The 54,669-nt window shown below is 65.4% G+C and carries 58 protein-coding genes (1 of these 58 only partly in view); 26 read left to right on the plus strand and 32 right to left on the minus strand.

What is annotated here, in order from left to right; genetic code table 11:
• Positions 1–8 precede the first annotated feature (8 nt).
• From B0E49_RS12240 to B0E49_RS12255, 4 genes are all read right to left on the minus strand, one after another.
• Positions 9–1,691, minus strand: a complete 1,683-nt coding sequence (locus B0E49_RS12240) for an acyl-CoA carboxylase subunit beta (protein ID WP_077562484.1) — start codon at positions 1,689–1,691, stop codon at positions 9–11.
• 55 nt (positions 1,692–1,746) lie between these two features.
• Positions 1,747–2,664, minus strand: a complete 918-nt coding sequence (locus tag B0E49_RS12245; protein WP_077562485.1) for an SDR family oxidoreductase — start codon at positions 2,662–2,664, stop codon at positions 1,747–1,749.
• Positions 2,664–3,392 (minus strand): TetR/AcrR family transcriptional regulator, encoded by a 729-nt coding sequence (locus B0E49_RS12250; RefSeq protein WP_077562486.1) that lies wholly within the window; start codon positions 3,390–3,392, stop codon positions 2,664–2,666. The genes B0E49_RS12245 and B0E49_RS12250 overlap by 1 nt, the downstream gene beginning before the upstream one ends.
• A 117-nt stretch (positions 3,393–3,509) precedes the next feature.
• Positions 3,510–4,334 carry an undecaprenyl-diphosphate phosphatase gene (locus tag B0E49_RS12255; protein ID WP_077562487.1) on the minus strand — a complete coding sequence of 275 codons (825 nt, stop codon included), beginning with the start codon at positions 4,332–4,334 and terminating at the stop codon, positions 3,510–3,512.
• Positions 4,335–4,572: 238 nt separating this feature from the next.
• On the opposite strand from B0E49_RS12255, the gene B0E49_RS12260 reads away from it, so the two are divergent.
• The 9 genes from B0E49_RS12260 (at position 4,573) to B0E49_RS12300 (ending at position 10,411) form a co-directional block, all read left to right on the plus strand.
• Positions 4,573–5,100, plus strand: coding sequence for a DUF6622 family protein (locus B0E49_RS12260; RefSeq protein ID WP_077562559.1), 528 nt, complete (start codon positions 4,573–4,575; stop codon positions 5,098–5,100).
• A gap of 159 nt (positions 5,101–5,259) precedes the next feature.
• Positions 5,260–5,568 (plus strand): 2TM domain-containing protein, encoded by a 309-nt coding sequence (locus B0E49_RS12265; RefSeq protein ID WP_286137972.1) that lies wholly within the window; start codon positions 5,260–5,262, stop codon positions 5,566–5,568.
• Between the two features lie 8 nt (positions 5,569–5,576).
• Positions 5,577–6,704, plus strand: coding sequence for a sensor histidine kinase (locus B0E49_RS12270; protein WP_077562489.1), 1,128 nt, complete (start codon positions 5,577–5,579; stop codon positions 6,702–6,704).
• 30 nt (positions 6,705–6,734) lie between these two features.
• The gene (locus tag B0E49_RS12275; RefSeq protein WP_077562490.1) at positions 6,735–7,694 is read left to right on the plus strand and encodes a sterol desaturase family protein; all 960 of its coding nucleotides are present in this window, start codon (positions 6,735–6,737) and stop codon (positions 7,692–7,694) included.
• 19 nt (positions 7,695–7,713) lie between these two features.
• A complete protein-coding gene (locus tag B0E49_RS12280) occupies positions 7,714–8,547 on the plus strand; it encodes a LytR/AlgR family response regulator transcription factor (RefSeq protein WP_077562491.1) in 834 nt (277 codons plus the stop codon).
• A gap of 2 nt (positions 8,548–8,549) precedes the next feature.
• Entirely contained in the window at positions 8,550–9,224 is a 675-nt protein-coding gene (locus tag B0E49_RS12285; protein WP_077562492.1) for a DUF924 family protein, read from the plus strand.
• Positions 9,221–9,751 carry a DUF2220 domain-containing protein gene (locus tag B0E49_RS12290; RefSeq protein ID WP_077562493.1) on the plus strand — a complete coding sequence of 177 codons (531 nt, stop codon included), beginning with the start codon at positions 9,221–9,223 and terminating at the stop codon, positions 9,749–9,751. The genes B0E49_RS12285 and B0E49_RS12290 overlap by 4 nt, the downstream gene beginning before the upstream one ends.
• Before the next feature lie 43 nt (positions 9,752–9,794).
• A complete protein-coding gene (locus B0E49_RS12295) occupies positions 9,795–10,070 on the plus strand; it encodes a type II toxin-antitoxin system Phd/YefM family antitoxin (protein WP_077562494.1) in 276 nt (91 codons plus the stop codon).
• The gene (locus tag B0E49_RS12300) at positions 10,070–10,411 is read left to right on the plus strand and encodes a type II toxin-antitoxin system RelE/ParE family toxin (RefSeq protein ID WP_077562495.1); all 342 of its coding nucleotides are present in this window, start codon (positions 10,070–10,072) and stop codon (positions 10,409–10,411) included. The genes B0E49_RS12295 and B0E49_RS12300 overlap by 1 nt, the downstream gene beginning before the upstream one ends.
• Positions 10,412–10,506: 95 nt before the next feature.
• Here B0E49_RS12300 and B0E49_RS12305 read toward each other — a convergent pair whose 3' ends face one another.
• Positions 10,507–10,875: a hypothetical protein gene (locus B0E49_RS12305; RefSeq protein ID WP_077562496.1), complete on the minus strand. Its 369-nt coding sequence runs from the start codon at positions 10,873–10,875 to the stop codon at positions 10,507–10,509.
• Positions 10,876–11,048: 173 nt separating this feature from the next.
• Between B0E49_RS12305 and B0E49_RS12310 the strand changes: the two genes are divergently transcribed.
• Together B0E49_RS12310 and B0E49_RS12315 are read left to right on the plus strand one after the other, a co-directional pair.
• Positions 11,049–12,854: a glutamine--tRNA ligase/YqeY domain fusion protein gene (locus B0E49_RS12310; protein WP_077562497.1), complete on the plus strand. Its 1,806-nt coding sequence runs from the start codon at positions 11,049–11,051 to the stop codon at positions 12,852–12,854.
• Positions 12,851–13,450 (plus strand): ATPase, encoded by a 600-nt coding sequence (locus tag B0E49_RS12315; RefSeq protein ID WP_077562498.1) that lies wholly within the window; start codon positions 12,851–12,853, stop codon positions 13,448–13,450. Before B0E49_RS12310 ends, B0E49_RS12315 begins: the two co-directional genes overlap by 4 nt.
• A 334-nt stretch (positions 13,451–13,784) precedes the next feature.
• Here B0E49_RS12315 and B0E49_RS20720 read toward each other — a convergent pair whose 3' ends face one another.
• Together B0E49_RS20720 and B0E49_RS20725 are read right to left on the minus strand one after the other, a co-directional pair.
• Positions 13,785–14,282, minus strand: a complete 498-nt coding sequence (locus B0E49_RS20720; RefSeq protein ID WP_217349244.1) for a restriction endonuclease — start codon at positions 14,280–14,282, stop codon at positions 13,785–13,787.
• Positions 14,209–14,583, minus strand: coding sequence for a winged helix-turn-helix domain-containing protein (locus tag B0E49_RS20725; protein WP_217349245.1), 375 nt, complete (start codon positions 14,581–14,583; stop codon positions 14,209–14,211). Before B0E49_RS20725 ends, B0E49_RS20720 begins: the two co-directional genes overlap by 74 nt.
• A gap of 399 nt (positions 14,584–14,982) precedes the next feature.
• On the opposite strand from B0E49_RS20725, the gene B0E49_RS12325 reads away from it, so the two are divergent.
• Both B0E49_RS12325 and B0E49_RS12330 read left to right on the plus strand, forming a co-directional pair.
• Entirely contained in the window at positions 14,983–15,456 is a 474-nt protein-coding gene (locus B0E49_RS12325) for a YeeE/YedE family protein (protein WP_077562499.1), read from the plus strand.
• Positions 15,453–15,911 (plus strand): DUF6691 family protein, encoded by a 459-nt coding sequence (locus tag B0E49_RS12330; RefSeq protein ID WP_077562500.1) that lies wholly within the window; start codon positions 15,453–15,455, stop codon positions 15,909–15,911. Before B0E49_RS12325 ends, B0E49_RS12330 begins: the two co-directional genes overlap by 4 nt.
• Here the strand turns inward: B0E49_RS12330 and B0E49_RS12335 are convergent.
• On the minus strand, positions 15,881–16,342 hold the full coding sequence (locus B0E49_RS12335) for a methyltransferase family protein (RefSeq protein WP_077562501.1): 462 nt from the start codon (positions 16,340–16,342) through the stop codon (positions 15,881–15,883). The two genes, B0E49_RS12330 and B0E49_RS12335, sit on opposite strands and share 31 nt — an antisense overlap.
• Positions 16,343–16,353: 11 nt before the next feature.
• Positions 16,354–17,106 carry an NYN domain-containing protein gene (locus B0E49_RS12340; protein WP_077562502.1) on the minus strand — a complete coding sequence of 251 codons (753 nt, stop codon included), beginning with the start codon at positions 17,104–17,106 and terminating at the stop codon, positions 16,354–16,356.
• 150 nt (positions 17,107–17,256) lie between these two features.
• On the opposite strand from B0E49_RS12340, the gene B0E49_RS12345 reads away from it, so the two are divergent.
• The 4 genes from B0E49_RS12345 (at position 17,257) to trxC (ending at position 19,482) form a co-directional block, all read left to right on the plus strand.
• Positions 17,257–17,691: an RcnB family protein gene (locus tag B0E49_RS12345; protein WP_286137973.1), complete on the plus strand. Its 435-nt coding sequence runs from the start codon at positions 17,257–17,259 to the stop codon at positions 17,689–17,691.
• Positions 17,692–17,799: 108 nt separating this feature from the next.
• Entirely contained in the window at positions 17,800–18,282 is a 483-nt protein-coding gene (locus B0E49_RS12350) for a tellurite resistance TerB family protein (RefSeq protein ID WP_077562503.1), read from the plus strand.
• 82 nt (positions 18,283–18,364) lie between these two features.
• Positions 18,365–19,006, plus strand: a complete 642-nt coding sequence (locus tag B0E49_RS12355) for a glutathione S-transferase (RefSeq protein ID WP_077562504.1) — start codon at positions 18,365–18,367, stop codon at positions 19,004–19,006.
• Positions 19,007–19,044: 38 nt separating this feature from the next.
• The gene (trxC, locus tag B0E49_RS12360) at positions 19,045–19,482 is read left to right on the plus strand and encodes a thioredoxin TrxC (protein ID WP_077562561.1); all 438 of its coding nucleotides are present in this window, start codon (positions 19,045–19,047) and stop codon (positions 19,480–19,482) included.
• Positions 19,483–19,524: 42 nt separating this feature from the next.
• On the opposite strand, the gene B0E49_RS12365 is transcribed toward trxC, so the two are convergent.
• Both B0E49_RS12365 and B0E49_RS12370 read right to left on the minus strand, forming a co-directional pair.
• A complete protein-coding gene (locus B0E49_RS12365; RefSeq protein WP_077562505.1) occupies positions 19,525–20,502 on the minus strand; it encodes a M14 family metallopeptidase in 978 nt (325 codons plus the stop codon).
• A 98-nt stretch (positions 20,503–20,600) separates the two neighbouring features.
• Complete coding sequence (locus tag B0E49_RS12370; RefSeq protein ID WP_077562506.1) at positions 20,601–21,455, minus strand: hypothetical protein; 855 nt, start codon at positions 21,453–21,455, stop codon at positions 20,601–20,603.
• A gap of 158 nt (positions 21,456–21,613) precedes the next feature.
• Here B0E49_RS12370 and B0E49_RS12375 point away from each other — a divergent pair, with 158 nt between their 5' ends.
• Positions 21,614–22,135, plus strand: a complete 522-nt coding sequence (locus B0E49_RS12375; protein WP_077562507.1) for a hypothetical protein — start codon at positions 21,614–21,616, stop codon at positions 22,133–22,135.
• 30 nt (positions 22,136–22,165) lie between these two features.
• On the opposite strand, the gene ylqF is transcribed toward B0E49_RS12375, so the two are convergent.
• On the minus strand, positions 22,166–23,077 hold the full coding sequence (gene ylqF, locus B0E49_RS12380; RefSeq protein ID WP_077562508.1) for a ribosome biogenesis GTPase YlqF: 912 nt from the start codon (positions 23,075–23,077) through the stop codon (positions 22,166–22,168).
• A 314-nt stretch (positions 23,078–23,391) separates the two neighbouring features.
• On the opposite strand from ylqF, the gene B0E49_RS12385 reads away from it, so the two are divergent.
• A complete protein-coding gene (locus B0E49_RS12385) occupies positions 23,392–23,751 on the plus strand; it encodes an HPF/RaiA family ribosome-associated protein (protein ID WP_077562509.1) in 360 nt (119 codons plus the stop codon).
• Between the two features lie 13 nt (positions 23,752–23,764).
• On the opposite strand, the gene gshA is transcribed toward B0E49_RS12385, so the two are convergent.
• The 5 genes from gshA to B0E49_RS12410 all read right to left on the minus strand — a co-directional run bounded on the left by gshA (position 23,765) and on the right by B0E49_RS12410 (position 30,331).
• Positions 23,765–25,315: a glutamate--cysteine ligase gene (gene gshA, locus B0E49_RS12390; protein ID WP_077562510.1), complete on the minus strand. Its 1,551-nt coding sequence runs from the start codon at positions 25,313–25,315 to the stop codon at positions 23,765–23,767.
• Between the two features lie 167 nt (positions 25,316–25,482).
• The gene (locus B0E49_RS12395) at positions 25,483–26,238 is read right to left on the minus strand and encodes a PepSY-associated TM helix domain-containing protein (RefSeq protein WP_502688706.1); all 756 of its coding nucleotides are present in this window, start codon (positions 26,236–26,238) and stop codon (positions 25,483–25,485) included.
• Positions 26,223–26,909, minus strand: a complete 687-nt coding sequence (locus tag B0E49_RS12400) for a Fe2+-dependent dioxygenase (RefSeq protein WP_077562511.1) — start codon at positions 26,907–26,909, stop codon at positions 26,223–26,225. The genes B0E49_RS12395 and B0E49_RS12400 overlap by 16 nt, the downstream gene beginning before the upstream one ends.
• A gap of 22 nt (positions 26,910–26,931) precedes the next feature.
• Positions 26,932–29,226, minus strand: coding sequence for a TonB-dependent receptor (locus tag B0E49_RS12405; protein ID WP_077562512.1), 2,295 nt, complete (start codon positions 29,224–29,226; stop codon positions 26,932–26,934).
• Between the two features lie 190 nt (positions 29,227–29,416).
• Positions 29,417–30,331 carry an SDR family NAD(P)-dependent oxidoreductase gene (locus B0E49_RS12410; RefSeq protein WP_077562513.1) on the minus strand — a complete coding sequence of 305 codons (915 nt, stop codon included), beginning with the start codon at positions 30,329–30,331 and terminating at the stop codon, positions 29,417–29,419.
• Between the two features lie 112 nt (positions 30,332–30,443).
• On the opposite strand from B0E49_RS12410, the gene B0E49_RS12415 reads away from it, so the two are divergent.
• Both B0E49_RS12415 and B0E49_RS12420 read left to right on the plus strand, forming a co-directional pair.
• Entirely contained in the window at positions 30,444–31,319 is an 876-nt protein-coding gene (locus B0E49_RS12415) for an NUDIX hydrolase (protein ID WP_077562514.1), read from the plus strand.
• 132 nt (positions 31,320–31,451) lie between these two features.
• Positions 31,452–32,495, plus strand: a complete 1,044-nt coding sequence (locus B0E49_RS12420; protein ID WP_077562515.1) for an NADP-dependent oxidoreductase — start codon at positions 31,452–31,454, stop codon at positions 32,493–32,495.
• Between the two features lie 2 nt (positions 32,496–32,497).
• Here the strand turns inward: B0E49_RS12420 and B0E49_RS12425 are convergent, their stop codons facing one another.
• The 4 genes from B0E49_RS12425 to B0E49_RS12440 form a co-directional block, all read right to left on the minus strand.
• Positions 32,498–32,935: a hypothetical protein gene (locus tag B0E49_RS12425; protein ID WP_077562516.1), complete on the minus strand. Its 438-nt coding sequence runs from the start codon at positions 32,933–32,935 to the stop codon at positions 32,498–32,500.
• Between the two features lie 154 nt (positions 32,936–33,089).
• A complete protein-coding gene (locus tag B0E49_RS12430; protein WP_077562517.1) occupies positions 33,090–33,590 on the minus strand; it encodes a cupin domain-containing protein in 501 nt (166 codons plus the stop codon).
• 4 nt (positions 33,591–33,594) lie between these two features.
• On the minus strand, positions 33,595–34,800 hold the full coding sequence (locus B0E49_RS12435; protein ID WP_077562518.1) for a serine hydrolase domain-containing protein: 1,206 nt from the start codon (positions 34,798–34,800) through the stop codon (positions 33,595–33,597).
• A gap of 111 nt (positions 34,801–34,911) precedes the next feature.
• Positions 34,912–36,648: a long-chain fatty acid--CoA ligase gene (locus tag B0E49_RS12440; protein WP_077562519.1), complete on the minus strand. Its 1,737-nt coding sequence runs from the start codon at positions 36,646–36,648 to the stop codon at positions 34,912–34,914.
• A 149-nt stretch (positions 36,649–36,797) separates the two neighbouring features.
• Here B0E49_RS12440 and B0E49_RS12445 point away from each other — a divergent pair, with 149 nt between their 5' ends.
• Positions 36,798–37,886, plus strand: coding sequence for a P1 family peptidase (locus B0E49_RS12445; RefSeq protein ID WP_077562520.1), 1,089 nt, complete (start codon positions 36,798–36,800; stop codon positions 37,884–37,886).
• 11 nt (positions 37,887–37,897) lie between these two features.
• Entirely contained in the window at positions 37,898–39,226 is a 1,329-nt protein-coding gene (locus tag B0E49_RS12450; RefSeq protein ID WP_077562521.1) for a TAXI family TRAP transporter solute-binding subunit, read from the plus strand.
• On the opposite strand, the gene B0E49_RS12455 is transcribed toward B0E49_RS12450, so the two are convergent.
• Both B0E49_RS12455 and ettA read right to left on the minus strand, forming a co-directional pair.
• On the minus strand, positions 39,216–41,495 hold the full coding sequence (locus B0E49_RS12455) for a DUF1631 family protein (RefSeq protein WP_077562522.1): 2,280 nt from the start codon (positions 41,493–41,495) through the stop codon (positions 39,216–39,218). The two genes, B0E49_RS12450 and B0E49_RS12455, sit on opposite strands and share 11 nt — an antisense overlap.
• A gap of 18 nt (positions 41,496–41,513) precedes the next feature.
• Entirely contained in the window at positions 41,514–43,175 is a 1,662-nt protein-coding gene (ettA, locus tag B0E49_RS12460) for an energy-dependent translational throttle protein EttA (protein WP_077562523.1), read from the minus strand.
• A gap of 222 nt (positions 43,176–43,397) precedes the next feature.
• Between ettA and B0E49_RS12465 the strand changes: the two genes are divergently transcribed.
• Positions 43,398–45,116, plus strand: a complete 1,719-nt coding sequence (locus B0E49_RS12465; RefSeq protein ID WP_077562524.1) for a DEAD/DEAH box helicase — start codon at positions 43,398–43,400, stop codon at positions 45,114–45,116.
• Entirely contained in the window at positions 45,025–45,687 is a 663-nt protein-coding gene (locus tag B0E49_RS12470) for an NAD(P)H-binding protein (RefSeq protein WP_077562525.1), read from the plus strand. The genes B0E49_RS12465 and B0E49_RS12470 overlap by 92 nt, the downstream gene beginning before the upstream one ends.
• A gap of 22 nt (positions 45,688–45,709) precedes the next feature.
• Here the strand turns inward: B0E49_RS12470 and B0E49_RS12475 are convergent, their stop codons facing one another.
• The 9 genes from B0E49_RS12475 to B0E49_RS12515 all read right to left on the minus strand — a co-directional run bounded on the left by B0E49_RS12475 (position 45,710) and on the right by B0E49_RS12515 (position 53,963).
• Positions 45,710–46,093: a cupin domain-containing protein gene (locus tag B0E49_RS12475; protein WP_077562526.1), complete on the minus strand. Its 384-nt coding sequence runs from the start codon at positions 46,091–46,093 to the stop codon at positions 45,710–45,712.
• Between the two features lie 26 nt (positions 46,094–46,119).
• Complete coding sequence (locus B0E49_RS12480) at positions 46,120–47,166, minus strand: L-idonate 5-dehydrogenase (RefSeq protein WP_077562527.1); 1,047 nt, start codon at positions 47,164–47,166, stop codon at positions 46,120–46,122.
• Positions 47,167–47,190: 24 nt separating this feature from the next.
• A complete protein-coding gene (locus tag B0E49_RS12485) occupies positions 47,191–47,961 on the minus strand; it encodes a glucose 1-dehydrogenase (RefSeq protein WP_077562528.1) in 771 nt (256 codons plus the stop codon).
• Entirely contained in the window at positions 47,958–49,028 is a 1,071-nt protein-coding gene (locus B0E49_RS12490) for an ABC transporter ATP-binding protein (protein WP_077562529.1), read from the minus strand. Before B0E49_RS12490 ends, B0E49_RS12485 begins: the two co-directional genes overlap by 4 nt.
• Positions 49,029–49,045: 17 nt before the next feature.
• Positions 49,046–49,897, minus strand: a complete 852-nt coding sequence (locus tag B0E49_RS12495) for a carbohydrate ABC transporter permease (protein WP_077562530.1) — start codon at positions 49,895–49,897, stop codon at positions 49,046–49,048.
• Positions 49,894–50,709: a carbohydrate ABC transporter permease gene (locus B0E49_RS12500; protein ID WP_286137977.1), complete on the minus strand. Its 816-nt coding sequence runs from the start codon at positions 50,707–50,709 to the stop codon at positions 49,894–49,896. The genes B0E49_RS12495 and B0E49_RS12500 overlap by 4 nt, the downstream gene beginning before the upstream one ends.
• Before the next feature lie 140 nt (positions 50,710–50,849).
• Positions 50,850–52,223: an ABC transporter substrate-binding protein gene (locus B0E49_RS12505; RefSeq protein ID WP_077562532.1), complete on the minus strand. Its 1,374-nt coding sequence runs from the start codon at positions 52,221–52,223 to the stop codon at positions 50,850–50,852.
• A gap of 40 nt (positions 52,224–52,263) precedes the next feature.
• Positions 52,264–53,016, minus strand: a complete 753-nt coding sequence (locus B0E49_RS12510) for a FadR/GntR family transcriptional regulator (protein ID WP_077562563.1) — start codon at positions 53,014–53,016, stop codon at positions 52,264–52,266.
• Positions 53,017–53,021: 5 nt separating this feature from the next.
• On the minus strand, positions 53,022–53,963 hold the full coding sequence (locus B0E49_RS12515; RefSeq protein WP_286137978.1) for a 2-hydroxyacid dehydrogenase: 942 nt from the start codon (positions 53,961–53,963) through the stop codon (positions 53,022–53,024).
• A 114-nt stretch (positions 53,964–54,077) separates the two neighbouring features.
• Here B0E49_RS12515 and B0E49_RS12520 point away from each other — a divergent pair, with 114 nt between their 5' ends.
• Positions 54,078–54,669: the 5' portion of an IlvD/Edd family dehydratase gene (locus tag B0E49_RS12520; protein WP_286137979.1), read on the plus strand. It continues 1,214 nt past the right edge of the window; only the first 592 of its 1,806 coding nucleotides appear in the window; its start codon is at positions 54,078–54,080; its stop codon lies off the right edge, out of view.

Here is a 54,669-nt window from a genome sequence, read left to right on the forward strand (position 1 = left end):
GGCGGTGGCTACATGCGCGCCACGCCAAACTGCATCGGGCGCAGGGTGCGGGCCTCGGCCTCGGTACAGATGTCCAGGCACTGGCGCAGCACGTCGCGCGTGTCGCGCGGGTCGATCACGCCGTCGTCCAGCAGCAGGCCGCTGGTCGTGGCCACATCGGCCTGGGCCTCGAACATCTGCACGATACGGTCGTACTGCACCTGGGCTTTTTCGGGATCGGGCGCCAGGCCTTTGCGCTTCAGGGCCGCGTCATTCACGATCTGCATGGTGCGCGCGGCCTGCTCGGCGCCCATGACCGAGGTGCGCGCGCTGGGCCAGCTGAACAAAAAGCGCGGCGCATAACCACGCCCGCACATGCCGTAGTTGCCGGCACCGAAACTGGCGCCGCACTGGATGGTGATCTGCGGCACGGTGGCATTGGTCACGGCCTGGATCATCTTGCTGCCGTGCTTGATCATGCCGCCCTGCTCGGCGTCCTTGCCGACTATGTAGCCGGTGGTGTTCTGCAGGTAGATGATCGGGTGGCCAAGCTGGCACATCCACTGGATGAAGTGCGTGGCCTTGTTGGCGCCGGCCACGTCGATCGGCCCGTTGTTGCTGATGAGGCCCACTGCGTGACCTGCCACGCGGGCCTGCACGCACAGCGTTTGCGCGCCGTACAGCGGCTTGAATTCGAGCAGGTCCGAGTCGTCGACCAGACGCGCGATGACCTCGCGCATGTCGACCGGCTCGCGGTGGTGCACGGGCATCAGGCCAAGCAGCTCATCGGCCTCGAAGCGCGGCGGTAAACCTCCCAACCCTGTCATTCCCGCGCAGGCGGGAATCCAGTCCTCGCCATCGCTGGATTCCCGCCCCCCGATCGGAGTCGAGGGCAGGCTGCGCGGGAATGACAACTTATCAACCACCTCCCGTGCTATTCCCAGTGCCTGCCGGTCGTCTTCCGCCAGGTATTCACCCAGGCCCGAGAGGGTCGTGTGCATCTCGGCGCCGCCCAGTTCCTCCTCGGTCGCGACCTCGCCGGTGGCGGCCATGAGCAGCGGCGGCCCCGCCAGGAAGGCGCGCGAGCGGCCGCGCACCATGATCACCACGTCCGACAGGCCCGGCATGTAAGCGCCGCCCGCCGTGCCCGAGCCGTGCTGCACCGTGATCACCGGAATGCCCGCGCTGGAGAGTCGCGCGAGGTTGCGAAACAGCGTGCCGCCATGCACGAAGCCTTCGACGCGGTAGCGCATCAGGTTCGCGCCCGCGCTCTCCACCAGGTGGATGAAGGGCAGCTTGTTCTGCAGCGCGATCTCCTGCACGCGCAGGATCTTGTCCAGGCCCATGGGCTGGATCGCGCCTGCCTCGATGCCCGAATCGCTCGCGACCACCATGCAGCGCACGCCGCTCACGAAGCCGATGCCCGCGAGCACACCGCCCCCCGGCACCGACAGCGCCGGGTCCTTGTGGTCGTGCAGAAAGCCCGCCAGGGAACACAGCGGCAGCCATGGGCTGCCCGGGTCGAGCAGCAGGGCCACGCGCTCGCGCGGCAGCAACTGGCCGCGCTTGTCGAACACGGGTTTTGATTTGGCCGAGGCGTGGGCGGCGCGCTCTTCGAGTGCGCGCAGAGCGTCCAGCCGTTCCAGCATGGCGGCGCGGCGCTGCCGCGCGACGCTCGACTGGGGGTTCCAGCGCGATTCGAAAGCGCTCATTGGGCAACCTCCGCGCTACGCGCTGCGGTGTTCGTCTTGGGAGCGGCCCTGCGGCTCATGCCGCACCTCCGCCCGCACCCGCTGCCTGGGGCGCGTCCTGAAACACGCGCGGCACGGTGGCGCGGTGAAAGCCGCCGAACTCGCGGATGGCCGGGCGCTGGCGCGCCTCGCTGTTTGGCAGCGCGAAGGGCCAGCCCATGCGCACCTGCGGCCGCGCGCCGTCCACGCGCAGCGTGTCCCCGCTGATGAAGCTGGCCGCGGGGCTCAGCAAAAAGACGATGGCCGCAGACACCTCGGCCTCGTTGCCGAAGCGCCCCAGCGGCACGGTCTTGCGCATCTCGCGCAGCATGGCCGCTGCCTCGGGCGGGTAATGGTCCATGCCGCCGGAGGCGATGTAGCCCGGCGCCACCGCGTTCACGCGCACGCCGCTGCGGGCCCATTCCAGCGCCGCCGTCTCCGTGAGGCTCACCATTCCGGCACGCGCCGCGCCGCTGTGGCCCATGCCGGGCATGGAGCCCCAGATGTCGGCCACGATGTTGACTACTGAGCCGCCGTGCGCGGCCATGGATTGGCGATAGCATTCGCGCGCCATCAGGAAGCCGCCCGTGAGGTTGGTGTTCAGCACTGCCTCCCAGCCCTTGGCCGAGATGGCTTCGAGCGGGGTCATGTACTGGCCGCCCGCGTTGTTGACCAGGCCGTCGATGCGGCCCTGTGCGGCCACAACGGCTTGCACCAGCGCCACCACGCCCTCCTCCTGGCGAATGTCGCAGCAGTGCCAGCTGGCCTGGCCGCCGTCGCCGGTAATCTCGTCCTGCACGGCCTGCAGTTTCTCGGTATTGCGCCCGACCAGCACCACATGGGCACCCAGGCGCGCCAGCTCGTGCGCGGTGCAGCGGCCAATGCCGGAGCCGCCGCCCGTGACCACGATGACCTGCCCGGCGAACAGCCCGGGCGCGAAAATGGATTGGTACATCAAGCTTCTCCTGTGAACAGCGCCAGGGCCTGCGCCGTCAACCCATCGAGCGACTGCGAACCCTGCTGCGAAAACCACTGGACTGACCAGTTCAGCGCGCCAAAGATGAACAGCCGCGCGGTGCGCGGGTCGGCCTTGAGGGCGCCGGCCTCGTGCAGCGCCCGCAGCGTGGGCATCCACTGTGCCTCGTAGGCCCCCGTCAGTTCGGAGATGCCCTCGCGCTGCGCCTCATTCAGCGAGCGCCATTCGTACAACATCACGGGAATGAAATCGCTGCCGGGACCGAGCAGCACCTCGAAGTGGTTGCGAATCAGCGCGCGCAGCCGCTCGCGCGGCGCGGCATCGGCCGGCACGCGATCGAGCGCCGCCTGCTGGCTCTGGGCGGCCTGCGCCATGCCCTCCTGCATCACCACGTACAAGAGCGCGTTCTTGCTCTCGAAGTGATAGAACGGCGAGCCGCCGCGCATACCGGCCGCGGCCGCGATATCACGCGTGCTGGCGGCCGCGAAACCCTTGATGCGGAACAGCCGCGCCGCGCCCTCGATGACCAGGCGGCGGCGGTTGCCTTCGTCCAGTTCCGAGTCGAGCTTGCGTGGCCGCCCCCGGGGCCGGCCGGGCAGGGTCGCCGCGGAGCGACGCCCGCGCGGGCCTGGCGCGGACGAAGGGGAAATGCCGGGAGCCGTCGCACCGGCATCGACGGTGGCTGAAACCTGCGGGATTTTTGACATGCCCGCAAAGATAGCAGAGATGTTTATTTATAGCAAGCGATTGCTTTGTATAAATATGTACGCCCCCGAAAACACCCCCCAACCGTACGGCTACGGGCGGCGGGCGGCCCGCACGGATCAGGCCGACCAGTTCACCAGGCCGCTCCACGCCGTGGCCAGCACCACCAGGCCGAACGCGATGCGGTACCAGGCAAAGCCGACAAAGGTGTGCGTCGCGATGTAGCGCAAGAGCCAGTGGATGCACAGCCAGGCGGCGATGAACGACACCACCAGGCCCACCGCGAACAGGGGAATGTCCGCCACCGACAGCAAGGCGCGCTCCTTGTACAGGCTGTACACACCGGCGCCGATCAGCGTCGGAATCGCCAGGTAAAACGAGAACTCCGTCGCCGCCTTGCGCGACAGGCCCAGCAGCATGCCGCCGATGATGGTGGCGCCGCTGCGGCTGGTGCCGGGAATCATGCCCAGGCACTGCACGAAACCGACCTTGAGCGCGTCCAGCGCACTCATGTCGTCAACGCTCTGGATGCGCGGCACGGGCTTGGCAACCTTCTCCACCCACAGGATGATCAGCGCGCCGACGATGAAGGCGCCGGCCACCACGCCGGGATTGAACAGGTGCGCCTTGATGGTCTTGTAGACCAGCAGACCGATGACGGCGGCCGGCAGGAAGCCGATCAGCACGTTCAGCGCAAAGCGCTGCGCCTGGCGCTGGCTGGGCAGGCCCACCAGGGTTGCCTTGATTTTTTGCCAGTAATAAATGATGACCGCGAAGATCGCGCCGGTCTGGATCGCAATGTCGAACACCTTGGCCTTGTCGTCGTCGAAGCCCAGCAGGGCTCCGGTCAATATCAGATGCCCGGTGGACGACACCGGCAAGAACTCCGTCAGGCCTTCCACCACGCCCATGACGGCGGCCTTCATCAGCAAAACAATATCCACGCATGCTCCTATCAACAGAGCCGCGATTATCGCCGTGCCCACTGGCTCCCGGCGGCGCCGCGCATGGCAGGTGCGGCACGCCTTTCACGCCGGAGCGCTGCATTTCGCGCCGCCGGCGCTGCCATTCGTCGCAAACCGGTGGTGCGCCCGCCCAAGCCCCGGCACAGTTCACCCCACTGACCGATCACGCCACCGACGACACGTTTTTCAACTCGCCCCCCTCTTGAAGGAGATCACCATGCTTTTCCAAATCATCATCCACACCCCGGCCTGGGTCTGGGGCCTGCTGCTGGCGCTCGTCTGGCTCGGCGCCAATCAACTGTTCACGCGCAGCGTGCCACTGCGCCGCGCCACCCTGCTGCCGCTGGTCATGGTCGCCCTGTCGCTGTATGGCGCGATCTCGGCGTTCGGCGCCGCGCCGCAAGTCGTGCTCGCCTGGCTGGTGGCCGGCGCATTGGCCGCGTGGCTGGTGCTGCAGCGACCGCTGCCGGCCCGCACGCGCTTCGATGCCGCCACCCGCCGCTTCACCCTGCCCGGCAGCTGGGTGCCGCTGGCGCTCATGATGGGCATCTTCCTGACCAAATACTTCGTCGGGGTGACGCTGGCCATGCAGCCGGCGCTGGCCCACGCCGCCGGCTTCACCCTGGCCTTTGGGATGCTGTACGGCGCCTTCAGCGGCGTGTTTGCCGCCCGCGGCGCCCGGCTGTGGCGCCTGGCGCTGCAGCACGAGCGCAGCACGCTGCCCGCCACTACCCTCAACGCCTGAGAGGAAGCGCCATGAACGCAGCGAAGGGCCGCCCCGAGCAAACTGGCTGGTGCCGGGCTTTGACCGCCGCCAGGTGCCCGTGGCGCACGCGCAGATCGTGCCGTTCTTTCGCCAACACCTGCTGCCGTAAAGGGCTGCCCTAGAATGAGTTTTCCTGCCATGAACGCCCCCCCCAACACCCCATTGAGCCCCGACGAGATCGAGCGGCTTGCCATCCGGCGCGCCAGGGCCAAGCTCGGCTGGTACATGCACGCGGCCGTGTATGTGGTCGTGAATACGTTTTTGTTCGTGATGTCCACTTACGGCTTGCGCGAGCGGCACTGGGCCATCTACCCGGCGCTGGGCTGGGGCGTGGGTTTGGCGCTGCACTGGGTCTCGGTGTTCTTGCTCGGCAACGGCAGTGGCCTGCGCGAGAGCATGGTGCAAAAAGAACGCGAGCGCCTGCAACGCCGGCGCGACGGCTTCTGAGGCAGCCCATGCAGCTCGCCACCCCGGGAACGCTCGCGGCCCGCCGGATCGACGGCATCGCCTTGCTGCGCCATTACCTGCAGACGCTGGCCTTTTGCCTGGCAATTTCGGCCCTCCAGTATTTCGCCTCGCCCGACAAGCCGTACGAAGTGCCGCTGGTGTATTCGCTGTGCATCGGCTCGGTCACCTGGGCCCTGATCGATTTGGGCCGGCACCTGTTCAACCCCAACCCCGAGACGGGCTGGCCCTATGGCTGGGGCGGCATCGCGCTGGCAACGCTCGGCGTTCTGGGGGGTTACCTCATCGGCACCTATGCGGCCGACGCCTGGTTCGGCTGGTCGTCGTGGCAGCAAAGCGTCGCCCAGCAGCGCGTCTCGTGGCTGATCACGCTGGTGGCCGGCGCCGTCATCAGCTATTACTTCTACGCCCAGGGCAAGAGCCGCCACCTGCAAGGCCAGATGCAGCAGATCCAGCGCCAGGCCACAGAAGCCCGGCTCAAGCTGCTGGAAACCCAGCTCGAGCCGCACATGCTGTTCAACACGCTGGCGAACCTGCGCGTGCTGATCAAGAGCGACCCGGCCCGGGCGCAGGCCATGCTCGACCACCTGATCGCCTACCTGCGCGCCACGCTCGGTGCCTCGCGCGCGAGCGAGCACGCGCTGCAGACCGAGTTCGAGCGTGTGCGCGACTATCTGGCGCTGATGGCCGTGCGCATGGGCCCGCGCCTGCAGTACACGCTGGACCTGCCGCCCGATCTGGCCAGCCACCCGGTGCCCACGCTGCTGCTGCAGCCGCTGGTGGAAAACAGCATCCGCCACGGGCTGGAGCCCAAGGTGGAGGGTGGCAGCGTCAAGGTCAGCGCGCGCCGCGAGGGCGACTGGCTGACGCTGGAAGTGAGCGACACCGGCGTCGGCATCCAGGCCGGGATGGACGGCACGCGGGCCGCGCCCACGACAGCCGGCGGCTTTGGCGTGGCCCAGGTGCGCGAGCGCCTGGCCACCGCCTACGGCAAGCAATGCACTATTGAATTTATAGCGCCCAGTGGAGGCGGGACAAGGGCTACACTGCGATTTCCTTACAAAAACCCGGCAACACCCCCCGTGCGCGCCGACGCGCCACAAAATGCATTGCCCTGACGATCGAATTTTCATGAAGAATCTGCTGCCATGACCGTGCTCCTCCTGATCCTGAAAATCGCCGTGCTCGTGGTGCTGGCCGCCTCGCTCGCCGAGGCGCTGGTGCTGTCGTGGCGCCATGCGCACCGTGGCGGCGCGGCCTACGACTGGAAGGCGGCCGGCGTCTCGGTGGTCGACTTCCTGGTGCGCGAATACCCGCTGCGCTGGCTGCTGCCCGCCACCGCCTTCTACCTCGGCGCCATGGACTGGCTCTGGCAGCACCGTCTGTTCACGCTGCCGATGGACGACTGGCGCGGCTGGACCGCGTGCTTCGTCGGACAGGAGTTCTGCTACTACTGGTACCACCGCGCGGCGCACCGGGTGCGCTGGTTCTGGTGCACGCATTCCATCCACCATTCGTCGAACCAGCTCAACCTGTCGGCCGCCTACCGCTTCGGCTGGACCGGCCGGCTCACCGGCACGCTGGCGTTCTTCATGCTGGCGCCGCTGCTGGGCATGCCGCCGCGCGTGATCCTGCTGATGCTCACGCTGAACCTGCTGTACCAGTTCTGGATCCACGCCACCTGGATTCCGCGCCTGGGTCCGCTCGAATGGGTGCTGAACACGCCCTCGGCGCACCGCGTGCACCATGCGTCGAACCTCGAGTACCTCGACGGCAACTATGGCGGCGTGCTGATCGTGTTCGACCGCCTGTTCGGCACCTACATCCGCGAGCGCGCCGAGGTGCCCTGCCGCTACGGGCTGGTCACCCCGGTGGTCGGCCACAACCTGCTGCGCATCGAATTCGGTCCGTGGATCGCGCTGTGGCGCGACCTGCGCAGCGCACGCTCACTGCGCGCCGTGTGGGGCCATCTGTTCAAGCCGCCGGGCTGGCGTGTCCAAGGGCCGGGCGAGACCACCGAGGAATTGCGCGCGCGCGCGGCCGTCGCGTCGCCGACCGCAGGCTCCGACCACGCAGTGGGATTGCCGCTGCAAACGCCGATGGCTTGATGCACCAGGCTGCACCCGAATGCACCCACCGCCCCCGACCGCCCTGATTGCCGAAGACGAGCCGCTGCTGGCCCAGGCGCTGCAGGCCGAGCTGGCGCGCGTGTGGCCCGAGCTGCACGTGCTGGCCAGCGTGGGCGATGGCGCCAGCGCCGTGCAGCAGGCCCTGCAACTGCGGCCCGACGTGCTGTTCTTTGACGTGCGCATGCCGGGCCGGAGCGGCCTGGAAGCCGCCACCGAGCTGGCCGACGAATGGCCGGCGTCCACGCCGTTCCCCGCCCTGGTGTTCGTGACCGCCTACGACCAGTACGCGGTGCAGGCCTTCGAGGCGCAGGCGGTGGACTATCTGCTCAAGCCGGTGCAGACCGCGCGCCTGCAAAAAACCGTGTCAAAAGTGCAGCAAGCCCTTGCCCAGCGTGCACAATCTGCTACCAATCTGGAAGCAAGCTTGGCCACCACCTTGAGTCAGTTGCGCCACCTGATGGACGCCACCGGCGCGCCGCCCGCCGCCAGCGCCGGCCCGCTCAAGGTGATCCAGGCCAGCGTGGGCAGCCAGATCCGCCTGGTGCCGATCGACGAGGTGATCTATTTCGAGGCGGCCGACAAATACGTGCGCGTGCTCACATCCGGCCCCGATGGCGGCCGCGAATACCTGATCCGCACCCCGCTCAAGGAGCTGCTGCCGCAACTCGACACGCACACCTTCTGGCAGGTGCACCGCGGCACCGTGGTGCGCGCCAATGCCATCGACAGCGTGACGCGTGACGAGGCTGGCCGGCTGCACCTGACGCTGCGCGGGCGCGCCGACAAGCTGCCGGTGAGCCGGCTCTATGCCCATTTGTTCAAGGCGATGTAAGCATGCCCCTGCCCACCCAACCACTCGACGACCTCGCCGCGCCCGCCCATGCCGAGGCCATTCTCGACTTCTGGTTTGCCGACGGCCTGGCGCTGGGCTGGCCCAGCCGCGACCTGAGCGTGCAGTGGTTCGGCACGGATGCGGCACTGGACCGGCAAATCGACCAGCAATTCGGCCCGTGGGTGCGGCTGGCGCAGGCCGGCGGCCTGCAGGGCTGGGAGCAGGACGCCGCGTCCGGCGCCACGCCCGCCGGCATTCCGGGGGGCACGCAACTGGCGCTGGTCCTCCTGCTCGACCAGCTCAGCCGCAACATGTTCCGTGGCACGGCCCAGGCCTTTGCCGGCGACGCGCGCGCGCAGCGACTGGTCAGCAACGCGCTGGCGCAAGGCCTGGACGCGCGCCTGCCGTGGATCGCGCGCGTGTTTTTGTACATGCCGCTGATGCACGCCGAGCATCTGGCGCTGCAGGACGAATGCGTGCGCCGCTTCAGCGCGCTGGCGGCCCAGGTGCCCGCCACGCTGCAGGCCCGCATCGCGAGCCACCTGGACTTTGCGCGCCAGCACCGCGACATCATCATCCGGTTTGGCCGCTTCCCCTACCGCAACGCGGCGCTGGGACGCGCCAGCACGGTGCAGGAGCAGAAGTTTTTGAAGAAAGGCCCGCGCTTCGGGCAATGAACAGGTACGCCGCCGCCGCACAATCGGGTGCCGGTACGTTGTGCCCGGATATCACACTGGACGCCTGCAGTTTCAGTCGATTGACGATTGATGTTCGGCGGGTGCTCATCACCGAGAACGAGACCAACTTCCTGGCCTTGCCCAATGCCCCCGGTGCCATTGCCATCTTCGGCTCCGGATACGGCTGGGACGCACTCGCAAAGGCCCGATGGCTGGAGCGGTGCACCATTCATTACTGGGGCGATATCGACACCCACGGTTTCGCCATTCTTGATCAACTGCGCGGCCACTTCCCCCATGTCACATCAATCCTGATGGATCGGGTCACGCTTGACGCCCACACTGCCTTCTGGGGGCGTGAGGACAAACCGCAGCGAGGCGATTTGCACAGGCTGGCACCCGAGGAACTGAGCCTGTACAACGACCTGCGCGACAACCGCATCCGTGAAGGGCTGCGATTGGAGCAGGAGCATTTGGGCTTTGGTTGGGTGCGCGAGCGGATTGATCGATTGTTGCGACAAGACTGAAAAAAGACTACATTCAGTCCTTCATGAATCAAAGGAGAAGCCCATGCGCTACTCATCTCAAGTCAAACCGATCAGCTACCTGAAGGCCAACGCCGCCGAGGTGTTGTCGCATCTGTCCGAGCAGCGTGAGCCCTTGGTCATCACGCAGAATGGCGAAGCCAAGGCCGTGCTGCAGGACGTCGCGTCCTTCGAAGAAACCCAGGAAACATTGGCGTTGCTGAAAATCCTGGCGCTCGGCAACCAGGACGTTGAAGCGGGTCGGGTCAAACCGGTTGTGGATGTGGTCGCTCGACTGCGCGCCAAGCCGGCAAAGGCCTGATGGTCAGTAGGCCGAACCGTTACGAGGTCCTGCTCACCCAAGGCGCGGAACAGGACCTGGAGTCCATTCACGATTACATTGCCGAGTTCGACTGCGTGGCAAACGCCAACTACGTGCTCGACCAGCTGATGGACGTCGTGAAGGGTCTTGCACCGTTCCCCGAGCGAGGCAGTTACCCGAAGGAGTTGGTGGCGCTGGGCATCAAGGAGTATCGGCAAACCTCGTCCAAGCCTTACCGGGTGATCTACCGGGTCATTGGAGGCCAAGTCGTCATCTACTTGGTCGTCAATGGCCGCCGAGACATGCAGTCGGTGCTGGCTCGCCGGCTTCTCGGCGCTTGACTCCGCAGCACCCGCGCCAGTGCTCATAAGCCCGCCACCAAGAAAAAGTCCGCAAACAGATCCTCTGCGGGCCTCAATCACAACGGGCTGATGGATTAGCGATCGCGATCCCAGTGGCCGCGGCCATGGTGCTCGCGCCATTCCTCACGACCACGCCATCTCTCACCGTAGTAGCCGGGGCGGACCCAGCCGGTGCGGTAAACCGGATAAGGCGCAACCACCACCGGCGGCGCATAGGCGGGCTGCGTGTAATAAGCCTGCGGCTGCACATAAACGGGGGCCGGCTGGTAGTACACGGGCGGGGGCGCCACATACACCGGCGCGGGGAATCCGATGGCGATGCCCGGCAGGCCGATGCCCACGGACACGGCAACATGCGCCTGGGCAGCGCTGGTGGCGCCGAGTGCAGCCACGGCGAGCACGGCCGCCGCGGCGGTGGCATAGACAGAGCGGTTGTTTTTCATCGTTATCTCCTGAAGAGGGCACAAACTGCCCTTGCCTTTATTTAAACGCACCAGCGCCCATCCCGACTACCGACTGCACAGTGAAGATCATTGCCAGACGTAACAAACGCGGCGGATAAGCGCTGTAACAGGCACAACGGTTACAAATCGACCGGCCCGCCTAGAATCGGGACATGAGTTCTCCTGCTGCCAACACCCCCGCTACTGCCCCCGCCAAACCCAGCAATTTCCTGCGCCAGATCATCGAGCACGACCTGGCCCAAGGCACCTACACCGCCCGCCGCTGGGGCGGCAGCCCCGGCGACGCGGCGCACCACGCCGCCGGCCCAGTAGACCCGGCCAAAATCCGCACGCGCTTCCCGCCCGAGCCCAACGGCTACCTGCACATCGGCCATGCCAAAAGCATCTGCCTGAACTTCGGCCTGGCGCGCGACTATGGCGGCGTATGCCACCTGCGCTTTGACGACACGAATCCCGAGAAGGAAGACCAGGAATACGTCAACGCCATCATCGACACCGTGCACTGGCTCGGCTTCGACTGGAAGGCCAGCTTCAACGGCGTGAGCAGCACCTGCCTGTACCAGGCCAGCGACTACTTCGACTTCATGTACCGCGCCGCCGAATACCTGATCCAGGCCGGCCACGCCTACGTGGACGAACAGTCCGCCGAGGCCATGCGCATCAACCGCGGCGACTTCGGCACGCCCGGTGTGAACAGCCCATTCCGCAGCCGCACGCCGGCCGAGAACCTGGCGCGCTTTCGCGAAATGCGCGACGGCCGGCACGAAGACGGCGCCATGGTGCTGCGCGCCAAGATCGACATGGCCAGCCCCAACATCAACCTGCGCGACCCGGCCATCTACCGCATCCGCCGCGCCACGCACCACAACACGGGCGACAAATGGTGCATCTACCCGATGTACACCTTTGCGCACCCGATCGAGGACGCGCTGGAGAACATCACCCACAGCCTGTGCACGCTCGAATTTGAAGACCAGCGCCCGTTCTACGACTGGCTGCTGGACCGGCTGTGCGAAGGCGGCCTGCTGCAGGCGCCGCACCCGCACCAGTACGAATTTGCGCGCCTGAACCTGACCTACGTCGTTACCAGCAAACGCAAGCTCGCCGCGCTGGTGTACGACCACAAGGTCAACGGCTGGGACGACCCGCGCATGCCCACCATCGTCGGCCTGCGCCGGCGCGGCTACACACCCGAAGCCATTCAACTGTTTGCCGAGCGCATCGGCGTGACCAAAAGCGACAGCTGGATCGACTACAGCACCCTGGAAGGCTGCCTGCGCGAAACGCTGGACGTGTCCGCCCCGCGCGCCATGGCCGTGCTCGACCCCGTCAAGCTGGTGCTCACCAACTGGGACGCCGTGATGGGCGCGGGCGCGCTCGACGAATGCTCCGCCCCCGTGCACCCGCATCTGCCCGCGCTGGGCCGCCGCAGCTTCAAGATCGGCAAGGAAGTGTGGATCGACCGCAGCGACTTCGAAGAAACCCCGCCCAAAGGCTTTTTCCGCCTGTTCCCGGGCAACAAGGTGCGCCTGAAATACGGCCACGTGATCGAGTGCACCGGCGCTGCCCGCGACGCCGCGGGCAAGGTGCTGGAGGTGCACGCCACGCTGGTGCCCGACACCAAGAGCGGCACCCCCGGCTCCGACGCCGTCAAGGTCAAGGGCGTGATCACCTGGGTCGCCGTGGCCGACGGCATCCCGGCCGAAGTGCGCCTGTATGACCGCCTGTTTCTTGATGCGCAACCCGACGCCGGCGGCAAGGAGTTTCTGGCCAGCCTGAATCCGAACAGTTTGAAAGTGATCCAGGCCGTGGTGGAGCCGTCACTGTCCAGCGCCAAGGCGGATGACAAATTTCAGTTTGAGCGGCATGGGTACTTTGTGGCGGATCGGGTGGATCACACGGGGGCGAAACCGGTGTTTAACCTGGCGGTGGGGTTGAAGGATAGTTGGGGTAAATGAGCCCCCCTCGTTCCAGCGGTCTCAAGCACCCCATTGTGGTGGTGATTGCCGGGCCCAATGGCGCGGGCAAGTCGACTGCAGCACCGTTTTTACTCAGACAAGCTTTGGGCATTCTGGAGTTTGTGAATGCAGACCAGATTGCCGTGGGGCTGTCTGCGTACGCGCCTGAAACCGTGTCATTTGAGGCAGGCCGCATCATGCTCAAGCGACTTCAAGAACTGGCTGCAGCCAATGTTAGCTTTGCGTTCGAATCTACCTTGTCCAGCCGTACGTTTGCCTTGTTTCTGACCCGCTGCAAGGCGCGCGGTTACAGCGTTCAGATATTTTATGTGGCGCTGCCCAGTGCAGAGCTGGCCGTGAACCGGGTGGCGCTGCGCGTCAAGCTCGGCGGGTACGCCATACCGCAGGCAGACGTGAAGCGTCGCTTTCAGCGCAGTTTGCACAATCTGCATGCGCTGTACCTGCCGCTTGCCGACCGCTGGACCATTCTGGATAATGCATCTGGCACACTCAAGCCTATTGCCCACGGCACTGCACGCCGCACTTACATAGAGGAACCGGAAAAATGGCTCAATCTAAAACGGCTCGCCCAGTAAAGAAGAGCAGTGCATCAACCCGCCCGGCCACAGGACAAGACAAGGTTGCTCAGGCCTTGATCCAAGCATCCAGACAGGCCCGAAAACAACTCATGGCGCAAGGACTGAAGCTGCCCACCCAGAACTGGGCTGGCTCTGCCGTGCGCAACCCGGCCGTCTGAAATCCGGCCCTCTGCGCGACGATTTCCGGCCAAGACGTACAAGTGCCTTCGAAAGCGCACGCTCCGGGTTCAGTCAAAAAACTCTTCGTCAATCTTCTTGATCTGAATGGTTTCTTCGACCCGGCAACCGATGTCGTAGCGAATCATCAACCGTGTCAGCAAGTGACCATCAATCAGCACAATACGCTCAGAAGCTCAGCCGTTTCCTTCGCCGCGGGAGAAAAACCGGACGTCGTCACGAACAGGCCCTTGCTGGCCTTGAAGCGGTCCAAAGAGCCAAAAAAATCGCGTATATCTCCCGCGGAAACCTTGTTGTCGGCGTACCGCTTGGCCTGCACATAAATCCGATCTAAACCCAGAGCATCCTGGTCAATCACGCCATCGACACCACCATCGCCGCTTTTTCCCAGTGCGCGCCCGGCCTCCGCGGCAGAACCGCCATAGCCCATCGCGACAAGCAATTGCACGACAAGGCGCTCGAAAAAGTCTGGTGGAGCGGCAAGCACTTTGGCCAATAGTTCCACGCTCAGGGATTTGTCCAGTTCGGCATGTGCGGAGCGGATGATTTCATCCGGAGTCAGGTCTTTCAGATTCGCTTCAGGCGTGGGCGCGCTGCCAGAAGGTTGATCGCTGACTTCTCGAAATAATTTGAACTCCGGGAATGTCTCCAAAAATTTGATGTTGATGGACGGCGGCGGAGAAGCCAGCACGGCGCGTCCCCTCTCGCTGATGACGAAATGACCCCCGCCGGGTCAAGTCGACCAAACCGGCCTTGCCAAGGTAACTCTTGGCCCAATTAACCCGGTTGGCAAAAGTGGTCTGCTTGCCTGAAGGCAGCAGTTCGGATAGTTCAGCTTCCGTCAAACCCAGTTGCTTGCCAAGCAAGCCGACGACCTCGGAAATTTTGATCTCGCCATTGGCCGACGCTCGAAGCACCGGCAGCATCAGCGTCTGAAAGTCGGGTATTGCCATGAATGAAAAACCTCCACTTTTTTTGTAGTGTCAAGATTATCGTTTCAGCTGCATCGATCGCATGAAGATCCGGCTGCTCGAGGCTGCCGCCCCCTCCAACCAGCGCATGACGCCCAACTTGTAGTCTTCGTAACGGCTGCCGAACAGCGTGGACAGCACCCGTTCTTCGGACAATTAGCGGACAATTAGCGGACAATTAGGGTCAGATTCTAATTACCTCTGGTCAAAACCCATCAACAGCTCGATGCCGCCGTGTGGGCTGCTGCCCACTGACAAAGCCAAATTGAAGCGCCGGGCCAGGGCCGCTTGAACGGTTTTGGCAACAACGCCTTCTCATCCTCAAACTTGACCTGCCCCCACTTCCATGTGGCATGCCTTGCCGGCGGATAATCCGGCCTCATGAACCTGTCTCTTTCTCTCTTCCCCCTCGGCTGGCAGCACTATCTGCTGGGCGGGCTGCTCGTGGGCGCGGGCACGGCGCTGCTGTTCATTTTGACCGGCCGTATCGGCGGCATGAGCACGCTGTTCTCGAGCACCTGGTCTTTCGTGGTGCACCGGCCGTTTTTCCAGCAGGCGCGGTTTGTCGATTCGCGCAACTGGCGGCTGGTGTATGCGCTGGGCCTGATCTTGGGCGGGCTGGTGTGGTGGCTGGGCTTTGCCGGGGGCGTGCGCGAGGCCACAAACGTGCCGGCATGGCAGCTGCTGGTGGGCGGTATTTTTGTGGGCTACGGGGCACGGCTGGGCAACGGCTGCACCTCGGGTCACGGCATTTGCGGGCTGGGCTCGCTGCAGTGGCCTTCGCTGATGGCGGTGCTGACCTTCATGGCGACAGCGTTCCTCACGGCCAACCTGGCGGCAAGGTGGCTGTCATGAGCGTGGCCAACAGGACTCTCCCGCGCGCGCTGGCCACGCTGGTGGCGGGCGCGCTGTTTGGCTTCGGCCTGTCGCTGTCCACCATGATCCGGCCCGAAGTGGTGCTGAGTTTCCTGCACTTGAAGGACTTCGGCCTCATGCTGGTGATGGGCGGCGCGGTGGCGGTGGTGGTGCCGGCCTACAAGCTGGCACCCCGCTTGCTGGGTCGCCCGCTGCTGGGCGACGTGTTTCGCAGGCACCCCAGCGTCTGGAACCGCGACACGCTGCTGGGCGCGGCCCTGTTCGGTGTGGGCTGGGGGCTGTGCGGCGTATGCCCCGGCCCGGCCATTGCCGGCCTGGGTGCGGGCAACTGGAGCCTGCTGTGGGCGCTGGCCGGCATCGCGCTGGGTGCGCTGTTGCAGGGGCTGCGGTCGGACACACGCCCCTACAACCAGCGCCTGACGCCCGACTTGTAGTCTTCGTAGCGGCGGCCGAACAGCGAGGACAGCGCCCGCTCTTCGGGCCGGATCTGGAAGCGGTTCATGTAGAGCACAAAGGCCACGGGCCCCAGCAGCGCCCAGGCGCAAGACAGGTACACGGCCCACGCCACAAGGACAAACACGAGGCCGACATACATCGGATTGCGCGTCAGCCGGTACACGCCCGAGCAGACCAGGGCCGCGGCTTTTTCGGGCTTCATCGGGTTGACGGTGGTTTGGCTGCGCCGAAAGGCGATCACGCCCGCCAGATCAAAGGCGACGCCCATCAGCGCCAGCACGATGGCCGCCGGCACACGCACGGCCGCGGGCAGATCGATCAGCGGGGCCAGCACCGCGATGCCCCACATGGCGGCGGCGGCCAACGCGGTAACGACGGGGGGCGGGATCTTCAGTTCGAGGGTTTGCATGCGCAGGCCCCTCAGCCGCCCTTCGAAGCCGAGCCTGCCTTGCGCCGCACGTGCAGTTGCACATGCGTGGAACCATCGCCCATCGGGACCTCTTTCACCTCCAGATAGCTCTGCTTGCGCATCAACTCGCCCAGCTTCGAGAAACCGTAGTTGCGCGGGTCGAACGAAGGATGGTTGCGCGTGAGCTGGCTGCCCAGCGCCGACAGGGTGGACCAGCCGTCGTCGCGCGCCGTGGCGTCCAGCGCCGTGAGGATCATGGGCCGCAGCTTGGGCAGGCCCGCCACCTCGGTGGCGACCTCGCGCGTCTTTTGCTCTTCGGGCTCGGCGCGCAAAATTTCCGTGTAGATGAACTTGTCGCACGCGGCCACGAACGGCTCGGGCGTCTTGCGCTCACCAAAGCCGTACACCACCAGCCCTGCCTCGCGGATGCGCGTAGCCAGCCGCGTGAAGTCGCTGTCGCTGGAGACCAGGCAGAAGCCGTCCACGCTGGCGGTGTGCAGCACGTCCATGGCGTCGATGATGAGCGAGGCATCCGTGGAGTTCTTGCCGGTGGTGTAGCTGAACTGCTGGATCGGCTGGATGGCCAGCTTGTGCAGCACCTCCTTCCAGCCCTTGAGGTTCTGCGTGGTCCAGTCGCCATAGGCGCGCTTGATGGTGGCGGTGCCGTAGCGCGACACCTCGGCCAGCAGCTCCTGGATGACGGATGCCTGGGCGTTGTCGGCATCGATCAATACCGCGAGTCTTTCGTTGTGGGTTGTTGCCATGGGGCCTCCTGATTAGTGAGGATCGTACACAGGCAGGCAACTCCGTGCGCACAACTGGCTACCCTTCTTTGCACGAACTGCCCGCGCGGTATACACAAAGGACACATGGGCGGCGCACCATAAAGGCTCATGAACACAAGGAGTCCCAACATGAAAACCATGAAATCCACCACCATTGTTTGCGCGATTGCCGTCGCCAGCATGGGGCTCAGCACGCTCTCGTTCGCGCAGGACAACGATTGGCGCAACGCACCGCAGGCGCGGCCGCAGGTCCAGCAGCAAGGACCGCAGTATCGGGCACAGCCTCAGCCGAATCGCAATGTGCGTCCTATCGACAACCGCTTTGACCATGGCGACATGCGCCGCAACGACCGTGGCAGCTACTACAACGCACGCGGCCCGGAATTCAGGCGCGGCGGCTACATTCCGCGCGATTACCGCAACCGCCAGTACGTGGTGAACGACTACCGTGCGTACCACCTGAGCCCGCCCCCGCGCGGCCAGCAATGGGTGCAGGTGGGCAGTGACTATGTGCTGATCGCCATCGCCACAGGCCTGATCGCCAACATCGTTCTCAGCCGCTAAAGCGGCGGCACAAGACAGCCCGGGCGAGTCATGCGCGCCCGGGCTTTCGCGGGAACCAATGGCGCACGCGCTGCTCCATATATTTATATTTACCGATGGACGCGACGCATGCTGCAAGTTCTCAAGGAATTTTTTGAAAGTCTGATGGCGCCGGCCGGCAGCCAGTCCCCACAGGCGCGCGAGCGCACGCTGCAGCTGGCCACGGCGGTGCTGCTGGTGGAGGTGATGCGGGTGGATGGCAACACGCACGCCGCACAGCAGGTCACCATCATGGCCGCGCTGCGCAGCAGGTTTGCGCTGCCCGATGACGCGCTGGCGCAGCTGGTGGAGCAGGCGCGGCAGACGGCCGAAACGGCCAACGACTACTACCGCTTCACTAGCAGCATGAACGAGGAGTTCACGCAGGCCCAGAAGATCCAGGTGGTGGAGGCCATGTGGCAGGTGGCCTACGCCGACGCCCGCCTTGACGAGAACGAAATCAGCCTGATCGGCAAGATCGCAGATCTGCTCTACGTGACCCAGGGCGAGTACATCGGCGCCAAGATGCGCGCCAAGGAAGCGGCGCAGCTGGGCAGCAGCCAGGGCGCGTGAGATCCGGTGTCTCCGGCGTGCCAAGTGACGGCGGCGCACAGCCACTAAACTGGGCGCCACCCACTATCCGGAGACTTTTCCCATGATCACGCTTTGCGGCTTTCCCGTCTCGAACTACTACAACAAGGTCAAGCTCGCGCTGCTTGAAAAGGGCGTGCCGTTCAGCGAGGAAATAGTGCTGACCGGGCGCACCGACGAGGCGGTGCTGGGCGCCTCGCCGCTGGGCAAGATCCCGTTCATCCGCACGCCACAGGGCAGCCTGTGCGAGAGCGAGGCGATCGTCGAATACCTCGAGGCCACTTACCCCAACCCGCCGCTGCTGCCGGCCGAGCCGTTTGCCGCGGCCAAGGTGCGCGAGCTCGTCACGTTCATCGACCTGCACCTGGAGCTGGTGGCGCGCGAGCTGTATTCGCAGGCCTTCTTTGGCGGCACGGTGAGCGAGTCCAGCCAGGCGCGCATTCGCAAGCAGCTGGACAAGAACATTCCCGCCTTCAAGCGCCTGGCCAAATTCGCGCCCTATGTGGCGGGCGATACCTTCACGCTGGCCGATTGCGCCGCCTTTGCCAGCCTGCCGGTGGTGGGCATGGCCACCAAAGCGATCTACGGCGAAGACCTGCTGCTCGCCGCCGGCGTGGACTACAAGCCCTACATGAAGTTCATCGGCGAGCGGCCCAGCGCGCAGAAGGTGCTGGCCGATCGCAAGGCGTACTCCAGCAAGGTCTAGCACTTGCAAAGCCGCCGCCGGCCCCCAAAATGCAGCAAATGAACGAATCACTGCACATCGTCTGTCCGCATTGCCACACCACGAACCGCGTGCGTGCGGACCAGCTCGGCAGTGCGCCGACCTGCGGGCACTGCAAAAAACCCCTGTTCGACGCGCATCCTGCGGCACTGGACGAGGCGGCGTTTGACAAGCACATCGGCCGCAACCAGATCCCGGTGCTGGTGGACTTTTGGGCGCCCTGGTGCGGTCCGTGCCGCACCATGGCGCCGTGGTTCGAACAGGCCGCCGCGCAACTGGAGCCGCGGGTGCGCCTGGCCAAGGTCGATACCGAGGCGGTGCCCAACCTCGCCGCGCGCTTCAACATCCGCAGCATTCCGACGCTGGCGCTGTTCGTGGGCGGGCGCGAGGTGGCGCGCCAGGCCGGCGCCATGGGCGCGGCCGACATCGTGCGCTGGGTGCAGCCGAATGTGCGCTGATTGCTACCGATTTCGTAGCTGCTCGCGCAGATCCCTCAAGGGCTAGCGGCTGTTTTTGTTAAATTCCTGGCTTGCCAGCGGCCGCGACAGGTACACGCCCTCGCGCCCCACGATCGCCGTGCGCGCGGGCATCAGGATGGTGCAGTCGTCGCACGGCGCGCGGATTTCATCCGGGCCGTCGGTGGCGATGAGTTCGTCCTTGGCAAACACCTCAAAGCCCACGCACGGCCGGCTGAATCTGAATTCGGGCGTCTTGATCACATAGGTGCGCAGCAGCTCGAAGCGCCTGGGCGAGCCGGCGGGTGCGGTATCCGCGTCGCGCTCCATCAGGCCGAAGTGGGCCAGGAAGCCGCGCGTCACGGCCATGGCCGTATCGCTGCTCGCCTGGCGGAAATGCTGGCCGCATTCGACCACCATGGCGGCGCCCGTGCCGCCGGCACCGGCGAAGTGGCCGTACTGGATCAGCGGCGTGCCTGAGCCCAGGCCATCGGGCATGACCAGGTGCACCTGCGGGCGCCCGATCGCCAGCGCGACCTCGGCGTTGCGCGCGAAGCCGGGATAGACCCAGAAGGGTTCGACGTCCTGGCTGGTGGAGTGGATGTCGAGCAGGTGATCGGCTGCGGCAAGCACCGGGCGCAGCTCGCGCGCGCGCCGCAGCTCGGGGCTGTCCTCGTGGCCGTCCAGCCACTCGGGCGACCAGATGCGGTTCAGGTTGTGCACCAGCAGGCGGCTCTCGAACGGCTGCGCCGGGTCAAAGGTTTCGTACGCCGCCACGTTGGCAAAGCTGACCGTGAGCGTGCCGATCAGCGGGCGCACGCCGGCATCCAGCAACTGCGTGGCCGCCACCATGCCGCAGAACTCGTTGCCGTGCGTGAGCGCGTTGACCAGCACGTGCGGCCCGGGCTTGCCGGATTCGAAGCGGTGCACGTAGTCGATGCCCACGTTGCCGCGCCGATAGGCCGACAGGTCGCGCGGGAGGACTTCGAAGGTGGTGGACGCTGGCGCAGAGGTTGGGTTCATGTTTGCTACTTTTTTTATAGCTACTTGTGTAATACCCACAAGGGCTTGAGTCACATTCTACTCATACCTTGCCAGACCCGTCCGCACGGAATGAATGCTCAGGCGCCGATGATGGCCTCGATCGTCTGCTGCCACAGCGGCGCCAGCTTGCGAAAGCCGCCTCGGCTGGGATGGATTTCGTTGAGCCAGTCGTTGCTCTGGCCGGTCGAACCGGGCACGGCGGGGGTCAAGGTGCCCACGGTGTCGACCACATGCACGTTGGGCAGGCCGAGCGAGCGGATCACGCCGCGCAGCCGGTCGATCAGCAGATCGGCCACAGGTTGCCAAAGCGCCGCGGGCACCCGGTGCACCTGCAGCGCGGGCAGCAGCCACGGCCCGAAGCCGGGCACGGCCGGCGCATCGCGCGGCGTCAGATGATCGTAGGTATGCACGAAGACGGGCGTATCGTGGTTCTTGATGCTGGCGGCGACAAAGTCCGAGACTTTTTTGAAATTGGCGCGCAGATAGACCTCGAACTGTGCCCAGGCGGCCTCATGCACGCAATCGGCCGCCGTGGCGGGCGGGCTGGTGGTCGAGCACAGCCGCAGGATGCGCTGGTCTACGTACTGGTCGCTCACGGCATCGATCAGGTCGTTGCCGCCGCCGCTGAGCAGGATGGCGTCGAACTTCCAGGCCCGGTTGCCGTAGCTGCCGCCGTCGATGAGCGATGGGAAATTGCTGTCGCGCCACCAGTCGGCCATATGGTCCAGCGTGTCGCCGGGCATCGCCGTCTGAGTGATCAGCGTACGGCGCGTGAACCGCAAAAAATTGAGCTGGTTGAAGCCCAGCACGGAGCCGTACGCAAACCACGAATCGCCTTCGGCCAGCATGTGGCGCCCGTAGTCGGCAGGGCTGGTGCCGGCCTCGCCGTTGTTGAGTTGCCAGGGTGCAATGGTCACTACGGGGACCGACATGGTGAACTCCTGAAGACTGCTTGCCAATATAACGGCGCCCCTGCCATCGCACAATCCTAGACGGCAGCCTCTAGGATTTGGGTCGCTATTAGGTCGCACGCCCTAGGGCGAACGGGGAAAATTCATTCATCAACTTTTCACCCTCTCGGGAACCTACCATGACCGCAAAGAACCTCTCTACCGTTGTGACCGACTTGATCGAGTCCTACGGCAACACCTCCAAAAACGTGATCAACGCCTATCGCACCGGCGGCGAGCGTATCGTCGGCTTCGTGGAGCAGCGCTGGGACCGCGCCCTGGAAGCGTCCAGCCCGAAGCTGAGCGCCGACGTGGTTGAGAACGCCACCGCCGCGCAAAAGCTGGTTGGCAGCTACTACGCCCAAGGCCTGGCCCTGGCGACCAACAGTGCGGACACCCTGGTCAACGAGATCGTCAAGTTCGCCGGTCAAGGCGTGCAGCAAGTGGCCGCCAACGCCAGCCGCTTTGAAGAAAAAACCGGCGTGCCCGCTCTCAGCAAGCTCGCCACGGCTGCCGTGCCTGCGGCCGAGATGGTGAGCAAGCTGGCCGCCCAGCTGGAAGAGAAGTCTGCCGAATTGGTGAAAAAGATCGCTGGCGACGACGCTGCCTCCGTCAAGCACGTCTCGCCCTTCAAGAAGGCGCGCGCCACCAAGGCCGCCTGAACCTGAACCCGGCCTGTGTGGCCGCCCCGCTCACTTCGTTGAGCGGGGCGGCTTTTTCTTTTTGAGCTGCCGCTCGGCATCGACGATCAAGCCCGCGGCCAGCCACGCGGCGAATTCTTCCGGGGTTTCCAGCGTGATGCGCCCCAGGTTGGCCGCGCGCAGGTCGTAGATCACGATCTCGGCGGCCTTTTGCAGGTTCACGCGCCCGCCACTTTGCACCGCGCCGCGCTTGCGGCCAATGGCCTGGAGCAGTTGCTCATCGGTGAGGCCCGCCAGGTCCACGCTGTAGCGCGCGGCGAGCGCGCCGGGATAATGCCGGGTCAGATAACCGAGCAGCTCCAGCGCCACCTCTTCTTCATCGAAGGCGTTGCGGCCGATGGCGCCGCTGGCCGCCAGGTTGTAGCCGCTGCGGGCCACGATGATGCGCGGCCACAGCACGCCGGGCGTGTCGTACAGATAAAAGTCGTCGGCCAGCGCAATGCGCTGCTCCAGCTTGGTGATGCCAGCCTCGTCGCCGGTTTTGGCGGCGCGCTTGCCCGTGAGCGTGTTGATCAGCGTGGACTTGCCAACGTTGGGAATCCCGCAAATGAGCACGCGCATGGGTTTGGCCATGCCGGCGCGGCCGGGCGCGAGCTCGTGGCAGGCCTGGATGAGACGCCGAGCGGGCGTGGCCTCGCTCGCGTCGAGTGCCAGCGCGCGCGTGGCGGGCAGCGCGTTGTAGTGCGCCAGCCAGAGCGCGGTGCGCGCCGGGTTGGCCAGGTCCTGTTTGTTGAGCACTTTGAGCCCGGGCTTGCCGCTCGTGATCTCGGCCAGCATGGGGTTGGCGCTGGAGCCCGGCAGGCGCGCATCGAGCAGCTCGATCACCACATCAATGTCCTTGATGCGCTCCTGGATGGCTTTTTTGGTCAGGTGCATGTGACCGGGAAACCACTGGATGGCCATCGGGATGTTCTTTCTTGTCAAGACTGGGTGGGATGAAGGGGCGAGTGCGAATTGTCACCGCATCGGATCATCGGCTCCATGCCCTCACTCAACACCCCACTGCGACCGCCTGACATCAAGGCCGGCAAGGCGAACAACGAGCTGCTGCCAAAAGGCGTGCCGGGCCGAATTGCCGAACCGGTCCTACATCCTTCCACCGCCATAGGGGCCACACTGGGGATTCGTTCCGTCAAGCCGACGGTTGACCGCTGCGCCGGCCGCCGCCAGACGGTATCCGGCAGCACGTGCCGCAACCATCCCACAAGGACACCCGTATGCAAATTCAAGTGGACACCAGCAAGGGCATTGGCAACAAGGACGCGCTGGAGCGCTGGGCCGATAACGAACTGAATGAAAAACTGAACCGTTTCCGGGACGACATCACGCGCGTGGAGGTCTACCTGAGCGACGAGAAGGGTGACAAGGGCGGCGCCAACGCCCTGCACTGCTCCATGCAGGCCCGCCTGGGCCACCACCAACTCATTACCGTGAACCACCATGGCGCCACCCAGGACGAGGCGTTTCGGGGCGCGCTGACCAAGCTGCTGGGTTCGCTGGAGACCACACTGGGGCGGCTGAAGAACCACCGCGACCGCGAATCCATCCGCAAGGATGGGGGCGTTGCCGGGCAGTAGCGCAGCAGACCCGCTACGCGGCGCGCGGCAGGGCGCCCGGCAGGCCCAGGCGCTCAGGCGACAGGTACTGCTGCAGGTAGATGTCGAACGGCACGGTGTCAGCGGCCTCGACTTTTTTCTGGTCCTCGATGGATTGCTGCGCCATGGCGCGAAAGCGCGCTTGCATGTCGGCGGGAAAAGGCAGACTCAGCAGCGCGCGCCTGGTTTGTTGGGACTGTGCGCGGGCGAAGCGGATGAACGAGTTGTCGAACTCCCTGGCCATCACCTCCAGCACGCGCGCCGAAGGTAATGTGCTGGCGTCCGCCAGCCCCGCCCGGGCGGCCATTAACGCCTGGCGGTACTGCGTGCCGCCATGCACCGCGTCGAGCCGGGCCGCGATCGGCACGAACGCCTCCATCAGCTCCATGCCCCAGTCGGTCAGCAGCACCTCGCGCCCGTCGCGCTCCAGGCGCAGCCCCTGCTCGCGCCCGCGCGCGGCCACGCGGTCGCGGCTGTGCGAGGTTTCGGCAATTTCCTGCGGCGTGTCGGGTGGGCTGTCGGCCAGCAGGCAATGCAGCAAAAACACGTCGAGAAAGCGCATGGTCTGCGCCGTGATGCCCACGGGGATGAAGGGGTCGAGGTCCATCAGGCGCACCTCGATGTATTCCACGCCGCGCTCGCGCAGCGCGTGCAGCGGGCGCTCGCCCGGCTGGATCACGCGCTTGGGGCGGATGGTGCCGTAGAACTCGTTCTCGATCTGCAGCAGGCTGGTGTCAAGCTGGTTGTAGTCGCCGCCGGGATTGCGCACACCGATGGCTTCGTAGGCCGGATAGGGCCGGGTCAGCGCATCCTGCAGCGAGGCACCATAGCCATCGAGGCTGTTGTAGCTCACCGCGATGGAGGCCTGTGCGTCGCTCTGGTAGCCCAGGCGCCCCATGCGCAGCGAGGTGCCATACGGCATGTACATGGTGTGCTCGTTCAGCGTTTGAAGTTCGTGCGCGCGCCCGGCGAGAAAACTGGAACACACCGCGGGCGATGCGCCAAACAGGTACAGCAGCAGGAACGCATGGCGGCGGAAATTGCGGATCAGCGCAAAGTAGGCTTCGCTGGAGACGTCCGGCATCGACCAGTTGTAGTGGATGCCCGAGATGGTCTGCATGCGCCGGCCATAGCGATGGCTCAGCCCCATGCGGTACACGCTCTTGGAGCGGCCGATGTTGGATGACCCGTAGAGGCCGATCGGAATCGTCTCGTCGGTCGGCAGGCCGCAGGGCATGCTCGAGACCCACAGCATCTCGTTGCCCGCCTCCTTCAGCACCTGATAGGTGAACTGATGGAGTTGGGTGAGCTCTTCCAGGCAGGCATCGACCCCGGCATGCACGCCGGTGATGAGTTCGACTTGCGACTCGCTGAAATCGGTGGTGATGTGCGGATGCGTGAGCGCCGAGCCGAGCGCGGCCGGGTGCGGCGTCAGGGCGAGCGCGCCATCGGCCTGCGCGCGCAGGCTTTCCTTTTCGATGCCGCGGCGAATACCTTTCAGGGTGACGGGGGAAAGCGCGCCCAGGCGCTCTTGCAAACTGCTCATGTCGATGGCTTTTGAATCTGTGCGGGCTGAAAGGTAACACAGGCTGCCAATGCCTGCCCGACGCGGCTTTTGGGCGCGCCGTGCTAGCGAACTCCCACGCTTGTCGCTTCGCGTACTACGTTGCCCCCTGAGGGGGCCAGCCTTGCTTGGAGCGGTCCTTCGCTGCGTCAGAGCCGCGTCATCGTCAGGCCCAGCGTGAGCGCGATCGACGTCCCGAAAATCACCAAACCCACGAGCCGGCGCCGGCTGGTTTGCACCCACAGGATCACGCCCGAGAGCGACAGGAAGATCAGGCTGCCGGCCAGCGTGTCGATGAGCAGAATCCACGCCAGCGACATGCCCACACCCTTGTGCAGGTTGGTCAGCGTCGCGATGAAGCCGTTGCTCGTGGTGGTGACGCCGACCGAGCGGTTGCCGTGCCAGTAGTCGGCCTGCACGATGGCGTTGGGGCCGCCAAAGTTGAAGATCCAGTGCTCGGGCTGCATCAGCGCCAGCGACTGCGCCACGTCGCCAGGCGCGGATAGCTTGTCTTTCGGCACCCAGGCCGCCACTTTGGCCGGCTCGACCCGCATCGAATTCGCTGGCCTGTCCAGGCCCAGGGCCGTTTGCAGCCAGACCGCCATCTCGGCAGCAGTTGCCGGCGCCGGATCCGGCAGCGCCAGCTGTGCGTTGATACGCTGCTGCGACATGGGCGGCAGCTTGAGCACGGCGCGGTGGTTCAGCCAGATGCCGCTGGTGCCGAAGATCAACCCGAGCAGCGCACCCCACAAGCCAAACCAGCCATGGGTCTTGCGCACCCAGCGCACGAAGGTGGCACGGCGGTGGTGCGGGTGCGGGTGGTCAGCCATGCCGCGCTGCGGCAAGGCGGCCGTGTCGTTGCGGGGCAGGGTCATCTCGCGCGCCATCATCAGGTGTCGCTCCATTTGCGCAGCAGGTTGTGATAGGTGCCCACCAGGGTGCGCCGCGCCACAGTGTCGGCGTCGCTCTGGTTCAGGCGCTGGATGGCGTTGTCCATGTCGAACAGCAAGGCGCGTTCGCCGTCGTCGCGCACCAGGCTTTGCACCCACAGAAAGCAGGCCACGCGCACGCCGCGCGTGATGGGCGTGACCTGGTGCAGGCTGCTCGCGGGGTAGAGCACCATGTCGCCGGCCGCAAGCTTGGCGCTGTGCATGCCGTAGGTGTCCTCGATCTGCAGCTCGCCGCCGTCATAGCTGTCCGGATCGCTCAGAAACAGCGTGGCGGACAGGTCGGTGCGCAGCTTGGCGCCGCTGTGCGGGTGCAGGCGCACGCCACCGTCGACATGCAGGCCGAAGGCCATGCCCGCGCTGTAGCGGTTGAACATGGGCGGGTACAGCACATTGGGCAACGCCGCGCTGATGAAGAGCGGGTTGCGCTCCAGCGCCCCCGCCACGATCTGCTGGCACTCGCGCGCCACGCGCGATTGCTCGTCGATCTGCTGGTTGAACTTGACCGGCGCGCCCTGATGGCCCGCGGTGACCCGGCCATCGACCCAGGCGTCGCCCGCCGCGTCAAGCTGTGCGCGGACCGTGGCCAGCTCGCCGGCGTCCAGTACTTGAGGGATGCAGATCAGCATGATGAATCGCGCCGCCCCAAGGTTAGAAACGGTAGGCGACCGAGACGGTGGCCGAGCGGCCCAGCCCCGGCACGGCGCGCCCGCCATCGGATGGAATCAGCGCATCGTAGTAGTTCGTATTGAACAGGTTGAACACGTTCAGGCGAATATCGTATTTCGGTTGATGGTAGGCGAGCATCGCGTCCCAGCGCGTGTAGGCGCCAACCCGCACCAGATCGGTGTTGTTGGCAAAGCGCGAGGAACTGTAGGTCGCGCCGGCACCGACCTCCCACTGCGGCGTGATGGCGTAGGTGCTCCACAGGCTGGCGGAATCTTTCGGCGTATTCGCCGGCACCATGCCGTTCGTGCCCGGCGCAACGCCATTGACGATCAATGCATCGAGGTGGGTGTAGCCGCCAAAAATCTGCAGTCTGTCGGTGACGCGCCCCGCCGCCCCGGCGCGTGCGCCGTTCACACGCACGGTGCCGGTCGCCGAGTACGTGCCGTCGGGGTTCTGCGAACGCGCATTGTCCTGGGTGATCTGAAATGCTGCCGCCGACAGCGACAGGTCGCCGCCGTTCAGGTCCCACTTGCCGCCGGCCTCGTAGGCCTTGTTGGTCGTCGGCGGCAGCGGCTGCGAGCTGCCGGTGGTCGATACCAGTTGTTCCAGCGACGGGTTGAACGACGTGCTGTAGGACAGATAGTAGGACTGCGCTTTGGTCGGTTGCCAGAGGGCGCCGGCACGCGCGCTGGTGAAGTTCACCACCTGGTTCATGGACGCTGCCACGGTCGCGGTCGGGATCGAGTTGTCGATACTCGCGCTGTAGCGGTCCTGGCGCAGGCCGCCGACCAGCTTGAACTGCGGGCTCAGTTCCAGCGTGTCGTTGAAGTAGGCGGCCACGGTGGTGGCGCTCGCCGTTGCGAGATTGCCGGCCACGCTCGGCGCGTTGCCGGGCGCGCCGGTCTGGGCCGGATCGAGCAGCGGGGTGCAGGCCACATAGCCGCTGGTACCGCCCGCCGGATTCAGCGCCGTACCGTTGCACGAGCCGTTGCGGTAATAGGCCTGGTTGTTGTAGGTGTCGCGCCCCAGCTCAAAGCCCGCCAGCAGCGCGTGCCTGACCGCACCCGTCTCGAATTTGGTGTTGAACTCGGTCAGGTTGAAAAGCGACGTATCGTGAATGACGCGGTCGTGGCTTTGCTGGCGCACCCACAGCTGGCTCAGCGGCAGCGCGCTGGTGGCAGCGGCCGGAACGGCCGTGCTGCCGGTAGAAAGCGGCGTGTAGACGCCGCTGGCCGAGAGCGTGCCAATACCTTGCGGTGCCGTCTCGCGCGCATCGGTGGTGACGTTGTTGTATTGCGTCTGGTTGCGGATCGAGCTGGTGGGCGTGAGCCTGTGCTCGACCAGTGCGCCGAGCGCGCCGATGTCGGAGATGGTGCGGTCGTCGGTGAAGCCGTAGGCCGTCTTCGGGTTCACGTTGACCGGCGCACCGTTCAGCGGGGGCACGCCGTAGTCGGGCATGTCGCGGTTGTGCTGCAGCAGCCCCGTCAGCGTGATTTGGGTCGGCGTGCCGATGCCGAGCTTGAGCGACGGCGCGATGCCGTAGTCCTGCAACTCGGTCTGGTCGCGCGTCGTGGCGTTGCCCTGCTGCCCCATCACCGCCACGCGAAACGCCGCGCTGTCGGACAACGGCTGGTTGTGGTCGACCGTGGTGCGTACCAGGCCCGTGGTGCTGGCCGATACCTGCACTTCGTCCGCGGCTTTCAGCGTGGGCTTCTTCGTGACCTGGTTGATCACGCCGCCGGTGGAGCCGCGGCCGAACAGCATGGACGACGGACCCATCAGCACCTCGATGGAATCGAGCGCAAAGGTATCGCGGTAGTACTGGGCCCGATCGCGCGCGCCGTCCAGAAAGACGTCGGTGCGCGCCGAGAAACCGTTCAGGTTGATGTTGGTGCCGATCTGGCCGCCTTCGGCGCCGCCGATGGTCAGGCCCGGCACGTTGCGCAGCGCGGAGGCCAGCGAGGTGGCGCCCTGCGACTGCATCACCGCCTGGTTGATGACCGTGACCGACTGCGGAATATCGCGCAGCTCGGCCGGCAGCCGGCTGACCGAGTTCGCGTTGGCACCGAAGTCGTTGTCCTCGGCGCTGGCCTTGATTTGCACCGGGCGCAAAGTCTGCGGCACGACGGCACCGGGCGCCGGCTGGGTCTGGGCAGAAGGGGTGACTGGCGCCTGCGGTGCGGCTTGCTGGGCAAAGGCTCCCGGCACCGAGAACAGGCCAAGCAAAGACAAGGCGGCGGTGGTGCGCGGGCCCGCCGGGCGATGGCTGCGATTCATTGTTTTACTTTCTCCGGGTGATGAACGAACAGGCCCTGACGTCGTGCTGGCGCTGTGCTGGCTGCGTTCAAGATCAGCAGAAAGTATAAATGCGAATCAGTCTTATTTGCCTCAACAATCCGGAAAATGTTGCTTTTACCCAAAACCAGATTCATCGGCGACAGCATTGCCGCCGCTGCCCGGGCTCACCTCAGGTCTTGGCGAGTTGGGCCATGGCCTTGCCGACTTCGTTGGTGCCTTGCGCCGCACCACTCTGCGGCACGGTTTCGCCGGCCTGCATCGTCACCTCGGCCAGTCGCGCGGCCAGACGTTCGGGCGCCTGGGCATCGGTGCCGATCCACGCACCGGGGGTCAGCGTGATGTGCGCCGCCTCGAAGGTGCCGGCACCGGCGCACAGGATGGTGCGGTTCGGCGCATCGCTCGACGCCAGCACCAGCATTGCGGGCACCACGGCTTCGGGCTTCAGGGCCTGCAGCACGGCCTCGGGCATCAGCCCTTCGGTCATGCGGGTCGCGGCGGTGGGCGCCAGGCAGTTGACGCGGATGTTGTTTTTGGCGCCCTCGATCGACAGGGTCTGCATCAGGCCCACCAGCGCCATCTTGGCCGCCCCATAGTTGGCCTGGCCGAAATTGCCGTACAGGCCCGACGATGAGGTCGTCATCACGATGCGCCCGTACTTCTGCTCGACCATCAGCGGCCAGACCGCCTTGGTGCAATGGACCGCGCCCATCAGGTGCACGTCCAGCACCAGCCGGAAGTCGTCCAGCGCCATCTTGGCAAAGCTCTTGTCGCGCAGGATGCCGGCGTTGTTCACCAGGATGTCGATGCGGCCCCAGGCATCGACCGCCTGCCGGACCATGGCCTGCACGGCGCCGAAATCCGTCACGGACGCTCCATTGGCGATGGCTTCGCCGCCGGCCGCGCGGATTTCGTCAACCACCGCCTGCGCCGCCCCCGTCGAACCGCCGGCGCCATCGACGGCGCCGCCGAGATCGTTCACCAGCACCCGTGCGCCGCGCGCTGCCAGCGCCAAAGCATGCTGCCGGCCGAGTCCACCGCCTGCGCCGGTGACGATGGCCACGCGGCCCTTGAAATCAATGCTCATGTTTTTCTTCCTGTCATATAGGTGATGCTCGCCCCGCCCGGCTTCTGGTAGCCTTTGCCGGGACAGCGCTGTACTTTAATTCATGAGGCGGCGGGTCGATAGAAAGCTGCCGATGGAACTGAACTCCGAAGTCATCACCACCCCCCCTCGTGCCGCCGCCACAGTGGTGATGCTGCGCGACGCCGCCAGCGGGCTGGAAGTGTTTTTGCTCAAGCGCCACGGCTTGTCGGACGTGCTGGGCGGCGCCTACGTATTTCCCGGTGGCAAGGTGGACGCGCACGATGCCGAACTGGACATGGCGGCCCGGCTGGACCAGTCCCCGCAGCAACTGCACGCAGGCTTGAACGAGCCCGACATCGATGCCGTGACGGCTGCGAGCCTGTATGTGGCGGCCCTGCGCGAAGCGTTTGAAGAGTCCGGCGTGCTGTTTGCGCAGGATGCGTCGGCCGCCCGCGCCACACAGGCCGGCGCCCTCCTGCGCGAAGGCTGCGGTTTTGATGAGGTGCTGGCCCGCATGGCGCTGCGCCTGCAGACGCGCAGTGTGGTGCCGTGGTCGCGCTGGATCACGCCCCGGGTGCCGTCGGTGATGAACAAGCGCTTTGACACCCGTTTCTTCGTCTCCGCGGTGCCACCGGACCAGATCGCGCGGCATGACAACCACGAAACCACCGAGAGCGTGTGGCTGCGGCCCCGTGCCGCGCTGGAGCAGTACCGGGACGGCCAGATCGAGCTGGCACCGCCGCAGATCATGAGCCTGGCGCACCTGTCGCACCACAGCACGGTCGACAGCGTGCTGCGGGAGGCGCGTGGCCGCAGGCCGCCGATCATCCAGCCGGAGTCGTTCGAGCAGGACGGCTTGCGGGTCATCTGCTACCCCGGCGACGAACGGCACTCGCTGCGCGAGCGCGCGCTGCCCGGCCCCACCCGGCTGCGCTACCACCACCAGCGTTTCGAGCCCCTGGAGGGCTTCGAGGCGCTATTCGCCTGAGGTTCGCGCAGGCGCACCCTTCGTCACTGTCACTTGCGCTAACCCGCCCGACGCGCCCCGTCGCTACCATCAGCGCAGCGGTTGCCAGGCGCCGCCCGCCCTACCCGAATCCAATCTGCAGGAGAAACCCCCATGTCCACACTTGCCTCGCTCACCAATCACCAGATCCGCCTGGCCGCACGCCCGGTCGGCACCCCGACCCGCGCCAACTGGAGCAACACCACCGAAGCCGTCGCGGAGCCCGCCGAGGGCGGCGTGCTGGTCAAGACGCTGGCCCTGTCGCTGGACCCCGCCATGCGCGGCTGGATGAACGAAGGCAAGAGCTACATCCCGCCCGTGGGCATTGGCGAAGTCATGCGCGCGGGTGGCATCGGCAAGGTCATTGCCTCCAAAAACCCGGCGTTTGCCGTGGGCGATGTCGTGTCTGCCGTGCTCGGCGTGCAGGAATACCTGCTGATTCCGCAGGCCGACCTCAAGCGCAGCAGCCTGGCCAAAATCGACCTGACGCTGGGCAGCCAGACGCAGTGGCTCAACGTGCTCGGCATGCCCGGCATGACCGGTTACTTCGGCCTGATGGACGTCGGGCAGCCCAAGGCGGGCGAGACCGTGGTGGTGTCGGGCGCCGCCGGCGCGGTCGGCCAGACGGTCGGCCAGCTCGCCAAGATCAAGGGCTGCCGTGCGGTGGGCATCGCCGGTGGCCAGGCCAAATGCGACTGGGTCGTGAAGGAACTCGGCTTTGATGCCTGCATCGACTACAAGGCCGGCCCCAGCGCGGTCAGGGACGGCCTGAAGGAACACTGCCCGAACGGCGTGGACATCTACTTCGACAATGTGGGCGGCGAGATCCTGGACGCGGCGCTGGCGCGCCTCGCCCGCGGCGCGCGCATCATCATCTGCGGTGCCATCAGCCAGTACAACAACACCAGCGCGGTTCAAGGGCCGAAAAACTATCTGTCGCTGCTCGTGAACCGGGCCCGCATGCAGGGCATCGTGGTGTTCGACTACGCCGACCGCTACCCTTTGGCCGTGGCCGAATTGGCGGGCTACCTGAAGGACGGCCGCATGAAGAGCAAGGAAGACATCGTCAAAGGCCTGGACACCTTTCCAGAAGCGCTGATCAAGCTCTTCACGGGCGAGAACTTCGGCAAGCTGGTGCTGCAGGTCGCCGAAGACTGACCTCAGTCCCGGTGGCCGTGGCCCTTGCCATGGCCGCGGTCATTGTCGCGGTAGCCCTGGTTGTTGTCGCGGCCGTCCCAGCCGCGGCGATCGCGGTCCTTGTATTTGTACTTGCCCCGGCTGTCCACATTCACAAAATACACTTGCCGGCCGCAGGCATTGTATTGGGCGCAGTGTTTGCTCCATTTTTTGGCGTGACCCGGCGGCACATACAGGTACAGCGGCGGCTGCTGCACCAGCACAGCCGGCCGCGTAATGATCACCGGCTGTGCATACAGCACCGGCGGCGGGGGGGCATTGCCGATATTGATGCGGCCGTAGACGCCAGGCGCCAAGATGCCATCCACGGTGGCATTGACGTAGGGCTGCGCCCGGGCCGCGGTGGCACCCAGCAACAGCAGGGCTGCAGTGAGGGCAAAAATTCGGGTTTTCAACTTCATGGGGTTCCTTGTGTTTATGCTGCCTGACAAGCCGGAACCTCGGCGGTTCGAATCGACGCCGCGGACTCCTTTGAGCCAAGCTCCATTTGTAACAAAGGAAGTGGAGCGCTCATGTAGGACGATGTGAAAGATGTAAGCAAGATGCGTCCTACACTCAGACCGCCCCATGCGGATGCGTGGGATCGACCCACAGAACCGTCTCGGGTTTCTCGGCCGGCTCAATCGCCAGATTGACCGCGACCGCCTCGCCATCGCTGCGGCACAGCACGCATTCCAGTGGCTCGGTGGGGCTGGCATTGATTTCCTGGTGCGGCACATAGGGTGGCACGTAGATGAAGTCACCGGGGCCGGCCTCGGCCGTAAATTCCAGGTGTTCGCCCCAGCGCATGCGCGCGCGGCCCTTGATGATGTAGATCACGCTTTCCAGATGACCGTGGTGATGGGCGCCGGTCTTGGCGTTGGCATGGATGGTGACGGTGCCGGCCCAGAGCTTTTGCGCGCCGACGCGCGCGAAGTTGATGGCCGCCTTGCGGTCCATGCCGGGCGTCTGGGCCGTGTTGCCGTCGAGCTGGTTCGCGGGGATCACACGCACGCCATCGTGCTTCCATGCCGCATCGGCGTGATCGTGCGCATCGTGCAAGTCGTGGGTCGTCATGGCATCACTCCATCAAGGCCGCATACACCAGGTCGCGAAACAGCGGCCGGTAGTGCTCGCGCTGGTTCGGCGCCTGGATCATCATCAGCGCGAACAGGTCTTCGGCCGGATCGACAAAGAAGGTCGTGCCCGCGATGCCGCCCCAGAAATACGAGCCCACAGAGCCCGGCACCGCCGACAGTCCCGGCGCGGTGCGCACCGCAAAGCCCAGTCCGAAGCCGTGGCCCGGCGTGAGCAGCGTGGCCGAGCCGCTGTGCGGATTCACCGGAATGGCGCCGAGGTGGTCGGCCGTCATCCAGTCCACGATGCGCGGGCCCAGCAGGCGCACGCCGTTGAGTTCGCCCTTGTTCAGCATGAACTGCAGGAAGCGCGCATAGTCCGGCGCGGTCGACATCAACCCGCCGCCGCCCGACTCCATCTGCGGCTGCTGCCGCGCATCGAACAGTTGCATCTGCACGCCGCCGTCGGGGTCGCGCGCAAACGGCTCGGCAATGCGTCCGTGGTGTTCGGGCGGCACCCAGAAGCCGGTCTCCCGCATGCCCAGTGGCTCGAAGATCTGCTGGTGCAGAAACTCGCCGAGCGGCTGGCCACCGAGGACCTCCACCAGCCGGCCCAGCACATCGGTGGCGCGGCTGTATTCCCAGACGCTGCCGGGCTGCGCCATCAGGGGCAGCGCTGCAAGCGCCTGCGAGAATTCCGCGTTGCTGCGCTCCCGCGAGCCGATGCGGGCCGCACCATATTGCCGCTGCACGGCCGACAGGCCCAGAAATTCATAGGTCAGGCCGGCCGTGTGGCGCAGCAGGTCCTGCACCGTGGCGCCCGGAGTCACGGGCTGCAACTCCAGGCTGCCGTGACGCTCCACGGCCAGTTGCTGCTGCGCGTACTCGGGCAGGTATTTCGACACCGGATCGCTCAGCAGCAAACGCCCCTGCTCCAGCAGCATCATGACCGCCACCGACACGACCGGCTTGGTCATGGAGTAGATGCGAAACAGCGAGTCGCGCGCCATGGGCGTGCCGGCGGCAGGGTCCTGCTGCCCCAGGGCTTCGAACAGTGCAATCCTGCCGTGCCGCGCAATCAGCGCCACGGCGCCGGGCAGGCGCTGGCGATCGATCTCGGACTGCAGCACGAGCCGCAGACAATCCAGCCGCTGGGCGCTCAGTCCGACTTCGGCCGGCTCCGCCGTGGGAAGGATGGGGGTTGAACTCATAGCGCGTGTCGTCCTTTCTGGCTTTCAAAATCAACTGCTTGGCACCCCGTTAACTACAGTTTTGATAGCTAACTGCGCAGAAGGGGTATGGGCTACAAGCACTTTTTACCGTTACTTCGTCTGCTCCGCCTCTTGCAGCGTGCGCCACATCACCTTGCCGCTGCCGCTCTTGGGCAGCGCGTCGACGAACTGCACGATGCGCGGGATTTTGTACACGGCCATGTGCTCGCGGCACCAGTCGATGAGTTCCTGCTCGGTCAGCTTGCCCTTGTGGGACGCGCGCAGCACCACCACGGCCTTCACCGTCTCGCCGCGGTAGCTGTCCTTGGCCGAGATGATGCAGGCCTCCTGGATCGCGGGGTGCCGGAACATCAGGGCCTCGACCTCGGCCGGCCAGACCTTGAAACCGGAGGCGTTGATCATGCGTTTGAGCCGGTCGGTCAGGAAGAAATAGCCATCCTCGTCCACGTGCCCCAGGTCGCCGGAGCGAAAGAACTTTTTGCCTTCGAATTCGATGAAGGCCTCGGCCGTTGCGTCGGGCCGCTTCCAGTAGCCCGCAAACACCTCGGGGCCATGAATGATGATTTCGCCCTGCTCGCCCTGCGGCACTTCCTGCAGCGTGTCGGGATTGACGACGCGCGCATCGGTACTCATGAAAGGGATGCCCAGACATTGCTGCTTGGGCGCATCGGGCGGATTGCTGTGCGACGGCGCAGCGGTCTCGGTGAGCCCGTAGCCTTCGGCATAGCGCAGCCCGAACTGCTCGAACAGGCGCTGTGCGACCGCCTGCGGCATCGCCGCACCACCCCCGCCAATGGAGACCAGGCTGGACAGGTCGTACTGGTCGAAGTGCGGGCTGGCAAGCAGGTCTATCACCATGGTCGGAATGTTCGTCCAGTGCGTGACGCGCCACGCCGAGATGAGCCGCCCGGCCAGGTCGCGGTCCCAGCGCGGCATCACCACCATCGTGGCCGCGGCGTAGATGGCGGCGTGCATCTGGCTGACCATGCCGGTGATGTGAAACATCGGCACCACCGCGAGCGTGACGTTTTCCGGCGTGCCGGTGCCCCACAGGCAACTCGCGACCGTGTTGTGCATGATGCTGGCGTGCGTGTGCATGCAGCCCTTGGGCAAGCCCGTGGTGCCGCTGGTATAGGGCAGGATCGCCAGGTCTGCAGGCCCTGCCGTGTGCGGGGGCGCCTCCCCCGCGGCCCCCAGCGCATCGATCCATGCGATCACCCGGCCACCGCTCAGGCTTGGTGGCGCACGGCGCGTCGTCAGCCACGCCATCCAGGCGGCGGGCGGCGCATTCTCGCCCTGCACCTGGGCGTCGAAGGCGTCGGTGAAGTGCGTCACGATCAGGTGCGACAAGCGCTCGGATGCGGGCAGCGCATCGCTGGCCTGTGCCAGCTCATCCGCCAGGTCGGCCGTGGTGAGGGCGACCTTCGCATCGGGATCGTTGATGTAGTGCTTGAGCTCCTCGGCGCGGTTCATCGGGTTCACCGGCACCACCACGGCGTTGGCGCGCAGGATCGCGAAATGCGCGATCACGAGCTGCGGGCAGTTCTGCATGCACAGCACCACCCTGTCACCCTTTTGCACGCCCAGCCCATGCAGGCAGGCCGCCAGGCGATCTGCTTTTTGTAGCAGATCGGCATAGCTGAAGGTACGGCCGAAGAACACCAGCGCAGCCTTGTCCGGGTAGCGCAGCGCGCTGACGACCAGGTTTTGCCACAGCGAGTTGGCCGGCGGCGTGAGCCGGTACGGCAGGCGCTTGGGCCAGAACCGATAGTGCGCGGGTACTTTGGCGGCAGGCTGATCAAGTTGCGAGGACGTCACGGCGGTCATACAAAAGTTTCCTCTCGTCATGGGGTGGTCAAGCGCCACACCCGAGAATAGATTACCCCGCTTTCGGCAAAGGCCCTCCAGTGTCGCACCGGAGACCCCGGCGCAGACCGGGTCGCCATCCCTGTGCCGGCGTAGATAATCAAGCCGCCATGACACGCCCTACCGCCAAAGCCCCCACTGCTGCCACCCATGCGATCACTTCCGCCCCGACACCGCCCGGCCGCCGCGCACCGGGCAGCCTGACCCAGGTCGGTGGCATCGAGGTCGGCCATTTCACCGACGCGCGCCGCCCGACCGGCTGCACCGTGATCCTCGCGCGCCATGGCGCGGCCGGCGGCGTCGATGTGCGCGGCGCCGCGCCCGGCACGCGCGAGACCGATTTGCTGCGGCCCGGCAACCTGGTGGAGCAGGTGCATGCCATCGTGCTGGCCGGTGGCAGCGCCTGGGGGCTGGATGCCGCCAGCGGTGCCATGCGCTGGCTGGAAGAACAGGGCATCGGCTTCGACGTGGGCGTCGGCCTGGTCCCCATCGTGCCGGCCGCCGTGCTGTTCGACCTGCCGGTGGGCGATGCCCGCATCCGGCCCGATGCGCAGGCCGGCTACCGCGCCTGCGCCGCTGCCTCGCGCCAACGCCCGGCCGAGGGCAATGTGGGCGCCGGCGCCGGCGCAGTGGTCGGCAAGCTGTTCGGCCTGCACCGTGCCATGAAGGGTGGCATCGGGACGGCGTCGGTCACGTTGCAGGGCGTCACGGTGGGCGCCCTCATCGCGTGCAACGCGCTGGGCGATGTGATCGACCCCGACAGCGGCCGCGTGCTGGCCGGCGCGCGCACGGCGAATGGACGCGCCCTGTTGGATAGCCGCCGCGCCATCCTGCGCGGCGAGCCGCTGAACCCCCTGCTGGCGGGCACCAACACGACCATCGGCGTGATCGCCACGGACGCCGTGATCAGCAAGACCCAGGCGCAAAAACTGGCCCAGCTGGCGCATGACGGCCTGGCGCGCAGCATCAACCCGGTGCACACGATGTCCGACGGCGACACGCTGTTTGCGCTGGGCACCGGCCAGTCGGGCAAAACGCTGGGCATGATGCTGCTGGGCACCATGGCAGCCGAGGCCACGGCCCGGGCGGTGGTGCGGGCCGTGCAGGCGGCGCGCGGCATTAGTGTGGGCGCGCTGCACCTGCCGGCCGCGGCCGAGCTGGCGGCGCCGCGCGCGCGCGCGGCAAGCCCCTCGCGTTGAGACCGCGCGCGATGCCACAGGCCATGCGCCACACCCTGCTGTCGCTGCGCGATCTGCTGGTTTCAGCCGGCCCCTTTGTGCTGCTGACGGTCGCCCTGCTGGCCTTCGCCTACTGGTGGCTCGACCCGAATCCACCCCGGCACGTCACGCTGGCCACCGGCCCGGCGCAAAGCGCCTACGACGAGTTCGGCAAACGCTACAAGGCAGCGCTGGCGGTCAATGGCATCGACGTCACGCTGTTGCCCAGCGAAGGCTCCGCGGCCAACCTGCAATTGCTGCGCGACGGCAAGGCGGACCTTGGCTTCGTGCAGGGCGGCAGTGGCGATGCGCAGGGCGACACGCAAAGTGCACTGAGCTCGCTGGGCAGCCTGTTCGTGGAACCGATCTGGCTGTTCTACCGCGAAGACGCGGCGCGCAAGGTACCCGGCACGACAGACGCGACGTTGTCGAACCTGGCCCAGCTCGCGGGTCTGCGCGTGAACGTGGGCACGCAGGGCAGCGGGGTGCCCGGCCTGATGGACAAACTGCTGCAAGCCAACCGGATCGACCCCCAATCGATCCAGCTGTCGCAGTTGGCGCAGACCCCGGCCACCGTCGCCTTTCTGGGCGGCGATCTCGATGCCATCGTGTTCGTCTCGGCCCCCGAGGCACTGATGGTGCAGATGCTGCTGCAGACGCCGGGCGTGAAGCTGATGAATTTCGCGCAGAGCGAAGCCTATTCGCGCCGCTTCGCTTTTTTGACACCGGTCGTGTTGCCGCGCGGCGTGGTGGACCTGGCCGGCGACGTGCCGCCGCAGAACGTGCGGCTGGTCGCCACCACCACCACCTTGCTGGCGCGCGAGGACACGCACCCGGCCCTGCTGCAGCTGTTCTCGCAGGCCGCGCAGACGCTGCACAGCGGCGCCGGCTGGTTCAACCGCGCACACGAGTTTCCGAACGCGAACAACACCGAATACCCGCTGGCCAAGCCTGCCGACCGCACCTTGCGCAACGGCGCACCGCTGCTGCAGCGCTACCTGCCGTTCTGGCTGGCGAATCTGGTCGAGCGCATGTGGCTGGCGCTGGGCATCATCGTGGCCGTGCTGCTGCCGCTGAGCCGCATCGTGCCGCCGCTGTACCAGTTCAGGATCCGCTCGCGCGTGTTTCGCTGGTACGGCCGCCTGCGCGAAATCGAGCACCAACTGGAGGTCGAGCCCGCCTCATCGCCCGCACTGGTCGACGAGCTCAACACGCTGGAGCGCCACGTCGGCAAGGTCAACATCCCGCTGTCTTATGCGGACGAGCTGTATGCCCTGCGCGATCACATCGAGATGGTGCGCAAGAAACTGCTCAAGACGTGACGTCCACGCTGTTGCGCATGGCGGTTTGCGCGACGGCATCGAGTGCGCTGTCCACCACCGCCTGATCCGAGAAAACGCGCAGGGTGCCATCCTGCAGCAGTTGATCGAGCGAATGCCGGGTCATCGAGTGAGTGCTGCCCTTGACCCCGGTGAACATGAACAGGTTGCCGCGTGGACTCGCCCAGGTCAGCTGCATCCGCGTCCAGCGTCCATGCACCTGCAGTTCCACCCAGGCGCCGAGTGAAACGCCGGGCGCCGGCGTCGCAGCGGCGGCCACCGCGGCAGGGGCAGGATCGTGCGACGCGTCGGCCGGGCCGGGTGCAGGCTGAGCCGGCTCGACACGCGGCCTGGACAGCAGCGAGTCCGTCGCCTCGATAAAGCCCGACTGTTTCGCCTCGGAAGGCGCCAGCCACAGGGGCTCCTGGTCTGCGTCGCGAAACATCGCCTCCAGCTTTTCGCGCGCCAGCGCCTTGGCGTCGGTGGGCGCCGCGGCGCCGGGTGCGGGCTTGAGCGCCTGCTGGTGCAGCGCCATCAACTGGTTGAAAAAGAGGTCCGCATCGGCCGCCGGGTAGTCGATGCGCGCCAGGCCCTCGCGCAGCTGGCCGAGCAGGGGCGCAATCATGCCCGTCAGCCGGGCAATCTCTTTTTTTGCGAACCCGGGCTGCGTGCTCCACAGCAGGTTCTTGGCCACGCTGAGGCAGCCCGCGGGGTCCACCGCGCCGTGCGGGTCCGCCAGCCTCGCCTGCGCCACCACCTGGGCCCATGGGCCGCACAGGAACGTCATGACCGGCGCCGGTGCCAGCGCGGCCTCGGGCCGCTCGCGCATCTCCCTGGCAACGCCTCGCGCCAGTTCATTGCGCTGCTCGGCCTGCGCCAGCACCTGCGTCGCCATTTTTCGTTGCTCACGCTCGTGCTCTTCCTGCCGATCCCAGACCGCCTCCAGCGACTGGAGAGCGAATTCGAAAGGCTCGGCACTGTCGATCGACACGCTCGACAGCGCATCGACCGCCTGGCGCAGGGGTTGCATGAAGGCCTCGAATCCCGCGGCATCCGCCGCCCGGTAGGCCAGGCTGCGATGCGTCATCTGCTCGATCAGGCGCCGCGCCGGATGCTGCTTGTGGCTGAAGAATCGGGGGTCGATCAGGGCCAGCCGCAACAGGGCCGGCTCGAGATCGCGCACCGCCTGCTGCACCGGGGCCAGCAAACGCGTGTCGCGCGTGATGTTTTCGACCATCAGGGCCACCACCTCGAGCCCCAGTGCCTGACCCAGCCCGCGCGCCTGCTGTCGCAGCTGCTCGCGCACCGGCATCATGGCTTGCGCTGGCGCCGGCGCGGTCGGTGCGGAATCGCTGGCCCGCTGCGCCAGGCGCTGCATCACCTGGTCCACCTGCTTCATTTCCTGCAGCGCTTCGAACGCAGCCGGCACGGTGTGGGCAAAGGCCGGCGGCAGCGGCTGCCTGCCGGAGGACTCGAACTCCCGTGCAAACCGGGCCGCGAACGAATTCTGATCCGCACCTGTGTCCAGCTCTCCGGCCAGCAGCCGGCGCAGCTGCGCCAGGGTCAGCCCGGCGGCATCCCGGCTCGCCGACGCGGGGCGGGACAAATCCGGTGTTTGCGTCACGGAGTACGCCGCCTGCGTCACGCCATGGGCGCGCAGTGATTTGCCCAACGACGCATACACGGCGCCCAGCTCCTGTCCCAACGTCGCGCCCATATGCTGCATCCAGCTCAACCAGACCAATGGCGGCACGTCGGTCTGCGCCAGCTGGTTGCGCAGCGTGCGCACATAGAGTTCCGGGCGCACCGGATTGCGATGGGCCTGAACCGTTCGCAAGCCCTGCGCCGCGCAAATCAGTGCATTGAGGTCCGTCAGCTGGTTGTCGCTGGCGAGCAGCGCCACCTGCAGTGCGCGCGCGACCTCGACGCTCTCCTGAACCTGGGTCTCGTCCATCAGCTCAAGCTCGTCAAAACTCAGGGCCGCCGCCATCGGCTTGACCTTCTGGCCGGCAACCTCTTCGGCAAAGGCCGCCTGCAGGGCCTGCGGATACCCGGCGCAGAGCCGGGCCTCATGCCTGGCGAGCAGGCGCAGCGATTCGGCCAGCGCCTCGCGCTCCTGCGCCCCGGCGCTGCGAAACTGCTGCTGCAGGGACAGCCGCAGCTTGCCCACCATCATCTCCATCAAGGACCCGCCGCCATCGGCCGCTTCGCGCAGGCAGCTGTCAAACAAGGCTGCGTAGGGAGCCGCCGGTTGCGCGTCGTGGGTGGTCATGGAGAATTTGAGCGGCGATTACTTCAGCGCTTTATAGCGCATGCGTTTTGGCTTGGCGCCTTCTTCGCCCAGGCGCTTCTTCTTGTCCGCTTCGTATTCCTGGTAGTTGCCGTCGAAAAACACCCACTGGCTGTCGCCTTCGGCGGCCAGAATGTGGGTCGCGATGCGATCCAGGAACCAGCGGTCGTGGCTGATCACCATGAGCGAGCCGGCGAACTCGAGCAAGGCGTCTTCCAGCGCGCGCAGGGTCTCCACGTCCAGGTCGTTCGAGGGCTCATCGAGCATCAGCACGTTGCCGCCGGCGATCAAGGTCTTGGCCAGATGCAGCCGCCCGCGCTCGCCGCCCGACAGCGTGCCCACGCGCTTTTGCTGGTCGCCCCCGTTGAAGTTGAAGCGCCCGCAGTAGGCGCGGCTGGCCATCTGGAACTTGCCCACGTTCAGGATGTCGAGCCCGCCCGAGACGTCTTCCCACACGGTTTTCTCGTTCGACAGCGCATCCCGGCTTTGATCGACGAACGCCATCTTCACGGTGGAGCCGATCTTGACCTCGCCGCTGTCCGGCTTTTCCTTGCCGGCGATCAACTTGAACAGCGTGGACTTGCCCGCCCCGTTGGGGCCGATGATGCCGACGATGGCGCCGGCGGGCACCTTGAAGCTCAGGTTGTCGATCAGCACGCGGTCCCCGAACGACTTGGTGACGTTCACGAACTCGATCACCTCGTTGCCCAGGCGCTCGGCCACCGGGATGAAAATCTCGTTGGTTTCGTTGCGCTTCTGGTATTCGAAATCGGACAGCTCCTCGAAGCGCGCCAGCCGCGATTTGCTCTTGGCCTGGCGCGCCTTGGGGTTCTGGCGCGACCATTCCAGCTCCTTCTTCAGGGCCTTGGCGCGAGCTTCCTCGCCCTTTTGCTCCTGCACCAGGCGCTCCTGCTTTTGCGCCAGCCAGTCGCTGTAGTTGCCCTTGTAGGGAATGCCGGAGCCGCGATCGAGCTCCAGAATCCACTCGGCCGCGTTGTCCAGGAAGTAGCGGTCGTGGGTGATGGCCACCACGGTGCCGGAGTAGCGCTGCAGGAACTGCTCCAGCCAGTCGACCGACTCGGCGTCCAGGTGGTTGGTGGGCTCGTCGAGCAGCAGCATGTCGGGTTTGGACAGCAGCAGGCGGCACAGGGCGACGCGGCGCTTTTCGCCGCCCGACAGCAGGCCGATTTTGGCGTCCCAGGGCGGCAGGCGCAGGGCATCGGCCGCAATTTCAAGCTGGTGCTCGGAGTCGGTGCCGGCGGTGGCGATGATGGCCTCCAGCTCGGCCTGCTCGGCCGCCAGCGCGTCGAAGTCGGCATCCTCGGCGCCGTAGGCGGTGTACACCTCGTCGAGCCGCGCCTTGGCCGCAAACACCGCGCCCATGCCCGCCTCGACGCTCTCGCGCACCGTCTGTTCGGGGTCGAGCTGCGGCTCCTGCGGCAGGTAGCCGATGTTCAGGCCCGCCATGGGGGTGGCTTCGCCCTCGATTTCGGTGTCGAGTCCGGCCATGATCTTCATCAGTGTGGACTTGCCCGAGCCGTTGGTGCCCAGCACGCCAATCTTGGCGCCGGGGAAAAAGCTCAGGGAGATGTCCTTGAGGATATGACGCTTCGGCGGAATGATCTTGCCGACGCGGTTCATGGTGAAAACGTATTGAGCCATCTGGTGCGTTATCTCTTTGCTAGGGTGCTGGAAAGCATGAATTATCCCAGCATGCGACAATACCGGCTGTTGCGGCGCTCCAGTTGCCCGCAATGTCAGCACTTTGCTGGGGCCAGAACCATGTGTTTAGCGCCCAACCCTGAATCCATCTGCCTTTGACTGGTGCGGTTGTTTGACACCCGCGACAGGCCGATATCCCAGCGCCCTGGATGGCGCAAAACTATGAACTTTGAAGAATTGAACCTGGCTCCGGCCATCGTCAAGGCTGTGCACGAGCTTGGCTACGAGACCCCCACGGCCATTCAGGCACAAGCCATTCCGGTGGTGCTGGACGGGCACGACATGCTGGGCGGCGCCCAGACCGGCACCGGCAAGACGGCGGCCTTCGTGCTGCCCATGCTGCAGCGGCTGAGCCTGGCCGAGGCGCCCAAGAACAAGTTCGGCGGCAAGGGCATCCGTGCCCTGGTGCTGACGCCCACGCGGGAGCTGGCCGCGCAGGTGGAGGAATCGGTCCGGACCTATGGCAAATATCTGGCGTTGACCTCGACCGTGGTGTTTGGCGGCGTCGGCATGAACCCGCAGATCACCAAGGTCAAAAAGGGCGTGGACATCCTGGTCGCCACCCCGGGCCGTCTGCTGGATTTGCTGCAGCAAGGCGTGCTGGACCTCGGTCAGGTGCAGATCCTGGTGCTCGACGAGGCCGACCGCATGCTGGACATGGGCTTCATCCACGACGTGAAGAAAGTGCTGGCCGTGGTGCCCAAGGACAAGCAAAGCCTGCTGTTCTCGGCCACCTTCAGCGACGAGATCCGCGACCTGGCCGACACCCTGCTGAAGAATCCGCAGAGCATCCAGGTCACGCCGCGCAACACCACGGTGCAGCGCATCACCCAGGTGATTCACCCGGTCGGCCGCGGCAAGAAAAAGGCGCTGCTGGCGCACATCATCCAGGAACAGAACTGGAGCCAGGTGCTGGTCTTCACGCGCACCAAGTTCGGCGCCAACAACGTGGCCGAGTTTTTGACCAAGAACGGCATCCAGGCGATGGCCCTGCACGGCAACAAGAGCCAGGCAGCACGCACACAGGCGCTGAGCGGCTTCAAGAGCGGCGACATTCGCGCGCTGGTGGCCACCGACATTGCTGCGCGCGGGATCGACATCGACGATCTGCCGCACGTGGTGAACTATGAAATCCCGAACGTCAGCGAAGACTACGTGCACCGCATCGGCCGCACGGGCCGCGCAGGGGCCGACGGCGCGGCCGTGAACCTGGTGTGCCTGGACGAAGAAGGCTTCATGCAGGACATCGAGCGCTTCACCAAGCAGCAAATCGCCGTCAAGATCATCGAGGGCTTCATGCCGGAACCCGGCGAAAAGGCCGAACCCATTGCCATGGGCCGCCAGACCATCTGGGGCGGCGCCGGCAAACCGCCGAGCCGCGACGTCATGCAGGCCGCGGCCAAGGCCGCGCGCAGCGAGATGATGCAGCGCGTGCGCGACAACAAGGCGACGCAGGGCGACCGTGGCGGCAACGGCAATGGCCGTGGAGGCCCGCGCGGCGGCCAGCGCAGCCCCGCGCCGCACAGCGACCCGGCAGCGCGTGGACCGCGCCCTGCCCAGGGCCGCGGACGCTCGGGGGGCGGCAACGGCGGCGGTTACCGTGACGGCGCAGGCGCCGGCCAGCCGGATCACAATCGCACTGCCAGCGGTGCCAACCTGAATCCGGCGCCGCGTGCGCCCCAGGGCGGCCAGCCGGACCCCATGCGCACCAGCGTGGACAGCATGGCGGAACAACGCGGCCGCAGGAGTGGCGGCGGTTTCGGTGGCGGCAATCGCAACGGAGGCTCTTATGGCGGATCAGGCGGCGGCACGGGTGGCTTTGGTGGCCGGGGCAACGGGTCTCGTGGGCCGGGAGGTTCTCGCGGCTCTTTTGGCCGATAAGGCGTATTCAAGGGTTCACTGCGTGGGCCGCCGCGCCCCGCCTGTCACCCACTCCAGGCTGACGTGCCACACGGTCGACCTCAAAGCCCTGCCGGCCCTGCCCCCGGTGGACGATGTCTACATCGCGCTGGGCACGACCATCAAGGTGGCCGGCAGCCAGGCCGCCTTCCGGGCCGTGGATTATGAGGCAGTTGTGGCTGTAGCCCAGGCTGCGCGCGAATCTGGCGCTACTAAATTAGGAGTCGTCAGCGCCATGGGCGCAAACCCTCGATCGGCTGTGTTCTACAACCGCGTCAAGGGTGAGATGGAGGAGGCGGTTTGCAAACTGGGCTTTGACTCCGTTGTGATCGTGCAACCGTCTTTCATTGCGGGCGATCGCGGCAGCCTGCAACAGCCAGGCCGCAGCGCCGAAGGATGGGCCCTGTCCGCCATGCGCTGGCTTGATCCACTGGTTCCCGCCAATTACAAGACCGTTCGGGCGGAGCAGGTCGCCCGCGCCTTGATCGGGGCCGTCAAGGCCGGGCAGCCGGGCGTGCAACGGATTCTCTCGGGCCGCATGCAGGCGCCTTGAGGCCCGTGAGAGCGGCTCGCGGTCAATCCCGCACGAACAGCGTCACCAACGGGTCGGGGCCGGCCTGACGGCTCCAGTGGCCATGCACGGCCGCATCAAAACCAACCCCCTCGGGTAACACATCGGCCGAATAAAAATGCTCGCCCGGCTTGAACACGCGCGAGCTGCCGTCCCGCAAACCAATTTCCATCTCGCCGCCCAGAATGAACACCCACTGCGGCGTGGTGGTGCAGTGAAACTGGCTGCGAAAGCCCGGCGGACTGTGGCGCAACTGATAGCCCGCCGATGGCGACAGCGGCGACAGCAGGGACTGCGGCGTGCCTTCGCTCAAGGCCACGGTTTCCTCGCGAAATTTTGCACGGCCGTCGGTATCGGTGAAGAGGATGACTTTGGTGAACACGGTCATGTTGTCGTCCTGAATGGAAGGGTCGGTCAGGCCAGCGCCTGATCAAAAGAGATCTGGACCTTCATGGACTGGCGCTTGTCGCCGGCAAGTTTAAAGGCCTCGGGCGCCCGCTCAAAGGCAAGGGTGTCGCTGATCACCGGACGTGCGTCGATCAGGCGCTGGTTCAGAAACGCCACGGCCACGGCAAACTCGGCATGAAAACGGAAGGTGCCGCGCAGGTCGATCTCCTTGCCCACCAGCACGTTGAGGGGCAGCGAAATATCGCCCCCCAGTCCGATGGTCACGATCACGCCGCGCGGCGCCACCACCTCCAGGCCGGTGCGCAGCGCCTTGTCGCTGCCCGAGGCTTCGAACATCACGTCGAACTGCCCTTTGCCCGCTGCGTAGGGCGCCAGTGCGTCGGGATTCTGCGCGAGGTTGATGGTTTTGTCGGCCCCCATTTTCAAAGCACAGGCCAACGGCAGATCGGCAATGTCGGCGGCCACGATCTCGGCCGCGCCGGCGCGGCGCAACCCGGCAATCAGCAAGGCGCCGATCGGGCCACAGCCCGTGACCAGCACGCGCTTGCCAAAGACCGAACCGGCCCGGGCAATGGCGTGCAGACCCACCGACAAGGGCTCGGCCAGCGCCGCCTCGGACAGTGGCAAATCGTCGGCAATCGCATGGGCCTGGGTGGCGTCGATCACCAGCGTCTCGCGAAACGCACCCTGCACGTGCGGAAAGCGCATGGCGCTGCCATAAAAGCGCATGTCCACGCAATGGTTGTGCAAGCCCTGCTGGCAAAACCGGCATATGCCACAGGGGCGCGACGGCGAGATCGCAATGCGCTGGCCCGGCTTGAAGCCGCTGATGCCGCTGCCCACCGCGTCCACGACGCCCGAGACTTCGTGCCCGAGAACCATGGGCTCCCTGATGCGCACGGCGCCGAAACCACCATGCTGAAAATAGTGCAGGTCGGAGCCGCAAATGCCGCCAAAGGCAACACGAACCTGCAATTGCTGTGGCCCGGGAATTTCCGCGGCAAAGGCGTCCAGACGCAAATCGAGCGGAGCATGACAGACCAGTGCGCGCATGGGATTCTCCCGGGAGATTGAGGCTCAAAGGGTGGCGGTCACGCCGCCATCCACATAGAGGATATGGCCGTTCACAAAGCTGGCCGCGTCGCTGGCCAAAAACACCGCTGCACCGGCGAGGTCTTCCACATCGCCCCAGCGCCGACTCGGGGTTCGCCCCAGTAGCCAGGCCGTGAACTGCTCGTCGGCCACCAGCTTTTCGGTCAGCTCGGTCTTGAAATAACCCGGACCCAGGCCATTGACGTTGATGCCATGCGGCCCCCAGTCGATCGCCATGCCCTTGGTCAGCATCTTGACGGCGCCCTTGCTGGCCGTGTAAGGCGCGATGCCGGGCCGGCCCAGCTCGCTTTGCACCGAGCAGATGTTGATGATCTTGCCGCGCCCGCGCGCAATCATCTTGCGCGCCACCGCCTGGCCGACAAAAAACATGCTGTCCACATTGGTGCGCATGAGCTGGTGCCAGTCGGCCTCCGGAAAGTCTTGCAGCGGCCCGCGAATCTGCATGCCGGCGTTGTTGACCAGGATTTCGATGGCCCCGAGCGTGCCCTCGATGTCGTCCACCGCGGCCTGCACGGACGCCGCCTGCGTGACGTCAAAGACGCGGGTGTGGACCGGCAGCCCTTCAGCGCGCAGTGCCGCAGCCGCCTGCTCCAGCTTGCCGGCATTGCGGCCATTCAACACCACGCTGGCGCCCGCCTGGCCCAGGCCGCGCGCCAGCGCCAAGCCGATTCCGCCGGAGGAGCCGGTGACGAGGGCGATGCGCCCGTCCAGGCGAAAGGAGGTGGCTGTGATCATGCCAGCCGCGCGCCGCTGGCCTCATCGAAGAGATGGGCTTTGGCGGCGTCAATTTCCAGATGGATGATGTCGTCAGGCCGGGCGGTGGTGCGACCGTGCATGACCACGATCACACGGATGCTCCCTACCTCCAGCAGCAATTCCGTTTCGGCGCCTGTCGGCTCGACCACGATGACCCTGGCTGGAATGCCCTGCCCCGAAGTGGAGACGGCCAGGTCGCCCGGCCGCACTCCGTAGTGGATCGCCTGGCCATCCTGGCCCGCAGCCACCGGGCCCACCGGCCATTGCTGACTCTGCGCTTCCACCCAGCACCGGCCTTCGGATTGACGCAGCGTGCCTTGCAGGATATTCATCGCGGGGGAGCCGATGAACTGGGCCACAAACAGGTTGCCAGGGCGGTCGAACAATTCGAGCGGCGTGCCGATCTGCTCGACGATGCCGTCGTGCATCACCACGATCCGGTCCGCCAGGGTCATGGCTTCGATCTGGTCGTGCGTCACGTACACCGTCGTCGTCTTGAGCCGCTGGTGCAGCGATTTGATCTCGGCGCGCATGGACACGCGCAGCTTGGCATCGAGATTGGACAGCGGCTCGTCAAACAGGAACACCTTGGGGTCCCGCACGATCGCGCGCCCCATCGCGACGCGCTGGCGCTGGCCCCCCGACAGCTCCCGCGGGAAACGATCCAGCAGGGGGTCGAGGTTCAGGATGCGCGCCGCATTGCCGACCCGCTGCTCGGTCAGCGCCGCCTCGGCCCGGCGCAGCTTGAGGCTGAAGGCCATGTTGTCGCGCACGGTCATGTGCGGGTACAGCGCATAGCTCTGGAACACCATGGCAATGTCGCGGTCCTTGGACTCGACGTCATTCACCACCCGGTCATCCACGGCGATCTCGCCGCCACTGATGTCTTCCAGACCCGCCAGCATACGCAGCAAGGTGGACTTGCCGCAGCCCGAAGGCCCGACCAGCACCACGAACTCGCCGTCGGCAATGTCAAAGCTGATGCCGTGAATGATCTTGGTCTTGTCGAAGTTTTTTTCGACACTGCGAAACGATACGGATGCCATGGGGCGGCCCTTTGTGTTCAGCTCTTCACGGCGCCGGCCGTCAGGCCCGACACCATGTAGCGCTTGAAGGTGTAGTAAATCGCCGCCGGCGGCAGTGCGTAGATCAGCCCCGTGGCCATGAGCAGCTCCCAGGGCGAGTCGTCGGCCGACAGAAAACTGCCCAGCGCCACCGCCAGCGTGATGGTGCGATCGTTGGACAGCAGCAAAAACGCAAACAGGTACTCGTTCCACGCCAGCAGCAGCGCATAGGTGCCGACCGCCACCAGCGACGGCACCATCAGCGGCAGGTACACGAGCCGGAACAGTTGCAGCGCCGACGCGCCGTCCATTTTGGCGGCCTCGTCCAGCTCAAAAGGCAACTTGTCAGAAGCCTGTTTGAGCACCCAGATGCAATACGGCGCCGCAATCGTCACCATGGCCAGAATCAGCGACCACTGGCTGTTCAGCAAACCATAGTTGCCCATGGTTTTGTACATGGGAACCGCCAGGAAGGCGGCCGGGATGAAGTACGTGAACAGCGCCAGATTCATCACCGTTCGCCCGCCGCGCACCTTCAGGCGGCTGATGGCAAAGGCCGCCGCGGTCGACACAACCAGGGTCAGCAGGCCCACCGTGACCGCAATGAACAATGAGTTCCAGAACTGCAGCCAGAAGTGATTCAGGTAGAAATGCTGCTCCGTCAGCACGACCTCGAAGTTGTGCAGGGTCGGATGCGTGGGCCACAGATGCCCCGAGGTCGCCGTGTCGCGCGGGGAAATGGCGAACAGGACCATGTGGTAGACCGGAATGATGGTCCACAGGAATAGCGGAACGCCAATCAGCAGCAGCTTGGCCTCGGTCGCCACCGCCTTGAAGGTCAGGCGCTTCATTTGGACAACCGTTTCATCATGAAGTAGATCAGCGGCAGCACCAGCGGCATGGCGACGACGATGGATGCCATCGACAGATCCACCTGGTCCAGCCGCAGGTAACGGATGCCCAGCGTGGCCAGCACCTGCGTCAGATCAGCCGGACCACCGCCCGTGAGCAGGTACACGCTGTTGAAGTCGCCCAGGGTCCAGATCATCGACAAAATGGTGGAGGTCAGGTACAGCGTTCTCATGGAGGGCCAGGTGATGAACCTGAACTTCTGCCAGTTCGAGGCGCCATCCACCGAGGCGGCTTCATACTGCTCGGCCGGAATTGCCAATCGTCCCGCAATCAGGATAAGGGTCCAGAACGGCAGCGACTTCCAGATGTGCATCAGGATGGCGAATGTCAGCGCGAGGGTCGGGTCGTTCAGCCAGTTCGGGCCATCGGCACCGGTCAGGCGAAAGATCAGCGAGTTGATCAGGCCCCATTCGGGGTTGAGCATGAAACGCACCGACAGGATGGTGGGGATCGAGGGCATCGCCCAGGGCAGGATGAACAGCACCGAGAGCCACTTGATCCAGCTCCGGGTCTGCACAAAAAAGCCCGACAAACCCAGTGCGATCAGCATCTTGATGTTGATGCCGACGATCAAAAATACCAGGGTGTTGATCACCGAGCGGAGAAAAATGGGGTCTTCAAACAGCTTGACATAGCTGTGGGGATGGCGCGCCAGCCACAAGCCGTAGCCTACGGGGTAAATCACGAAGGCCAGAAAAATCAGCAGATAGGGAATGACCAGTACCAGCCCCCAAAATTGCCATGAAGACATTCTCCGGGCCGCTGCAGGGGCGGGTGGCCGGCTCTGATCGAGAGTGAGTGTGTTCATCGTGTTCGGGTGTTGGTCAGGTGTGTCGGCCGCCCCGAGGCCGGGGTGGCCGACACGACTTCATCGCAGCTTGAACCTGTCGCCTAGCTGGCAATGGCCTTGATGCGTGCGATCATTTCGTCGACGGCCTGGTCCACCGGGATCTTCTCGCTGACGACACGGTTCATGGCCTTGGCCCAGACGTTTTCGTTATTCACAATCGTGAACTTGTAGTTCTTGGTGAACTCGAAGGTCACCGTTCCGGCCATGTACTGGTTGTACACCGACAGGCGGTGCCGGTCAGCCTTCCAGAACGGGCTTTGCTGCGCCACCTTGGTGACCGGGAACCAGCGGCCCAGCGAGCCTTCCACGTAAGGCGTCAGGTTTTCTTCCTGCAGCAGGAAGCTGACAAACTCCTTGGCACGGGCCTTGTTCTTGGAGTCCTTGAAAATCACGCCCGTCTTCACCGCCGAGCGGTACTGCATCTTGCTGCCGTCCGGTTTGTTCGGGAAGCCGGCCGTGCGGATCAGTTCGTAGTAGTTTTTCTTGGCGATGGCACGCTGCTCGGGCTTGAGCGCTTCGTTGTTCATGTCGTCCAGCCATTTCGCCGCGATCGAAATCGTCGCGTTGTGCGTCATCACGGTGGTCTTGTTATGGAAGGCGACGTTGTTGTCCGGGTCCTTCCAGCTGGTGGACGACGGCGGGGTGCAGCCTTCGACGTAAGGCCGGGTGTAGTCGGTCATGGCGCCGATCAGGCCCGTGCGCACCTTCGGATCGTCGAGCAGCAGTTTGCCGTTGTCATCGACCAGCTTGACGTTGTAGGCGTCCATGAATGTCAGGAACGAATAGAACGAGTCGGTGCCGTCGACGCCCATGGGCATGCCGATGCCGTAGGTCCGCGAGCCGGTTTTCTTGCGATAGGCGGGCTGCACCTTGTTGCACCAGAACGACCAATAGCCTTTCCAGTCCGTCGGGATGTCGGTTTCCTTGTAGCCGGCCTCATTGAGCATGTCGATCCAGTACTCGATGTGCATGGTCTGCTGCTTGAGCGGGAAGGCGTAGTAGGCCTTCTTCTTGGTGACGTTGTTGTAGAGATAGGTGGTCTCGACCGTGTTGGGTGCAAACCGGTCCTTGATCGGCGTGATCACGTCGCTGATGTCTTCGAGCTTGCCGTCATAAGCCCATTTGCCGGTGACCTGAAAATCGTAGACATCCGAATAGGCCACGTCGGGCGGGCTGCCGGAGTCCAGGGCCGACACCGTCTTGGGGATGGTGTCCTGTACGGCGTACTGCGAGAGTTCGACCTTGACCTTGGTCTTGTCCTCGAACTTCTTGATCGCGGCAAACAGTGCGTCGTCCTCGGATTTGTAAAACCCCTTGACCCACCAGACGGTGAGCGTTTCCTGGGCGCTCGCATACCCGGACGCCATGAGCGCCGTGGTCATGAGCGCCGCCGTGGCAACTAGCTTGAACTTCATCAGAGTCTCCTTTGTGGTTGTTGAGGGAAAACTTGTTTTGTCATGCGGGTGCCGCCGCCTTGAGCTGCAGCGCGGGCCGGCCCAGGCGCGGCAACCGGCGGCGCGAGGCCAGTACCTGTTCGATATCCTGGTGCGCGCCGTCGATGAGCACCAGGATCGCCTGCTCGGCGCCGGACACGTTTCGGGCAATCACGGCATCGAGCACGGCGCGGTGCAGCGGCAGGGACCGGCGCGGGCCGTTCTTCTTGCTGGTGGAGATCTCGAAGCTGGTGCGCAGCAAGGCGCCCAATGCCTTGCTCATCTGCACCAGCAGGCGGTTGTGCGAGGCGCGCAGCAAGCCCTGGTGAAAACGCAGATCGAAGGTCACATAGTCTCCGCCCTGCAGCACAGCCCGCTTCATGCCGGCATAGGCGTTTTCGATACCCGAAATATCTTCGTCCGTGGCACGCTCTGCGGCCAGCCGCACGGCAGCGGGCTCGACGACACGACGCAGGTCCTGCAGGTCGCGAATGAATTCACGGCTCAGCCCCACCCTGGACTGCCAGGCGATCACATCCGAATCGAACCAGTTCCAGTCGTCAGACGGCAGTACGCGGGTCCCCACCTTCGGGCCGGTGTGAATCAGTCCCTTGGCCACCAGCGATTTGACGGACTCGCGCACCACCGTGCGACTGACCCCAAGCTCCTCGCACAGCAGGGGCTCGGGCGGGATCGAACTGCCCACCGCATAACGACCGGCCACGATGGCCTCGCCGAGGAAATCGACGGTGTTGCCATGCACGTTCTTCATCATGGCCATCATTGCGGCACCGGTGTGAGCACGGGCTGCCCCGCAAAATGGGCCTGCAAATTGCCGAAAGCCAGATCGGCCATGGCGCGGCGGGTCTGCCAGGTCGCACTGGCCACGTGCGGCGTCAGCACCACGTCGTCGCGCGCGGCCAGCGCGGGCGGCACATTCGGCTCGTCTTCAAACACATCGAGCGCCGCCCCGGCGATCTGCCCCTGCTCCAGGGCGTGGATCAACGCGGCCTGATCGACCACCGAGCCGCGCGCGACATTGATGAGGTAACCCTTGGGACCGAGTGCCGTCAGCACTTGCGCATTGATGAGCCCGCGCGTCGCATCTCCGCCCGGTGTGATGACCATCAGGAAATCGACCTCGGCCGCCAGCGCCTGCGGTGTCGGGCAATAGCGGTAGGCCGTTGCCGGTTTTTCATGGCGCGCCGTGTAGGCGATGCTCATGCCAAAGCCCTCGGCGCGGCGCGCAATGGCCTGGCCAATACGCCCCAGACCGACGATGCCGAGCCGCGCACCGCTGACCTTGCGGCCCAAGGGCGCCGGGCCGCCCGGCCATTGACCGGCCCGCACGAACCGGTCCGCTTGCGGGACGCGCCGCGCCACGGCAAGCAACAGCGCCAGGCCCATGTCGGCCACGTCGTCCGTCAGCACGTCGGGGGTATGCGTGACGGGCACGCCACGCTCGCGCGCCGCCGCCACGTCCACACCGTCGTAGCCCACGCCAAACACGGAGATGACCTCGAGCGCCGGCAACTGGTCCATCAGGCCCCGCGGCACTTTGGATTCGCCACTGGCGGCAATGGCACGGATGCGCGGCGCGGCCGCCGCAAAGGCGGCCGGATCGGTCTGATGCAGACGGTCATGCACCACATAGGCGGCGCGCAAGGCTTCCATATAGGGTGGCCATAATTTCGCAGCGACCAGGATTTCGGGTTTCGACAAGGGCACACTCCAATTGGCGCTTTACAGAACGCGGTAGATTGCTTATGGTATTACCATAATACGATGACGCCCTCAGGGTATTCCCCGAAATTCAACACTTCCAGCACCCACACCATGAGCCACCCCCCCAAGAAGAAACCCGAAGAAACCACCAACGGCCCCCACGCGTCGCGCCCCCCCGAGGGGGCCGTCGCACCTTCGGGACGGCCCGGCGGCTTGCGCAGCCAGCAATGGTTCGGTCGCCAGGACCGCGACGGCTTTGCCTACCGCAGCTGGGTCAAGGGCAAGGGCGTGCCGCATGACCAGTTCGATGGCCGCCCCGTCATCGGCATCTGCAACACCTTCAGCGAACTCACGCCCTGCAATTCGCACTTTCGCCTGCTTGCCGAGCAGGTCAAGATCGGCGTGTACGAGGCCGGCGGCTTTCCGCTCGAATTTCCGGTGATGTCGCTGGGCGAAACGCTGCTGCGTCCGACCGCCATGCTGTACCGCAACCTGGCGTCGATGGACGTGGAAGAAAGCATCCGCGGCAACCCGCTCGACGGCGTGGTGCTGCTGATGGGCTGCGACAAGACCACGCCCTCGCTGGTGATGGGCGCGGCCAGCGTGGATTTGCCGACCATCGGCGTCAGCGGCGGGCCGATGCTGAACGGCAAATGGCGCGGCCAGGAACTGGGTTCGGGCACCGGCGTGTGGAGCATGAGCG

Origin of the sequence: Polaromonas sp. C04 (assembly GCF_002002705.1) — a bacterium.
GTDB lineage: Bacteria > Pseudomonadota > Gammaproteobacteria > Burkholderiales > Burkholderiaceae_C > Rhodoferax_A.

Bases quoted from the DNA above. Each gene is read 5' to 3' on its own strand.
- B0E49_RS12245 (WP_077562485.1), bottom strand. From the start codon at position 2,664: ATGTACCAATCCATTTTCGCGCCCGGGCTGTTCGCCGGGCAGGTCATC.
- B0E49_RS12280 (WP_077562491.1), top strand. From the start codon at position 7,714: ATGCACCCACCGCCCCCGACCGCCCTGATTGCCGAAGACGAGCCGCTG.
- B0E49_RS12260 (WP_077562559.1), top strand. From the start codon at position 4,573: ATGCTTTTCCAAATCATCATCCACACCCCGGCCTGGGTCTGGGGCCTG.
- B0E49_RS12370 (WP_077562506.1), bottom strand. From the start codon at position 21,455: ATGTCGGTCCCCGTAGTGACCATTGCACCCTGGCAACTCAACAACGGC.
- gshA (WP_077562510.1), bottom strand. From the start codon at position 25,315: ATGAGCAGTTTGCAAGAGCGCCTGGGCGCGCTTTCCCCCGTCACCCTG.
- B0E49_RS12480 (WP_077562527.1), bottom strand. From the start codon at position 47,166: ATGCGCGCACTGGTCTGTCATGCTCCGCTCGATTTGCGTCTGGACGCC.
- B0E49_RS12350 (WP_077562503.1), top strand. From the start codon at position 17,800: ATGCTGCAAGTTCTCAAGGAATTTTTTGAAAGTCTGATGGCGCCGGCC.
- B0E49_RS12310 (WP_077562497.1), top strand. From the start codon at position 11,049: ATGAGTTCTCCTGCTGCCAACACCCCCGCTACTGCCCCCGCCAAACCC.
- B0E49_RS12275 (WP_077562490.1), top strand. From the start codon at position 6,735: ATGACCGTGCTCCTCCTGATCCTGAAAATCGCCGTGCTCGTGGTGCTG.
- B0E49_RS12490 (WP_077562529.1), bottom strand. From the start codon at position 49,028: ATGGCATCCGTATCGTTTCGCAGTGTCGAAAAAAACTTCGACAAGACC.
- B0E49_RS12365 (WP_077562505.1), bottom strand. From the start codon at position 20,502: ATGAACCCAACCTCTGCGCCAGCGTCCACCACCTTCGAAGTCCTCCCG.
- B0E49_RS12325 (WP_077562499.1), top strand. From the start codon at position 14,983: ATGAACCTGTCTCTTTCTCTCTTCCCCCTCGGCTGGCAGCACTATCTG.
- B0E49_RS12385 (WP_077562509.1), top strand. From the start codon at position 23,392: ATGCAAATTCAAGTGGACACCAGCAAGGGCATTGGCAACAAGGACGCG.
- B0E49_RS12445 (WP_077562520.1), top strand. From the start codon at position 36,798: ATGACACGCCCTACCGCCAAAGCCCCCACTGCTGCCACCCATGCGATC.
- B0E49_RS12450 (WP_077562521.1), top strand. From the start codon at position 37,898: ATGCCACAGGCCATGCGCCACACCCTGCTGTCGCTGCGCGATCTGCTG.
- B0E49_RS12415 (WP_077562514.1), top strand. From the start codon at position 30,444: ATGGAACTGAACTCCGAAGTCATCACCACCCCCCCTCGTGCCGCCGCC.
- B0E49_RS12510 (WP_077562563.1), bottom strand. From the start codon at position 53,016: ATGATGAAGAACGTGCATGGCAACACCGTCGATTTCCTCGGCGAGGCC.
- ylqF (WP_077562508.1), bottom strand. From the start codon at position 23,077: ATGGCCATCCAGTGGTTTCCCGGTCACATGCACCTGACCAAAAAAGCC.
- B0E49_RS12495 (WP_077562530.1), bottom strand. From the start codon at position 49,897: ATGAAGCGCCTGACCTTCAAGGCGGTGGCGACCGAGGCCAAGCTGCTG.
- B0E49_RS12500 (WP_286137977.1), bottom strand. From the start codon at position 50,709: ATGTCTTCATGGCAATTTTGGGGGCTGGTACTGGTCATTCCCTATCTG.
- B0E49_RS12270 (WP_077562489.1), top strand. From the start codon at position 5,577: ATGCAGCTCGCCACCCCGGGAACGCTCGCGGCCCGCCGGATCGACGGC.
- B0E49_RS12335 (WP_077562501.1), bottom strand. From the start codon at position 16,342: ATGCAAACCCTCGAACTGAAGATCCCGCCCCCCGTCGTTACCGCGTTG.
- B0E49_RS12265 (WP_286137972.1), top strand. From the start codon at position 5,260: ATGAACGCCCCCCCCAACACCCCATTGAGCCCCGACGAGATCGAGCGG.
- B0E49_RS12465 (WP_077562524.1), top strand. From the start codon at position 43,398: ATGAACTTTGAAGAATTGAACCTGGCTCCGGCCATCGTCAAGGCTGTG.
- B0E49_RS12410 (WP_077562513.1), bottom strand. From the start codon at position 30,331: ATGAGCATTGATTTCAAGGGCCGCGTGGCCATCGTCACCGGCGCAGGC.
- B0E49_RS12315 (WP_077562498.1), top strand. From the start codon at position 12,851: ATGAGCCCCCCTCGTTCCAGCGGTCTCAAGCACCCCATTGTGGTGGTG.
- B0E49_RS12295 (WP_077562494.1), top strand. From the start codon at position 9,795: ATGCGCTACTCATCTCAAGTCAAACCGATCAGCTACCTGAAGGCCAAC.
- B0E49_RS12435 (WP_077562518.1), bottom strand. From the start codon at position 34,800: ATGAGTTCAACCCCCATCCTTCCCACGGCGGAGCCGGCCGAAGTCGGA.
- B0E49_RS12400 (WP_077562511.1), bottom strand. From the start codon at position 26,909: ATGCTGATCTGCATCCCTCAAGTACTGGACGCCGGCGAGCTGGCCACG.
- B0E49_RS12425 (WP_077562516.1), bottom strand. From the start codon at position 32,935: ATGAAGTTGAAAACCCGAATTTTTGCCCTCACTGCAGCCCTGCTGTTG.
- B0E49_RS12420 (WP_077562515.1), top strand. From the start codon at position 31,452: ATGTCCACACTTGCCTCGCTCACCAATCACCAGATCCGCCTGGCCGCA.
- B0E49_RS12285 (WP_077562492.1), top strand. From the start codon at position 8,550: ATGCCCCTGCCCACCCAACCACTCGACGACCTCGCCGCGCCCGCCCAT.
- trxC (WP_077562561.1), top strand. From the start codon at position 19,045: ATGAACGAATCACTGCACATCGTCTGTCCGCATTGCCACACCACGAAC.
- B0E49_RS12440 (WP_077562519.1), bottom strand. From the start codon at position 36,648: ATGACCGCCGTGACGTCCTCGCAACTTGATCAGCCTGCCGCCAAAGTA.
- ettA (WP_077562523.1), bottom strand. From the start codon at position 43,175: ATGGCTCAATACGTTTTCACCATGAACCGCGTCGGCAAGATCATTCCG.
- B0E49_RS12455 (WP_077562522.1), bottom strand. From the start codon at position 41,495: ATGACCACCCACGACGCGCAACCGGCGGCTCCCTACGCAGCCTTGTTT.
- B0E49_RS12345 (WP_286137973.1), top strand. From the start codon at position 17,257: ATGAAAACCATGAAATCCACCACCATTGTTTGCGCGATTGCCGTCGCC.
- B0E49_RS12405 (WP_077562512.1), bottom strand. From the start codon at position 29,226: ATGAATCGCAGCCATCGCCCGGCGGGCCCGCGCACCACCGCCGCCTTG.
- B0E49_RS12305 (WP_077562496.1), bottom strand. From the start codon at position 10,875: ATGAAAAACAACCGCTCTGTCTATGCCACCGCCGCGGCGGCCGTGCTC.
- B0E49_RS12505 (WP_077562532.1), bottom strand. From the start codon at position 52,223: ATGAAGTTCAAGCTAGTTGCCACGGCGGCGCTCATGACCACGGCGCTC.
- B0E49_RS12395 (WP_502688706.1), bottom strand. From the start codon at position 26,238: ATGGAGCGACACCTGATGATGGCGCGCGAGATGACCCTGCCCCGCAAC.
- B0E49_RS12485 (WP_077562528.1), bottom strand. From the start codon at position 47,961: ATGATCACAGCCACCTCCTTTCGCCTGGACGGGCGCATCGCCCTCGTC.
- B0E49_RS12375 (WP_077562507.1), top strand. From the start codon at position 21,614: ATGACCGCAAAGAACCTCTCTACCGTTGTGACCGACTTGATCGAGTCC.
- B0E49_RS12355 (WP_077562504.1), top strand. From the start codon at position 18,365: ATGATCACGCTTTGCGGCTTTCCCGTCTCGAACTACTACAACAAGGTC.
- B0E49_RS12470 (WP_077562525.1), top strand. From the start codon at position 45,025: ATGGCGGATCAGGCGGCGGCACGGGTGGCTTTGGTGGCCGGGGCAACG.
- B0E49_RS12340 (WP_077562502.1), bottom strand. From the start codon at position 17,106: ATGGCAACAACCCACAACGAAAGACTCGCGGTATTGATCGATGCCGAC.
- B0E49_RS12300 (WP_077562495.1), top strand. From the start codon at position 10,070: ATGGTCAGTAGGCCGAACCGTTACGAGGTCCTGCTCACCCAAGGCGCG.
- B0E49_RS12475 (WP_077562526.1), bottom strand. From the start codon at position 46,093: ATGACCGTGTTCACCAAAGTCATCCTCTTCACCGATACCGACGGCCGT.
- B0E49_RS12240 (WP_077562484.1), bottom strand. From the start codon at position 1,691: ATGAGCGCTTTCGAATCGCGCTGGAACCCCCAGTCGAGCGTCGCGCGG.
- B0E49_RS12250 (WP_077562486.1), bottom strand. From the start codon at position 3,392: ATGTCAAAAATCCCGCAGGTTTCAGCCACCGTCGATGCCGGTGCGACG.
- B0E49_RS12430 (WP_077562517.1), bottom strand. From the start codon at position 33,590: ATGACGACCCACGACTTGCACGATGCGCACGATCACGCCGATGCGGCA.
- B0E49_RS12330 (WP_077562500.1), top strand. From the start codon at position 15,453: ATGAGCGTGGCCAACAGGACTCTCCCGCGCGCGCTGGCCACGCTGGTG.
- B0E49_RS12290 (WP_077562493.1), top strand. From the start codon at position 9,221: ATGAACAGGTACGCCGCCGCCGCACAATCGGGTGCCGGTACGTTGTGC.
- B0E49_RS20725 (WP_217349245.1), bottom strand. From the start codon at position 14,583: ATGGCAATACCCGACTTTCAGACGCTGATGCTGCCGGTGCTTCGAGCG.